Source organism: Ochrobactrum sp. PL_is483, assembly GCF_055816855.1.
Genome location: NZ_JBVPGS010000034.1, coordinates 229,210 through 286,880 on the forward strand (window position 1 = coordinate 229,210; position 57,671 = coordinate 286,880).

A 57,671-nucleotide genomic window follows, 5' to 3' on the forward strand; every position below is an offset into this window, starting at 1 on the left:
TTCGATCTCCTGTTCGGCTCGCGGGAGGCGCAACCCCAGCGCCAATATGAGCGGCCCGCCCCGCAACGCGCACGGCCAAAACCGAAACGGGCCAAGCCGGTCTCGCCCGCGTCACGTCCGGCGCCGCCGCCAACGGCAAGCCCTGCGGTCGAAATCATCGAGAAAAAGCCGGATGCGAAAAAGATTCTCGTCGTCGGTGATTTCATCGGCGACGGCCTGGCCGAAGGGCTCGGTGTTGCTTTCGCGTCGGACCCTGATCTCAAGGTCGTTTCCAGGATTAACGGTTCATCGGGCTTTGTGCGCAACGACCATTTTGACTGGCCCGACAATATCGGCAAGATACTCGACGAGGAAAAACCGGCTGCTGTCGTGGTGATGATCGGCTCCAACGACAGGCAGGCGATCACCGAAAAAGGCGCAAGCCTGCCGCCCCGATCGCCGGAGTGGAAGGAAGAATATCAAAAGCGCGTCGCCGCCTTCATCAAGGCGATTAACGACAAACAATTTCCTCTCGTGTGGATCGGGCAGCCGCCGTTTCGCCCGAAAGGCATGTCGCAGGATATGCTGGCACTCAATGAAATCTATCGCACGGCCACCGAAAAGGCGGGCGGAAAATTTGCCGACGTCTGGGATGGTTTTGTCGATGAAGACGGCAATTTCACCCAGACCGGCTTCGACATCAACGGCCAGACTGCGCGTCTGCGCGGCAATGACGGCATCAACATAACTTCGGCAGGCAAGCGCAAACTGGCCTTTTATGCGGAAAAGCCGCTTCGCGCCTATCTTGGCGGCGCGAAGGAAGAGGGTCAGCCGCTGCCTGCGGCAGGCGCGCCTGATCCGTCAAAACCGGTTGATCGCGTGGCTCCGGTCAGTATTCGCGATATCGACAAGGATGATAGCGGCGTTCTCCTGGGCGGTAATCTCGCAGTGCGTCCGCAAGCCGCACATCCATCCCGGACAGAAGGCAAACCATCGCCCGGACGTGCGGACGATTTTTCCTGGCCGCAGAAGAGCGCAAATCCCTAATTTTTTGGCCGCATCGGCACGATTGAACTATCCCTTGACTGATAGTGCGAAGATTTTCGCTGCCCATATAATTCTAATTGCTACATTTCCCGCTGTTCACATGGGCGTTTGCATCGTCTATCAGAAGGCACCGTCTGCCTGAAAAGGCTGTACAGGAAGGGCGCTGTTGCTTCCGCGAGAGCGAGTTGCTTTGAGCGCCCGTCAGAAAACAAGAGGCGTTTGAATGAATATTGCATCAAAGCCTTCTGTCGATCCACATCGGGAGGAGGAACCCCATCTTGCACGTAATCTGTCCAACCGACATCTTCAGCTGATCGCCATCGGCGGCGCCATCGGCACCGGCCTTTTCATGGGATCGGGCAAGACCATTTCGCTGGCCGGTCCTTCGATCCTGCTCGTCTATGCGGTGATCGGCTTCATGCTGTTCTTCGTCATGCGGGCGCTGGGCGAAATCCTGCTGTCCAATCTGGAATATCGCTCCTTCGCGGATTTCGCGGGCGATTATCTGGGGCCATGGGCGCAGTTCTTCACCGGCTGGACCTACTGGCTTTGCTGGATCGTGACCGGCGTGGCCGATGTGGTCGCCGTTTCGGGCTATGTCTCGTTCTGGTTTCCTGAACTGGCCCTCTGGATACCGGCCCTCGGGCTGATCTTTACGCTTCTGGCGCTCAATCTGCCCACGGTGCGCAATTTCGGCGAAATCGAATTCTGGTTCGCGCTTATCAAGATCGTGGCCATCGTCGCGCTGATTATCGCTGGCGTCTACATGCTCTCGACCGGCTTTACGCTTCCGAACGGCAGCCAGGCATCGGTTGCGCATCTTTGGAACCATGGCGGCTTCTTCCCCAACGGTTTCCTTGGCTTCGTCGCCGGTTTCCAGATCGCGGTCTTTGCCTTCGTCGGCATTGAACTCGTGGGCACTGCTGCTGCGGAAACCAAGGACCCGGTGCGCAATCTGCCGAAAGCAATCAACTCGATCCCGATCCGCGTGGTGCTGTTTTATCTCGGCGCCCTGTTCGTCATCATCACGGTCATTCCGTGGAATCAGGTGGATCCGAACTCGAGCCCCTTCGTTGCCATGTTCTCGCTTGCCGGTCTTGGCATTGCGGCGCATGTGGTGAATTTCGTCGTGCTGACTTCGGCAACGTCGAGCGCCAATTCCGGCATCTATTCGACCTCGCGCATGATCTACGGCCTGGCGACTTCCAAACTGGCGCCGAAGGCGCTCGGCAAGCTGAACAAGCGAAAAGTACCGGTTAATTCCCTGTTCTTCTCGTGCGTTTTCCTGCTCGCGGGCGTGGTCCTGCTTTATGCGGGCCAGAGCATCATTGAAGCCTTCACCATCGTCACGACGATTTCGGCGCTGCTTTTCATCTTCATCTGGTCGGTCATTCTGGCGTCTTATCTGCAATATCGCCGCAAGCGCCCGGACCTGCATGAAAAGTCCACCTTCAAGATGCCCGGCGGACGCGCTGCCGTCGTGATGGTCTTCGCTTTCTTCGCCTTCATTCTCTGGGCTCTGGCGCAGAAGCCGGACACTGCGGCGGCGTTGAAAATCACGCCTTTCTGGTTCGTGCTTCTCGCTATCGCTTATCTGGTGATGAAGTCACGGCGCAGCCAAAGCTAGACCTGCTAAAGACGCGAAAAGCCCGGAGTTTCCTCCGGGCTTTTTCAGTTTTAATCTCTTTTCTTTTAACGCGGTAGAACCGAGCTTCCCATCAAGTCCGCATCGATGGCATGGGCCGCCTGACGGCCTTCGCGGATCGCCCAGACAACCAGCGACTGGCCGCGACGGATATCGCCCGCCGCATAGAGCTTATCGACATTGGTGCGATAATCGCGGTCGTTTGCGCTGACGGACTTGGAGCCGCGCCGGTCGGTGGCGATTTCGAGCTTCTCGCCCAGTTCCTTGACCACGCTGTTTTCAGCCGGTCCGGCAAAGCCGATGGCGATGAAGGCAAGATCGGCCTTGATGAAGAACTCGGTTCCGGCAATCGGCTTGCGCTTTTCATCCACCTGACAGCACTTCACATGGGTAAGGCGGCCATCCTCGCCGATGAACTCCAGCGTTGCCACCTGAAACTCTCGCGATGCGCCTTCCGCCTGACTGGAAGAGGTGCGCATCTTGGTCGCCCAATAGGGCCAGACGCTGAGCTTGTCTTCCTTTTCCGGCGGCTGCGGGCGGATGTCGAGCTGGGTGACATTGACCGCGCCCTGACGGAAAGCCGTGCCGACGCAATCGGACGCCGTATCGCCACCGCCGACAACCACGATATGCTTGCCGCCTGCGAGAATCGGAGCCGCAGGCCAGCCGACAGACTCGATGTTTTCACGGCCAACGCGGCGGTTCTGCTGCACGAGATAGGGCATGGCATCATGGACGCCATCGAGATCGGCGCCGGGAATGCCCGCTGGGCGCGGGGTTTCCGATCCGCCGCAATAAAGCACCGCGTCATAAGTATCGAGCAAACCCCGCAGCGGCTTGTCGACGCCGATATTGACGCCGCAATGGAAACGCACGCCCTCGCCCTCCATCTGCGCGACGCGGCGGTCGATCAGGTGCTTTTCCATCTTGAAATCGGGAATGCCGTAGCGGAGCAACCCGCCGGGGCGGCTTTCGCGCTCATAGACATCAACCATGTGACCGGCGCGCGCGAGCTGCTGTGCAGCGGCAAGGCCAGCCGGACCGGAACCGATGATGGCAACAGACTTGCCGGTCTTGTTGGCGGCAGGCTGCGGCACGATATGGCCGAGTTCATAAGCCTTGTCGCCCAGCGCCTGCTCAACCGTCTTGATTGCAACGGGCGTGTCTTCAAGGTTGAGCGTGCATGCTTCCTCGCAAGGGGCGGGGCAGATGCGGCCCGTGAATTCCGGGAAATTATTGGTCAGATGCAGGTTGCGGATCGCCTGATCCCAGTTGTTGTTATAGACGAGATCGTTCCAGTCCGGGATCTGGTTGTGGACCGGGCAGCCCGTCGGCCCATGGCAGAACGGAATGCCGCAATCCATGCAGCGCGCTGCCTGCTTCTGCACTTCGCCATCCGTCATTGGAATGGTGAATTCGCGGAAGTGACGGATACGATCCGACGCTGGCTGGTACTTTGCCACCTGCCGGTCGATTTCAAGAAAACCAGTTACCTTACCCATATTATTCTCCTCTCGCTGTGCGAGGCTCGCGGTGCCGTGCGCCATCCCAGGCGCACAAGCACTGCGTTTTAACGATGGCTCTTACTCAGCCGCGACGCCGATCTGCATACGCTCCATCTCTTCCAGAGCGCGGCGATATTCGACCGGCATGACCTTCACGAATTTCGGACGATAGCTTTCCCAATTGTCGAGAATATCCTTCGCCCGCGTCGAGCCCGTGTAGTGCAGGTGGTTGGCGATAAGCTGCACCAGACGTTCCTCGTCATGATGGGTCATGTTGGCGGAAACATCCACACGGCCCTTGTGCATGAGATCACCGCCATGGTGATGCAGCTTTTCGAGGATATCGTCTTCTTCCGGGACCGGCTCCAGTTCGACCATCGCCATGTTGCAACGCTGGGCGAAATCGCCTTCCTCGTCTAGCACATAGGCGACGCCGCCCGACATGCCCGCCGCGAAGTTGCGGCCCGTCTGTCCGATGACAACAACCACGCCGCCGGTCATGTATTCGCAGCCGTGGTCGCCCACACCTTCGACAACCGTGACCGCGCCGGAATTGCGCACGGCGAAACGCTCGCCTGCAACGCCACGGAAGTAGCATTCGCCTTCAAGCGCGCCGTAGAGCACTGTATTGCCGACGATGATCGAATCCTCGGCGACGATGCGCGTGTCTTCCGGCGGGCGCACCACGATGCGGCCACCCGAAAGGCCCTTGCCGACATAGTCATTGCCATCGCCGATCAGTTCGAGCGAGATGCCGCGTGCGAGGAACGCACCGAAGGACTGGCCAGCCGTGCCGCGAAGCGTAACGGCGATAGTGTCTTCCGGCAGGCCCTTGTGACGAAAACGCTTGGCCACTTCGCCCGAGAGCATCGCACCGGCAGAACGATCCACATTCTTGATCTCCACGTCGATCTTGACCGGCTGACGCTCTTCGAGCGCAGGCGCAGCAAGCTCGATCAGCTTGCGATCCAGAATATCGTCAATCGGGTGATGCTGGCGCTCGGTCCAGTAAATCTCGTGCTTCTCGGCCTCCGGCTTGTAGAAGATGCGGCTGAAATCCAGCCCCTTCGCCTTCCAATGGTCGATCATCGCCTGCTTTTCCAGAAGCTCGGTCTCGCCGATGATCTGTTCCAGCCGGGTGAAACCCATGGAAGCCAAAAGCGCCCGTACTTCTTCGGCCAGATAGAAGAAGAAGTTGATGACGTGCTCCGGCGTTCCCTTGAAGCGCTTGCGCAGGACAGGGTCCTGCGTCGCCACGCCCACCGGACAGGTGTTCAGGTGGCACTTGCGCATCATGATGCAGCCAGCGGCAATCAGCGGAGCGGTCGAGAAACCGAACTCGTCGGCCCCCAGCAGCGCGCCGATGACCACATCGCGACCGGTGCGCAAGCCGCCATCGACCTGAAGCGCCACGCGGGAGCGAAGCCCGTTCAGGACCAACGTCTGGTGGGTTTCAGCAAGGCCGATTTCCCATGGGGAACCGGCGTGCTTCAGCGAGGTGAGCGGCGAGGCACCCGTGCCGCCGTCATAGCCCGACACGGTGATGTGGTCGGCGCGCGCCTTGGCAACACCGGCGGCAACCGTGCCCACGCCCACTTCCGACACCAGCTTGACCGAAATATCGGCAGCCGGATTGACGTTCTTCAGGTCGTAGATGAGCTGCGCCAGATCTTCGATGGAATAGATGTCATGGTGCGGCGGCGGCGAAATGAGACCGACGCCCGGCGTCGAGTGACGGGTCTTGGCGATGGTGGCATCGACCTTATGGCCGGGCAGCTGACCGCCTTCGCCGGGCTTCGCGCCCTGCGCGACCTTGATCTGGATCAGATCGGAATTGACCAGATATTCCGTCGTCACGCCGAAACGGCCCGATGCCACCTGCTTGATGGCGGAGCGTTCCGGGTTCGGCGTGCCATCGGGCAGCGGATAGAAACGATCCGGCTCTTCGCCGCCTTCGCCGGTGTTCGACTTGCCGCCGATGGCGTTCATCGCGCGCGCCAGCGTGGTGTGGGCTTCTCTGGAGATAGAACCGAAGGACATGGCGCCGGTCGAGAAGCGCTTGACGATCTCCGAAGCCGGTTCGACCTCGTCGATGGAAACCGGATTCAGGCCACAATCGGCCGCGAAGCGAATGTTGAACAGGCCGCGAATGGTCTTGGCTTGCGCCGACTTGGAGTCGAGCATGCGCGTATATTCGGTGAAGGTCTCCGGGTTCGACGTGCGCACGGCATGTTGCAGCTTGGCTACGGCGTCCGGGTTCCACATATGGGCTTCGCCGCGCATGCGGTAGGCATATTCGCCGCCCACTTCCAATGCGGTTAGCAGCACCGGATCGTTGCCGAAAGCGTCGGTATGACGGCGCACGGTTTCCTCCGCGACTTCCTCCAGCCCGACGCCTTCGATGCTGGTGGCGGTGCCGAAGAAGAACTTGTCGACGAAGCCCGACTGGAGGCCAACGGCGTCGAAAATCTGCGCGCCGCAATAGGACTGGTAGGTCGAGATGCCCATCTTGGACATGACCTTGAGAATGCCCTTGCCGATGGACTTGATGTAGCGCTTGACCACTTCGTTCTCGTCCACTTCCGGCGGGAACTCACGGCGGCGATGCATGTCGAGCAGCGTGTCGAAGGCGAGATAGGGGTTGATCGCTTCTGCGCCATAGCCTGCAAGGCAGGCGAAATGATGCACTTCGCGCGGTTCGCCCGATTCCACCACGAGGCCGACCGAGGTGCGAAGCCCCTTGCGGATCAGATGATGGTGCACGGCAGCCGTCGCCAGCAGAGCCGGGATCGGGATGCGGTCCGGCCCGACCTGACGATCCGACAGGATAACGATGTTATAGCCGCCGTGGACAGCCGCTTCCGCACGGTCGCAAAGGCGTTCGATGGCGCCATGCATGCCCGCAGCGCCTTCGCCGACATTGTAGGTGATGTCCAGCGTCTTGGTGTCGAAGCGGTCTTCGGTGTGGCCGATGGAGCGAATTTTTTCCAGATCGCCATTGGTCAGGATCGGCTGGCGCACTTCCAGACGCTTGCGGCGCGACGTGCCGACAAGGTCAAAGATGTTCGGGCGCGGGCCGATGAAGGAGACAAGGCTCATCACCAGTTCTTCGCGGATCGGATCGATCGGCGGGTTCGTCACCTGCGCGAAATTCTGCTTGAAATAGGTGAACAGCAGCTTCGACTTGTCAGACATGGCCGAAATCGGCGTATCCGTCCCCATCGAGCCGATGGCTTCCTGACCGGTGGTGGCCATGGGAGCCATCAGGATCCGGGTGTCTTCCTGCGTGTAGCCAAAGGCCTGCTGGCGGTCGAGCAGGCTCACATCCTTGCGCAGCGCCCGTGGTTCGACCGGGTTGAGGTCTTCCAGAATAAGCTGCGTGTTGGCCAGCCACTGCTTGTAAGGGTGCTTCTGCGCGATCTGCGACTTGATTTCCTCATCCGAGACGATGCGGCCTTCTTCCATGTCGATAAGCAGCATGCGGCCCGGCTGAAGACGCCACTTCTTGACGACCTTCTTTTCATCGACCGGCAGGACGCCTGCTTCGGACGCAAGAATGACGAAATCGTCGTCGGTCACGATATAGCGTGCAGGACGCAAGCCATTGCGGTCGAGCGTCGCGCCAATCTGGCGGCCATCGGTGAAGGCCACCGCGGCAGGGCCGTCCCATGGCTCCATCAGGGCTGCGTGATATTCGTAGAACGCCTTGCGCTCATCCGACATCAGCTTGTTGCCCGACCATGCTTCCGGGATCAGCATCATCATGGCATGGGCAAGGCTGTAGCCGCCCTGATGCAGGAATTCGAGCGCATTGTCGAAACAGGCCGTGTCCGACTGGCCCTCATAGGAAATCGGCCACAGCTTGGAAATGTCGTTGCCGAACAGTTCCGAATCCACCGAAGCCTGACGCGCCGCCATCCAGTTGACGTTACCGCGCAGCGTGTTGATCTCGCCATTATGCGCAACCATGCGGTATGGATGCGCCAGACGCCAGGACGGAAAAGTGTTGGTGGAAAAGCGCTGGTGCACCAGCGCCACCGCGCTTTCAAAACGCGGGTCTTTCAGGTCCTGATAATAGGCGCCGACCTGATAGGCGAGGAACATGCCCTTATAGACGACCGTGCGCGCCGACATGGACACGACATAGAAGCCCTTATCGTCGCCGTCATTTTCCTGATAGATGCGGTTGGAGATGACCTTGCGCAGCACGAACAGGCGGCGCTCGAAATCGTCGTCCGTTTCCAGCATCGGGTTGCGGCCGATGAAGACCTGAACGTGAAACGGTTCGGTCGCGGCAATATCCGGAGCCTTCGACAGAGATGAATTGTCGACCGGCACCTCGCGCAAGCCGATGAAGGTCTGGCCTTCGGCGGCGATGACTTCCTTGACGATTTCTTCAATGTGAGCGCGCAGCTGCGCATCGCGCGGCATGAACAGATAGCCGACGCCATAATAGCCTGGCTGCGGCAGGTCGATGCCCTGGCGCGCCATTTCCTCGCGGAAGAAGCGGTCTGGTATCTGCACAAGAATGCCAGCGCCGTCGCCCATCAGCGGATCGGCGCCGACAGCGCCGCGATGGGTCAGGTTTTCCAGCATCTTGAGGCCGTTTTCCACGACCTGATGCGACTTCTTGCCCTTCATATGCGCAATAAAGCCAACGCCGCACGCATCATGCTCATTGCGCGGATCGTAAAGGCCTTGTGCCGGCGGCACGCCCGCTGCCTTGGTTTTTCGCGTCGTTCGGATGGAAGCGGTCGTCGCAGCTTTGACCGTTCCGTTCTGACCGTTGTGAGAAACCACATTCGATACAGATGGCGTCAAATGCGTCATCGTCATTCCCTCCGTTTGGCCCTCATCATGAGGCGCGCGATCAGTATATACCGAGATGGTGTGACAACCATCCCGCCGTTGCTTTACGTATAAAGGAAGCCTTATCGACAAGGCGTTGGACGAGGTTCCGGGCGAGCGGCAAAGCCGGTGCGAGGAACGATGTTTGGCGCCTTATTCTCATCAGGCTTGGACAGACGACACCCAGCCCGCCAGAAAATGGCGCACTCGAATTCCTCCTGTCGCGGTCGGGACGCCTGCTACCGCCAGGCGATGTGCCTGCCGGTTCCGGCGCCTCTTTCTGAAACTTTTCGGAGAGCGTTGCGTCGCTTCCGTTCGCATCAGCTTTTAATTGGACAGCATTGCTGTCCTAATTACGTATGACAGAATTCAAATTGCCTCACAAGATGGAAACGCAATTTTTCTCGGCAACTTCCGTAATAAAATATCAAAACTCGTTATTTTGCTGGATTTTAATTGCGTTTAGCGGCCATTGCGTCAGTTTGGCGCGCTTGTGTTCGCTCCTTGATTGCCTAAAAAATAGGCAAGTTGGCGACATTTTTCGCGGGAGCCGGGCCTTAACCGCTTCTGTCAGACAGGTTATAGAAACATCCACCGTGCGACAGGCCATTCAACCCATCTGGAGGAACACGTGCATTTTGCGTCAGACAATTGGGCAGGCGCCCACCCGAAAATCGCCGAGAGCCTTTCGTTGCATGCCGCGGGTTTTGCGGCAGCTTATGGCGCAAGTGAAATCGACAAACGCGTGGAACAACGGTTCAACGAATTGTTCGAGCGTGAAGTGGCCGTCTTCTTTGTCGGCACCGGCACGGCGGCCAATTCGCTGGCGCTCGCCAGCGTCAACCGTCCGGGCGGCGTTTCGCTGGTTCACCGTGAGGCGCATGTGATCGAGGATGAATGCGGCGCGCCGGAATATTTCACCGGCGGCGCGCGGTTGCATCCGATAGATGGCGCGCATGGCCGCATCGATCCCGAGCTTCTGAAACGCGAGTTGAAGCGCTTCAACCCGGCCTTCGTTCATGCCGGACAGCCCATGGCTGTCAGCATCACGCAGGCTACTGAAGTCGGCACCCTCTACCAGCCGGAACATATCGCCGCCATCTCGCAAATCTGCCGCGATGCCGGGCTGCCCCTGCACATGGACGGCGCACGTTTCGCCAATGCGCTCGTCTCGCTGGACATGACGCCTGCTGAAATGACCTGGAAGCAGGGCGTGGATATCGTTTCCTTCGGCGGAACGAAAAATGGCTGCTGGTGTGCCGAGGCGCTGGTCTTCATGGACCCCGCCCGCGCCAAAGACCTTCCATTCATCCGCAAGCGCGCGGCACAGCTCTTTTCAAAGACGCGCTTTGTGGCGGCACAGTTTGACGCCTACCTTCAGGATAATCTCTGGCTAGAACTGGCCCGTCATTCAAATGCGCTTGCGACGCGCCTTGCCGGGCATATCAATGCTTCGAGCCAGATGCGCCTGGCCTGGAAGCCGGAAGCCAACGAGGTCTTCGCCATCATGAAACAGTCGGTCTATGATCGTTTGCGCAATGCCGGAGCGATCTTCTACGACTGGAACCCGCCGCATTCGGAAGTGAACCGCATCAGCGACGGCGAAATTTTCGCCCGTTTCGTGACGAGCTTCGCCAATACGGAAGAAGACGTGGACCGTTTCGCCGAATTGATTGCCTGACGCTTTAACACGAGTAACGACGAAAAAAGGCGGCGCTCGGAGCGCCGCCTTTTCATTCACGATCAACCGGATTTAGTGCGCGGTCTTTGCCTCGATCTGCTGGGTGCTGTCAGAGCCAGCCTTGGTGACTTCGATCTTGCGCGGTTTCATCTGTTCTGGAATCTCGCGCTTGAGATCAATGTGCAGGAGACCATTCTTGAGGCTCGCACCGGCGACTTCCACGAAGTCGGCAAGCTGGAAGCGACGCTCGAAAGCACGCGAGGCGATACCGCGATAAAGCACTTCGCCCACGTCGGAAGCATTCTCATCGGCCTTCTGACCCTTGATGGTCAACTGATTGCGATGGGCCTCAATTTCGAGTTCGCCTTCGGAAAAGCCCGCAACCGCCATGGTGATGCGATAGGTGTTTTCACCCGTGCGCTCGATATTATACGGCGGATAGGACTGGTTACCTTCCGGCGAAGCGAGCGTATCAAGCATGGTGAAGAGACGATCGAAGCCGACCGTGGAACGATAAAGCGGGGAAAAATCTACGTGACGCATGTGTTAGCCCTCCTTTAGAGCGACATGATGCTTGTTTCTGCATGATCTTCCGAGAAGCACCGGGGCGCACTCGAGACCATACACGGCGGCGAAATTCCCTTATGGCGAATTCCTTGATGCCGGCGGCCCCTTCCAGGCGACCGCAAAACTCATTTGGGAACGGTTCTTTTTCATTTCAAGGCCGATGGCGCGCGAAGTTTATGAAACACGAGCTGTCACGCCGCGTAATAACTCCTGATCGATAGGGGGCTACATTGTGGGGATTCGCCGCACGATGAACCCAAAATGAACATCATCTTCGGTGAGCGTTCAGCTGCTTGGGGCTACTGTCCCGTCATGCCTGCTGCAAAGCGGGTTCACCAAAGGATTACGGTTATGAAAAAAGCTGTTCTTGCTTTTGCCGCACTTTCTACCGTCGCGACCGGTCTTGCGACGCCCACCCTCGCAGCCGATAGCGGCCTGCGCGTTCAGGTTCAGTATTACGACGATGACGGCTATCGTCCGCCGCGCCCTTATCCGGGTCCGCGTCCCGGTTGGGATGGTGGCCCGGACCGCCGCCCGAATTGGGGCGACGATTACGGCCGTCGTGAAATCATGGGGCCGCGCCGTATCGCGCGCTCGCTGGAACGCCGCGGCTATGATGTCGGCGACATGCGCCTCAACCGCGATACCTATTTCGTGCGCGCCACAAGGCCGAACGGCCGTCGTGTCATCGTCATGGTGGACGCCTATTCAGGTCGCATCGTCGGCGAACGTCGTCCGGGCGGCTACTGATCTCTGTTCAAGTGAATAGAACGGCTGGCGTAACGTCCCTTGCCCGGCTGTTCTTTGAACCGGAAGTTCGCAATCGAACTTCCGGTTACTTTTTATCATCAATTGCCGCATTATGCTGAAAGCACGCATGACAATCTGAAACAGAAAGGCCCGCAATCGGATGTCGGAACTGCTTTTCGAAACCGATGCGAATCCCATTCCGCACGGGATAAGAACCGGACTTCTTGAGATGAAGAACGGCAAAACCCTGCGCTATGCCATGCTGAAAGCCGAAACGAAGCCGACACGGGGAACCGTCATACTGCTTCAGGGGCGCAACGAATTCATCGAAAAATACTTCGAAACCATGAACGATCTGACCGCGCGCGGCTTTGCGGTGGTGACGTTCGACTGGCGCGGGCAGGGCGGCTCGCATCGGCTGCTGAAAGATCGCCAGCGCGGCTATGTCCGCAGTTTCGACGACTATGCCGACGACCTTGACCTTATTCTGGGCCAGATCGCTTTGCCCGACTGCCCGCCGCCTTTCTATATTCTTGGCCATTCCGCCGGGGCGCTGGTCGCGCTTGCCTCGATGGGCAGGCTGACGTCACGCATCAGCCGCATGGTGCTCTGTGCACCCTTCATGGGGCTGGATGGGCAAAAACTCAGCGACGACACTGTGCGCCGCATCGCTTCTGCCTTTCGATGGCTCGGCCTTGGGCGAATTTATGCCTCCGGCGGACGCAGGCTGGCTTCGCGTCCCTTTGCGGGCAATCCGCTGACCAGCGACCCGGCGCGCTTCATGCGCAACATGGAAATTCCACGTATCCATCCCGAACTGGCGCTTGGCGGGCCGACAGCACGCTGGCTCTGGAGCGCGCTCGAAACATCGCGGCGCATCAACCAGCCGGATTTCTATGATGGGCCAACGGTGCCGGTTCTTATCGTTGCGGCCGGCGCGGATCGTGTGGTTTCCACGCCGGTGATCGAGCGTTTTGTCGCGCGAACGCGCAATGTCTCGCTGACGACGATTGCTGGCGCCCGCCATGAAATGCTGCAGGAAGCCGATTTTTATCGGGAGCAGCTCTGGGCTGCCTTTGATGCCTTCATTCCCGGATCGTCGGAAGTGGAAACCATGCCGGAGACCATCGAACCTGCGATCTCCGGTGTTTAGCTAGCTGTTCAGCAGATCAAGCGCGGCCCGGTGCAGTTCGGCAGAAGCGGCGGCGACAATATCACCGCCCTTTTCCGCCGGGCCGCCATCGCGTTGCGTCACCACGCCGCCAGCCTGCTCGATCAGCGGAATGAGGGCGACAATATCATAGGGCTGCAAGCCAGATTCGACCACGATATCGGCAAAGCCGCTGGCCAGCATCGCGAAGGCATAACAGTCCACGCCATAGCGCGACAGGCGGACAGCATTTTCCAGCCGGTCGAAACTCTTGCGGCTATCTCCCTTGAAAAGGGCTGGTGTCGTGGTGAACAAGGTTGCATCTTCCAATGCCGCGTCCTTGCGCACGGAAAGGCGGCGCGGCGCAGCATCGGCGCGCTGGAGATAAGCGCCGTCACCATCGCTGTAGAACAGTTCTCCTGTGAAGGGTTGCGACATCATTCCCGCCTTGGCGTCGCCATCGACTGTCAGGCCCAGAAGCGTGCCCCAGACCGGCAGGCCGGAAATGAAGGCACGGGTTCCGTCGATGGGATCGATGACCCATACATGGCTGCGGTCGATATTTTCCGGCCCATATTCTTCCCCAAGAATACCGTGATCCGGAAAAGCGCTGCCGATGACAGCGCGAATCGCACGCTCCGCCGCCCGGTCCGCTTCGGTCACGGGATCGAAACCAACGCTATATTTGTTGTCTATTTCCGTCATCTGACGAAAGCGCGGAAGCGTTTCAGCGGCGGCAGCGGCAGCCACTTCGGAAAAAAATGCCTTGTCGATCAGCAACCCCGAACTCCTGTTTTCAAGTCATGGCGCAGAATTGCGCAAACCATGCTAATTTTGCCTAGATAATGAGCATACCAAAATTAGCTCAAAAAATATGCGTGTTTTCTTGACGTTTGCCCCGTTCAGACGTAACTTAAATCCCAGACAGGTTTTCCTGTCGATGCCTTTCGGGGCATTTCCTCCCTAGTCTTTGACCGCGCTCGTAATCCTCGGGCGCGGTTCTTTTTATCCGTGGGAATGCAGTTGCGGAACGGGCTATTCCGCGGCCAGCGGCGGCGCGATAAACAGATCATCCGGCAGGGACGTCAGATCGCTGAGAAAGCCGTACAGGTCGGCGCAGAGCGTTTCGAAGCCAGCAAGCTTGTGCAGGGTCTGTTCGTTCACATAAAGGCTTCGATTGATCTCGATCTGGAGCGCATGGCAAGCCATGGCGGGACGCCCGTAATGCTCGGTGATGAACCCGCCCGCATAAGGCTTGTTGTGCGCGACGGTGTAACCCAGGTCCTGAAGGAGATCGATGGCTGCCTGCGTCAGCCTTTCGCTGCATGACCGTCCGAAACGATCGCCGACGATAAAGTCTGGACGCGATCCGACTTCGCCGGGCCGCACGCCTCCCGGCATCGAATGGCAGTCGATCAGCACGGCATAACCAAAACGCTGGCGCGTGGACTGAAGCAGCGCTTCAAGCGCCTGGTGATAAGGCTTGTAGAGATCTTCAATGCGATAAAATGCTTCGGCGAGCGGAATGCGTCCCGGATAGATCAGCTGGCCTTCGCCGACCAGACGCGGGACCGTGCCCAGCCCGCCTGCAACACGCGCCGACTGGCTGTTGACGAAAGGCGGCAACGGCTCTGCGAACATGCGTGGATCGAGCTCGTAGGCCTCTCGATTTACATCCAGAAAAGCACGCGGAAAATGCGCCTTCAGCAAAGGTGCGCCGAGCCTCGTTGCCGAGGCAAAAAGCTCATCGACATAACAGTCTTCCGAATGGCGTATGCTGAGGGCATCGAGGCGCGAGGCTTCAACGAAGGCATGCGGATAATAGCGCCCGCTATGCGGTGAATTGAAGACAAACGGAATGCGTTGTTCCGCCGGAGCGCATATCTCGAAGGGCGGTATCAGACTAAAATCGCGCTCCAAACTCATTCTTCACCCGTTCTCGACCGGAACATACAGGCCAACCGAAAGCGGCCCACGTTGTAGCGCGATAAATTACGCCAGACGAGCCATGCATGCAAATGGCAGAACAGCGAAACCTACGACACCGGAATGGGGTGCATATGCGGCAATCCTGTCACATTGAACAGCTTGTTGCCAAATACGCGCTATAACAATTAACATTTACGCGAGCATTCATTCCATATTTACCAAAGAAGCGTTTTCTACGGTGGATATTGAGTCGTTAAGGGTCGGCTTTAGAGCGATGAACACGACACAGAATTCGGACGGAACAATGAAGAGAATCCTTCTAGCTGAAGATGACAATGATATGCGCCGTTTCCTCGTCAAGGCGCTGGAAAAAGCCGGTTATCACGTAACGCACTTCGATAATGGTGCGAGTGCCTATGAAAGATTGCAGGAGGAGCCTTTTTCTCTTCTGCTGACCGACATTGTCATGCCGGAAATGGACGGCATCGAACTGGCGCGCCGTGCGACGGAAATCGATCCGGACCTGAAGATCATGTTCATTACGGGATTCGCCGCTGTCGCGCTCAACCCCGATTCGGACGCGCCGCGCGATGCAAAGGTGCTTTCGAAGCCGTTCCACCTGCGTGATCTGGTCAACGAAATCGAAAAAATGCTGATCGCCGCCTGAGGCGATCCTTGGTTTTGCGGCCCTTTGTTTTGTCATCAACAAAAAGACGAAAAAACTTCATAAAAGGGCATTGACGGGCGCGACGCGATATGGTGTATGCGCCACATCGAATGGGCGTGTAGCTCAGCGGGAGAGCACTACGTTGACATCGTAGGGGTCACAGGTTCAATCCCTGTCACGCCCACCATTCGAACTCCTAAATGCATCGCAATTTCATGCGCTTATCAACACCGAACATAACTGGCTCGCCAAGGTGTTGCAAGCAGACGGTCGCAAATCCAGCGCTTGCTGTGACTGTGCTGTGACACGTTGAGGCTGATTTCAAAGCGCATCAGATGAGAATTGCGTACGCCTCGTGGCGTGGAATGATCGCCGCTCCACCACTAAATGCGCACCTTTCTTCAATACATGCCGGGGCAGTCCCCCCGGTAAAAAAACAAACACACACACATATTGTATGGTGAAGTGCCGTTGTGAGCCGTGTCATCCCCCACCTTTTGGCAACAGGTTAACGCAATATCTGCTGCTCATTGAGCACTAGAAAAAGCAACCGCTCTTTCCACAACCTAAAATCCACTTGACGTACCACCAACGTGATAATTTTCATGATGTTTTATGCACGCTGAGTACACGAAAGGGCGGGAGACGAAGATGCTGCTTAAGCTGCTACCCCACATTGACACGCTCGAACCAATACCGAATGATCTGATGTTATCTGCGCTCAACGAATTGGAGCGTAGTTCAGCATCAAATTCTCGTCGGGAAGCAGCGAACGCTATACTTCCACGAGCTGGAGATTATCTTCCAGACAGATATTATTTAAGGTCATTTATTACGGGTGAGATTTCAATAGAGGACGCAAAAGACATCATTAATACTAGAAAACTATATATTGATCGCGCAGGAAATTTACTACCAACAATTTTTAGCCTGCTGGGCATTAGAACTGAAGATAAAATTTATACAGCATTGCAAATTATTGATGATTGCTGTCACGATTTTCCCATTATTGCTTCATCAAACCACTCGAAGAAGACAAGAAAGCAGATAATTAAAAGAATAGATGAGATTAGGATGGCATCAAATTTACTGTATGACATGCTGGACGACGCGTGGAGGCATATCGAAATTGAGTACGATCATCACAGGAGAGTTGTATCCCGATCAAAGAGGTACAGTGTCAGTCATACGGGAGATTTAAATGACCTAAGGAATGACTTAGCGTATCTCAAATTCGCATCAGAATTGGCTTTGTATAGAGATGAAGCCGGGGACGAAGCATTTTATGTCGGCCACAACAAAGCAAGTACACATATAGTCGAGTGCGCATATCGGTTATCAGTTTGGTGCGACAGACCTCCGTTTGTTACAACTCCTGGGTCTGACTTCGCTTTACTAAGTGGCCTCATATATGAATTAGCCAGTGGTAAAGCTGATACAAGCCTAGCAGGCGCTATCAATAAATTTGCAAGAAGTGATCAGCGAAATCAAATCGATCATGACGAGGTCGAGACGAGGTGGCAGAACAGCGATGAATATTTTGCCTCTGTCAACGCGGACAATTTTTTACATTTAAGAGAAAAAATACAGGGGCTACAGAAAGAAGAAGTTTTTTGGAGGAATATGGCTGCCGATCGTGATTGGTCGGATCTGGATAGAGCTCAAATCATTATGCGCCTATCAGATGTCAGAGCGCAGATAGCATCTGCGAACCTAGAGCACGGCCCTTTTCTCATTTGGGCTAGTCAACGAAGCCGTGGCGACTTTGAGCGAATGAAGCAAGAGATGGAGGAAAGGGAAGCCGAGATACTTAAGATGCAAATCGAACTCGGTAGATTGACCCGCCAAGCTCAACGTGATTGACCTATTTTTGCATAAAATCTCCAAACGAGGTCAACACCGGGATTTATAAAATGGCTATATGTTCGTCACACCCGGATCGCTTCTGGGCGTACGCAGTGTAGCTCAGTTGGATAGAGCCCCTGTTTCTACATACGATTAACTTCGAATGGGCAGGAAGGTCGCAGGTTCAAGTCCTGCCACTGCGTTCTATTTCGTTGAGAAATAGTAATATAACATCAAGGTGCTGCAATAGGTAATTGTTCTCATTTGTCCCGTAACACCTTATACAAATCCAAATTCTTTGTTGCGTACAGGTGGACACAGGGGCACGACATCAGTGCATCCTTGCCAATTTATTTGGTCGATGTGTCGTCGTTCGGTTCAACAAGTGCAACATGACTGACACCGAGTGCCTGTGCCAATTCGTAAAGCGTGATGATTGTCGGATTTCTGCGACCGCGTTCAAGATCACTCAGATATTGCTGACTAAAACCGGAACGAGCTTCCACCTGCTCCTGCGTCAACCCTTTTTCACGACGCAGGCGCGCAAAATTTCTTCCAACCAGCTTGCGCATATCCATGCGTCAACCGATTGCATTTCACATACTTTAAGTTTATCAATTATAATATGTAATTCGTTTTCTGGTCGCGGGGGATTTGGCGGGATGAGACGGTTTATAACAGCGTATGCCGGTGTTCTATTGATCACAGCGTGCACAACTCAAAGCGACGTCCAACCTGCCTTTACGCTCAACGCGAAACGCATAGCGGAATGCGAACGCACGGAATTTCCGACGCATCGCGCAAAAGCCGACTGCATGAACGCAGCAGATCGGGCACTCATGCCCGCAGTTGGCAGCGATGCAGATTTGCTCAGATACAGGATGGCAAAACGCATTGAAGTAGCGCAGCGCATTGACAGCGGGCAAATATCAGTAGCGAAAGCAAACTCGGAGATTTTAGGCGTCTATGCTCAAGTTCAGTCGGAACGAAACAAACGCGTAGCTATACGTGCCCAAACCGCTGCCAACATCATGCAGGCGCAAAACCAAAGCAATGTAATGGCTTCGATGGCGAACTCGCAAGCGCGCATGGCCAACACGCTCGAAAATGCGGAACTACGCCGTAGCCGTATAAATGGTCAGCCCAATCCATTTTCATGGGCAAGAACATACTCGCAGCAATGGTGAGGTACGGAGATGGCGTCCCGACGGAGCGAAGTGCGCAAATGGATTAACCTCTGCGTGATCGTTACGGCAATCGTCGCTGGATTGTATTTCACTGCACCGCCATCGAAGCCACTGCACGAGTTCACCTATGAGGGGAAGACATACACGCTGGACGATACGCAGCCGCAGCAGCAAAGCGTGCAACTCGCCCCCGAACAAGAGCGGATGCTTCGCGACATCCGAGAGCGTTGTCTAATAGCAGTCAGCCTACGCTCCGGCGCTCACTATAAATTTGACGAGTAGAGCATCCGGCATGGGCGGGTATGATCCGGTCAAAATAATTGGCGCGGCCTTCGGTACCGGAGCTCTGATTTACATTGGGGCAGTTCTCATAGGAGAATTGACGAGCACACGTCCGCGTACAGCTTTTCAGCAAGCGCAAGCTGCTTACGCAAAATGTGTGAGTGATGAAATCGAAAAGCTGCCTGACGATGCTGACTTGGAGTTAGCGTTCGCCCTATGCCGGAAACTGAGTGACAATCTAGAGCAGTTTCCAGAACACGATGTTTACTATGGGAGACCTCGTACTCCGTTCGAGTAGTAGAACGTTGTGGGATACGGCGGGTGACGGCGATAGGGTGCCGTGCCATGTTGTCGACTATTCCCTTGGACAGTTCCCACATAACACTGCAAACCTTGGGAAATTAGGGAGGACTGGGAAGGGATTTCGGGGGTGATTTCTCTTTTTCAATTTTTATTATGGATGGGGAGGGTGGGCCAATCCTCCCTATTTTCCCAAATGCCCGCCCGTAGGCCTCCCTATAGCCACTATCGTGGTATGAAGTATCGCCGCTGACCCTCATAGTCACCCGTTCGTGCAATGCCGCTTGCAACCAACGTTTCCAGAACCTCAGCGACACGATCCCGGCGCTTTGCAGTGTTCCTACCATCAAGCACGCTGGCGAGCGCATCCGGCGGCGTCGGTGCAGGGGCCTTTGACAAAAGATCGCGTATCAGCCTGAACTGCTCTAACCCATCCGATGGCCATTTCGGACGTTCGGAAGTCACCGGCAGTTCGATGTCCAACATACCGACATGTTCTCCTGCGGCCTTCGGTGCTTTCATGCCAAGCTTTGGTATCTGGTAATCGGGTCGCAACCAGCGCACCATGCCCGTCTTCTCCTCTGTTGTCCGCTCTAGATTGAGCGTGACGAGGCGTGACAGAAGCTCCTCCTCTGCTTTTTCCTGCGCTTCCGTCTTATGAGGTGACGGCAGCGTCGCACCCGGCTTGCCGACCAGTTCGGGGATTAAATCATCCCAGCCGTAGGCCGCAAGTACGACACGGTCGATATCGTCGTGGATTTCCTTGAGTACCGAGATCAGGCCCGCCTGATGTACATCACGTTCGGCATCTGTGAGCGGCGGCACATCGAAACCATTTTCCAGTTCACGTAGCCGCTCCAATGCATTGTAAAGGCCGGTCATAGTTAGGAAGGAATGCTCTGCCAATCGCTGCTTCCGAAAGGTGTCTAGTCGTTCACCTAGTTCTCGCAGACGCTCCTGCTGAGCAAAGAGCGGGTCGCCAAATGCCAAGTCCGGATCACAGGCAAGCGGAAAAGGAAAAGGATCGAACGTTTCACTCTTGGCATAGACGGGATCGTTGCCGACCCCCATCCACGCGCCTTTCGCGATAGACCATGTGATGTGCAGGCGTGACGACAGAATTGCAAGATGCTCGCCAACAGATAAGCCAATAGCAACCAACTTGTTATCGGGTAGAATGTTAACGTCAAGAAACTGGAAAAACCGATGCTTCGTCGTCTCTACGGTGACAATGTAACGCGGAACTGAGAATAATGCTTTCCGTGCTTCCGGAATGTTCTCTCCGAAGAGCCACCAATTCAATCGTCGATAGTCGCGCTTGTTGTGATCCCGTTCCGGTTTCACATTTTCTACTACGTGCTGGTAAACTGCCGGAAAGTTTGCCCGAATGTCGTTAATATCTAAGGGATAGAGGTCGATGACCATGACGCCACGTGACCGTTGTGCGAGATCACGCCCATTGAGATAGGGAACGATATGTTCCTCAAGTCCCGGAACTACCCCTAGTCCCAATGCCTGAGCTTTGGAAGGTGTTACGATGAAGCCCGCTCCGTGCAAAACAACACCGCGGCTGGAGATTGCTGCATTGGATAAGAGCGGCCTTGCTGACGCCAAATTTGCTCCAATCGTCAGGTTGGCACGCACATTGCCCTCAAATACCTCAAGCGCCACCTGTGGTGTATCAGTATTCAGCTCTGTTTCAGAAATAACTTCCGCAAGTATACCGACCTGATCGCCCCTTTCCGCCACAGTCATGGCAATACGTACCGCAGCCTTGTCAGAAGCCTTCATCCATGGATGGTTTGGCACTGCGAAAGCAAGTGATAACGGCTCTTTTGCTATCATATGGCGTTCAATGACGCGGCGGGAAAATGTTTGAGTGATAGAATTAGTGGTAATAAAACCAAAGCGCCTCAATGGGTTTGTCTGCCCCTTAGCGGGTCTGCGAAGTAGACGTGTGGCGGCTTCGTCCCAGAAGTGCATTACGAAATCAGCACCACCTGAAATATGTGGGCGTGCGGCCCAGCACGCTTCCGCATAGCCGTCTCCCAACTCGACGCGCATATCCTTGCCGCCAATGAATGGTGGGTTGCCGACTATGAACTCAACTTCTGGCCATGACGCGCACTTGGGGTTCACATAGGTGTAGAGTGGCACCTGAGCATCCGGGTCGGGGATTTCCTCACCTGTGACTGGGTGCAGCTTTTTCGTCGCTCCATCCCAACGAGATAACGGTCGTCCTTGAGCATCCCGCAACAACTCCTGTCGATCATAAGTGATCACTGCATCCTGCTGTTTGATCGTGCCGTAGGCGTGAAGGATTGGTTCCGTAATTGAGGCGAGACCCGCAGTTTTAAGTTGCCACTTGAGATAGCCGATCCAAAGCACAAGATCGGCAATGGGCACAGCACGCGGGTTCAATTCAAGTCCATAAAACTGGCGTGGATTAACGGTTTCGCCTTCCATCGCGAACCGCGCTTGATCCTCTCCCAGATCGTCCAGAGCTTCCAGAACCTCGCCTTCGAGGCGCTTCATTAATTCAAGGCTGACATAGAGGAAGTTGCCGGTGCCGCAAGCAGGGTCTAACACTCGCGTTGTGCATAGCTTGTGATGATACGTCTTCACCGCAGCCAGCGCTCCCGCATGATCTCCTTTATCACGCAACTCCTTGACCTGCCCCTGAACAAGCTCCCAATCAGCCCGCAACGGTTCGATGATGGTAGGCACGACGAGACGCTCGACATATGCACGAGGCGTGTAGTGCGCGCCCAGCTTTGACCTCTCGCGTGGGTCCAGTGCGCGCTCAAGCAAAGTGCCGAAGATGGCCGGTTCTACATCGGACCAATCCTTGCCCGCTGCAATCCATAGTTCATTAATATCGTCACGGTCGAGTGGAAGCGCAGTCCGCTTTTTGAACAGCGAACCGTTGAATTTTTTCAACGTTGCGTTGAGGTGAGGTGCATAGCCGCCGCTGTCCATTACCGCCCACAGGCTTTCTAATGCGGCGGCGAAATGTTCGGGCGTGTTCTTCATCTGCTCCAGCAGTTTCTGAAAACCCTTCTCAGGTATGAGCTTCACATCTTCTGCGAACATCGTGAACAGGCACCGCATCAGAAACTCGGCCACATCTTTAGCGTCGTGCTTGCCTTCGAGACGCTTGGCGATCTTGGCGAGCCGTTCCGCGATGTCACGTGTGACTTCTGCCGATATGCGTGTCGGATCGAGTGACAACGGATCGGTCCAGATCGCCCGCAGACGCTCCTGCACTTTCGGGTCGCGAAGATCATCCATATCGATGCGATAGGATTGTCGGTCGGGGAAATGGGCATAGTTTTTCCCTTGCCCGGAAAAGTCGGCATAGACCTCGATCACATGGCCGACATCAACAACAAGCAAGAACGGCGGATAACCGTGCTCGACTGGAAGCGCACGGGCATAGTCTTCAGCCTGTTTGCGAGCGGCCAACATAACCTGATCCCAGCCGCGTGTTCCACGTTTTGCCTGACCGGGTTTGAACTGGGCAGCGTCCTCAGGTATGAGTGACAACTGATCAACACTGACTTTTGCTGTCTGACGCTTCCCCGACTGCTTTCCTTCAAGGATGAAATGTCCGCGTCGATAACAATCGATGCGACCCGCCGTCCGTGAACCGTCTGGGTGTTTGAAATCAACGCGACGCTCGAATACGTAGTCATTGAGGTCATTCTGTTCCAGCGCCATTGCCGGGCGATCCAAACCCAAAGCATCGCACAATCCAATAATGAATGGCTGGAAATTGGCTAGCTCCGATCCGCCAGAGGCTTTCGCTTCAATGATCAGTGCTTCAAGCTTTTCCATATTGGTCAATTTTTCACCCATCTACACGCAATAACCCAGCCCACAATTACTATAATCAACTGCAATTTCTCGGCACCTGATATGCCATACCCGATCTTATGCTGACCGGCAGCACATATACCAGCATCTCGGACATATCGATGGTTTGGGTCTGGCCAGCTATCGTGCCCAAGCGTATGCCATATAATGGGAAAAAGGGGAGGATTGGGAGGATTTTATAGCTTCAGGTTCACTTTCCCCGTTCTTCTTATACTGGGGGAGGTGTCGTTAAATTCTCCCTATCCTCCCCAGTATCCTTCGTGAACCGTACCGCCACCCAATACTTAGTGGAGGACTTTCCCCTGACGAACCCCGCCGCCTCCATACGTGTCCCAAACTGTCGTGGCGATGAAGGTGGTGGAAAGCCGTGCATGTTGGCGTAGCGGATACATGCCTCAAGCATTTCATCGACCGGGATACGGTCTTTGGGATTTCCCGTCTGCTCGACACATTCTTTGATGAATGATGTTACAACATCGTTACGGTCTAGCCATCGCGCAACTTCAAGTTTGCTGGTGTTCGGCTCGTAAATTCGACCACGCTTCAAGGCTTCTTCAAGTGCTCGAACAGCTAGGAGCAACAACGCCGCTTTGTGCTCATTGAAGAATTTCTGCGCAAAATCGAGGTCACGTCGATCCTCTGGTATGGTCTGATTAAGTCGGATCACGATAAAGCGTCTACGTAATGCCTCGTTATTCTCATGCATTAAGGGCAGTTGATTGGTGCAAATGATGTGCTGTGCTTTCGGATACATCGTGAACGCAGCGTTGCCGATCTGGCGCGCTTGAATAGCGCCGCCGGTGATAATATTCTTCACCAATTGCACATCTATGAGTGAGAGAGCGGGCAATTCCTCAAGAGTGTTTAGAATTTTCCCATCAAGCTGGACGCGATCATATTCTGTTTTCAGAGCGTTCAACGGAACAGATGAGCGCATGTATGCAGGTATCATCTGGCACATGACGTTGACCAAGGTGCTTTTTCCATTTGCTCCTTCACCTACGAAAACAAGCGCTCGTGAAAATCGAGTACCAAGCCCAAACATTGCAACTCCAAGGACCTCGAAAAATGTTTGCGCATTCTCGGTCCCCCCGACCATTTCGGCAATTTTACTTGCAGTCTCATCAGGTTCTGTCAGACCGCTAAATGGTGCAGAAACTTTCCAACGTGCGCGATATTGTGGTGAATGATCCTTTACTTCAATTTTGTTCTCCGACAACAGAAGATAGCTGTCTTCCGTGGCCAGCCCTAACGGTGCTTCGTCAAAAAAATGATCATTTGTAAGATAGTTTGCTGCAATGCTGACAATATTCGAAATTTTGTTTTTTGATAACTTATGCAGTAGGCCTTCATGACCTTTTGTATTGTGTAAATCATATAGAAGGTTTTGGATTTTTACTGTTCTGACGGGTACATACAAGCCCGTTTTGGGAATGTACGCCCAGAATTCTCCATGGCAAAAGATAAACTGACCGCAACTCCCGGCGAGTGCATCCGCAAGAAGTTGGCCGTATTGGATTTCATCAAGTGCACCACGCTGCTCAAGCTGCTGCTCTAAATGATTTTTCGTGTCGTCAAGCCACGAGAATTGCATATGGTCAAGAATGCTGGTCGGCTCCATATCAGACATGGCGCACCTTTCCTTCGCCCGTACCTGTGTTCGTACGGGTTGAACTATGTTGCTGATTGTTTTGAGTGATTAGGCGGCGTTCGCACTCGCGCGCCGATTGACGCAAAGCCAGTTACGTAAATCGCCCACGCGGTACACGACCAGCTTGCCACCCATCTTTATGTATTCAGGCCCTTGTCCCTCATGTGCCCATCGGGCAAGGGTTTGATGAGATACGCCAAGATAGGCCGGAAGATCAGCACGACGAATGAGCGCGTTGTCATCGGCGGGCAACGGAAGCAATGGGGTGGTTTCGATAGTCATTTGGCAACCTCTAACTAGGAATGAGGCGCAAAGGGTGGCATTTGGAAGTGATCGGCGTCGTCCAGAGAACTGAAAGCTCACTTGAGATGCAATCTGCTTATCCATCCGCGTTTTGTTTTGTTTTCCGCACTTACAAAAATCTGTGCTGCAACATCGAACCTACCAACGATAATCGCGTCACACATCATTTCCAGATTGTGCGGCTTATAGGGATCGATATCGGGAAAGAACTCGATATGCTTTTTTATCTTGTGGTATCGATTTTCCAGATTTTTGAAGGTCGTATCGGTACTGGCAGGGTTCGCCTGCTGCACTGACAGTGGAACTTCCACGCCACGTTCAACCGCAACTTTTATCGCATTCAACAAACATAAACGCTGCACCCCTGATTTGTCGGGCGCGCTCAATGCTATATCTATGATTGCTCTTTGCCATTTTGGCGTACCACGAGCAGAAGCAGCTAAATCAAAGTTGCTAAGATCGTATTTGCTTATCTGCGTGTAACCATCAGCCTTTCCCCAACGTCCCATGAAATATGCGGTCATCTGTGCTACTGATGCGTTGAGGAAATCCATTTCGACGCCGCCTTTCTGGTCTGCGTATTTGCATCCTCCAACGACCGAAAGGCAATCGGTGCCGTCCAAGGGAATGCGGCATGGTCGATAGAAAGTCTATCGCCCACGCCGTTTTCGGCGTCGTTGAGAGGCATGACGGTGAAGATAATCGCTTCAAACCTGTCAGCCAATGCTCTCACACTCAATAGTTGAGTTTTTCGGCCAGCTTGCCTTTGTCAGCATGTGCGTATCGTAGCAGCATTCTTATATCCCTATGGCCGCTGATTGACGCAACTTCCGGTACGGTAAGACCTTTCTCGAAAAACCTGCTGATCGCCTCGTGACGAAGATCGTGAAAATGCAGATCATCAATTTTTGCTCGTTTCGTCAGTCTGTCCCATGCAAGACGGAGAGCAAGAGCGGTAATCGGAAAGATGCGCTCATTGCTGGCTTTATCTTCTGCCGTCATTGTCGCCATCGTTGTTTCAAGGATTGCGACTGCCAGCGTTGACAGCGGGATTGTTCTCGAATGGCCGTTCTTCGACATTCTGATAATGGCCGTACAGCGTTCTATATCGACATCACGAAATCGTAGTGCGAGGATTTCACCACGGCGCATCGCTGTTTCCAGTGCAAAGCGAACAACGGGAAGCAGGAATGGATTTCGCGTCTTTCCGGCTGCTTTCAAAAGCTTGTCCAGTTCACCTTCTCGCAAACGTCGATCACGCCTGTTCGATACGGTGGGCTTTGCAATCGGCTTAAGAGGATTGGTACGTAGCGGGATTGACCATTCACGCGCCGCTATATCGAAAGCATGTTGCAATATGCCAAGCTCACGTTTGACCGTGCATGGCTTGACCGTCTGCAAGCGCATATCCCGATACTTCGAAAAGGTTGCACTATCGACTTGAGCTAGAGAGCGGTCGCACCACGATTGGCGCAATATTGCATTGACGATGACTGTCTCTACCTCGTGACCGCGTTTCTTCACAATCACCTCATCACGATAACGCTCAAGGATCGTGCGAACTGTCGTTTTCATTAATATTTTGGGATCGACCGGCAGTCCGATTTGATCGGCTTCGACTTCCATCAATCGCGCCCATGTTTTTGCATCGTCCAGTTTCAGAAATGTTTTCGAGATGGACTGACTGCCCTCACGACGCACCTGAACCTGATATTTTCCATTCCGTTTGCGAATTGTAGCCATTGCAAATGCCTCACGCTGTGACCGTGGTGTGACAGCGATGAATTGCAATGCATTTTGCAGTGTCTGGTTCTCCGATAAGTTATTGTTTTATCGAAGAATTTTATGGTGTAGCTCAGCGGGAGAGCACTACGTTGACATCGTAGGGGTCACAGGTTCAATCCCTGTCACGCCCACCATTCGAAGCCCTGGCTATCAAGGGTTTTCGGCAAAAGCCTCCCCGCTTTCTTTTCTCAGTTAGTCCGCTTGGGTGCATCTTGGGTGCAAACGGTACGTGCAGCTTTCGAAGCAAAACCGTTCATTAGCAGACTTGTAAATATCTAAGTATACTATACAGATATATTTATCTGATTCTCGAATTACCTCGTTTGTAAGGTTTTCGTGTCTTGGGGGGGCGTCGATTGCGTGCTGACCATGTGAAAATACCAGTCGCCATTCCAAGTCTTGGCGCGAGCAAAAAAGCGCTATTGAACTCCATTTTCTTCCATCCTATGACCTTAGCCGTCGTGATGACGGCGATGTCCCCCTTCGCGCAAGCGTGGGCACAATGCGCTCCATCGGCGCCGGGATCTGTTAGTATTTCTTCCGGCAGTTGCTCGGATCCAGATCTTACCACGCGAGAAAGCACCAGTGCTGCGCCAGTGGTCGATGTCTCAGGCACTGGCAGCTATAGTGGCACATCTGTTTTGCTAACAGCTAGCGGCAGCGGTCACGGCGTGCGTGCAAGTGGTAACGGTACCGCCAACTTGACCGGGACCTCATCGGATGATGTTTCTGAGATAACCACCAACGGCGCGGGCGGTCGTGGCCTTTTCGCCGAGAATGGCGGGGTGATTACAGGGAATTATACTAAGGTCGTCACCAATGGCACCAATGCCTATGGCATCAGCGTGGTTGGAGCCAATAGCAGCATAACGCTGACCGATAGTTCCGTGTCGACGGTCGGGGACAACGCGCACGGCGCCTACGCAGCAGGTGGCGGAACGATCACGCTCACCCGCACCGACCTCACAATCGACGGCACGTCCGCCTCTGCCGCATTTGCGGATGCCGGGGGGGTGATCACTCTCAATAATCTGAGTACATTCAGTTTTGGCGACAATGCACCGGGCGCGGTAGCTTCCGGCGTCGATAGTAATCTCATCCTCAATAATACTTATATAAACGGCTACGGAAGTGGTGGCGCTGTTCTATTCGCGACCGATGGGGGAACTGTCACCATGGGTGGTGGCGCCATCGCCTCCGGCGATTATTATGGCGGCACAATCAATAGCAATGCTCCTGGCATGCTTGCCCGTGGTGTTGGCAGCAGCATTGTTGTTCGTAGTGGTGCCACCAGTGCCACTTATGGTGCAAACAGCCAGGGTGTATGGGCCGATGCCGGAGGCAGCATTGATTATGCCGGTTATGGTATTTTCACCTACCAACCCAATTCGACTGGGGCAGAGGCGAGCGGTGCAGATAGCACGGTCATACTGACCAACACTATCGTCCGAACGTCAGGCCCTTCCAGCGCAGGTCTGCGTGTCACCGATGCCGGCACGATCACCGTGACTGGAACAGAAGTCACAACAGGCTTCACCGTGACCGGCAGCAATCCCCCAGTCCTTCAATTCCCGGTGGCTGACGTAGGGCTGGAGAGCCATGGCGCGGATGTGATCGGGACGGACAGCAAACTGCAAGCTCAGGACGCAACCATCACAACTATCGGCGATGGTAGTATCGGCGTTCGCGTCAGTCAGGGCGCCACGGCCGTGATCACGGGTGGTTTTATAACAACGAAGGGTGGTGATAGCGCCGCAGCCGGTGGCGCCGATGGCGTCCGTTCGACCGACCTTGGCAGCACGGTCACCTTGACCGGCACCAAAGTCACCACGCAAAATAATAACGCCACCGGCCTGCACGCGATGGCGGGCGGTATCATTACCGCGACGGATGCAACCGTTGCCACTATAGGCAGTGCTGCCCATGGTCTCGCAGCGACCCATGGCGGCGCGCTCACCGCATCCGGCTCCTCAATCGCAGTAAATGGTTCGGGATCATCCGCTATTTACCTTGCCGGAAATGCACCTAGCACCGTGTCGTTCACGGGCGGCAGTCTCAGCGCCGCTAATGGCGCCATCATTCTTGCTCAGGGTGGCGTCGGCACCGTCTCGATCAATGGCAACACAACCATTAAGCCAGCTGTGGTCAACGGACAGCTCTTGCTGGCAAAGGTCACCGAAGATGGCGCAGGTGTGCCCAGCAATCTGACGCTCAATATTGACGGCATTTCGTCGCTTACCGGTGACATCGCCGTGGAGCCTTCGACGCTTACCTACAGTCTCAGCAATAGCCGGTGGACCGGCAATCTTATGCTGACCGGCGCGGGCAATACCGCCGAGGCCAGCCTGACCACCTCTCAATGGACCGGCGACCTGCTGGCCGACACTGGCAACACTGCGAATCTGTCATTGGCGCAGAACAGTCTCTGGACGGGATTGGCGCGAAACGCGACAGATATCTCGATTGATGCCAGCAGTATCTGGAATGTCACCGGCGATTCCAACGCAACCGGCGCAATTGCCAATAGCGGTCTGATCCACTTCCTGCCGCGATCGGATGGGTACACCACCCTGACAGTTGGAAGTTACAGCGGTAGCGCAGGTAGCCGGATTGGCTTCAACACCTATCTTGGCGCCGACAATTCGCCGAGCAACCTGTTGGTGATCAATGGCGGCCAGGCCAGCGGCACGACGTCGCTACTCGTCACCAATACCGGCGGCCCCGGAGAGCAAACCGTCGCGGACGGCATCAGGCTTGTACAGGTGACAAATGGCGGCACCACCACGACTGACGCTTTCTCGCTCGGCCAGCGTGTGGCTGCGGGCGCTTACGAGTACCAACTGTTCCGCGGCGGGAGCACAGAGTCGGACGAATGGTTCCTCCGGTCCCATATTATCGACACAGCGACGGGGCCTACGACGGAAGAACCGGAGATCCCGCTCTATCGACCGGAAGTCGCGCTTTATGCGCCAATCCCAGCGATAGCGCGGCAAATGGGTCTGGCCACCTTGGGCACGCTACATGAGCGCGTCGGCGAGGAAGAAAACTTGCGAGGCGTTCAGGAGTCGCGGATTTATGTAAACGGCGCCTGGGGACGGGTGTTCGGAGAGCACCTCAGCAACCGATGGGGCGGTTCGGTGGAGACCAGTGCGAAAGGCGATCTGACCGGCTTTCAGACGGGCCTCGACATTCTGCGACGGACAACCGAAAGTGGCCATCGTGACCATGCTGGCCTTTATTTTGCCTATTCGAACTACAATTCAAGCTCTGTGCGGGGCTTCGCGAAAGGAATACAAGACCTGACCGTGGGCGAACTGACGTTGAAAGGTCCGTCGGTTGGAGCCTATTGGACGCATTTTGGTCCGACGGGCTGGTATCTCGATGCAGTGGTTCAGGGAAGCTGGTACGACGCGGATGCGACATCGGCTTATAATGCCGGTCTCTCGACAAATGCGACAGGATATACAGCCTCGCTGGAAGCAGGCTATCCGATCCACTTTGGTGAAGATGATCGCTGGCTGATCGAACCGCAAGCACAGATCGTCTATCAGGACGTGTCCGTGGACGGCTCCCACGATCAATATTCGAGTGTGAACTGGGATGCCGGTAAAGCCTGGACCGGACGGCTTGGAGCAAGACTGCAATATTCAGCCCGCGATGAGCGCGGTACACTGTGGCAGCCCTATGCAAGGTTCAATTTGTGGCACTCCTTCTCAGGAAATGACACTGCCTTTTTCGGGCCATCCTCACCGGCGATTGAAAACCACTTTGGCAACACGGCATTCGAAATCGGCAGTGGCCTCACCGCGCGTCTGAAGGAGAATGTGAGCCTATACGGTCAAGCCAGCTACCGCTGGTCTTCCGATAGTGGGCGCAGTCACCAAACAGCAACGGCTGGCACCTTCGGCATCCGTTTCGATTGGTGATTGTACCTAGATTTCACTTACTCAAGCCTGGCCGTGATTGTTGTGCAAGAATTTTCCGTCCGTAGACCATCGGTAGGTCTCACAGCGTGAAGACTGCCAATCTGGGGTGGCAGGCTTATCAATATCGGAAAATATTATCTAAGCGTTTGATTTTCCTATGGTCGGAGTGCGAGGGTGCGAGGATTCAAACCTCCGCCCCCCTCGTCCCGAACGTCGAGGCCAGCAAGAGCAAATTCAGTCTCATATCGCTAGCAGATACGATTTCCGCACATTGATCTGCAACAATCTCGTAGTCCCACGCCTTTCAAAATCATCTGGAATAATATCTTTTGCCAAGAGTTTCAGGCGTGCGGGTTAGTTGCGGATCGTAGGTAGCCCAATATCAGTAGCGCGGCGTATATACGACGGGATGATGTCCTCGGAAAATCCTACACTATATCGCTCAATAGGAAGGTCTTCCCGAAGTCGGCGTTCAACGCGCCTCCGGCTCGTCGAGAGCTTGTTTGTCGCGCACAAAAAATGCCACGGACCCGTATAGCTTTCGATCTCATCTAGTTTCTTGGCATTCTTGATTGCACAATTTCAGCATCCGCAATTAGACAACCGGTTTCGAACGCTTCGCATTCTCCCTCTGTGGGGCCTTTCACCCAATATATCCACTGGGGCTTGGCGGCTCCTTTGCCCATCTGCTTCAGCTTTCCAATTCCGCCAGCCTCGTCCGCTAATGTGCCACTCCCAGTCGGCTCCAGTATTCTTGCTTTCTTCTGTCTTTGAAAGTGTCAGCAATGTTACTTCGTGTGGATGGCGACGCCACTCACAGGCCGATGAACACGTCAGTTCAATTGGACGTCCGCCATAACTTCATCGGCAAGTGCGTTATGAACACGTGGATCGTCGCTCGCCTCTTGAAATGCTTTGGTCGAGGCTCCCTGCACGGGAGCCTCGACCTCGGTATCATAAGAGATCGTGGGCCGGGATGCGGCCCAGATCAAATTTATTCGTCGGCGCAGCCGTCGGTTGCGGTTTTGCCAGCGAAGCGATCGGCGATCCAGGGCAGATAAAGCGGTTCCGCCGATGCCGGCGTGCTGAAATGGTCTTGCTCGCCGGGCAACTGGATGCGTGTGACATTGCCGCCCAATTTGCACATCTGCTTCCGGTAGAGCTCACCCATGACAGGAGGGACAACCGTATCTTTTGTGCCCCAGTAAACAATGACAGGTGCAACCGGCTTGGTATTCGGAACGCTGGCGGCCAGCATGGCTTTCGCCCATGCCTCAGCATTGGTCGGCTTGCCTTTCAGCAGCGTGCTAAACTTGTCGCCAACTGCGTAGTTCAACGTATCAGAAGCCACATGGATACATTTGTTCGACATGACTTCATCGATGATCTTGGCACCTTCTTCCGTCAAAACGTCGGTGAGTTGCAGCTTGTCAGGAAACGCTGCCTGCGTTGCCCAGAGGTTCTGTGCAAGATGCGTAAAATCAAACACATTGACAGAGAAGCCCTTCGCCAGTCTTGTCAACAGGACTTCGCTTGCTTCTTCAGTTATCTCACCCTGGGGAGCAGCAACCGCGACATCCTGTGGTGCCATGGCGACAAATCCGAGCAGCTCGATACCGTCGAAGGCCGTGCCTGACTGATTGATGTATTCGCCGGAACTGGCCGCGGCAATAGTCGTTCCGCCGCCTTGCGACCAACCATAGATGACGGCTTTCTTGCCAGCGCCAACTTCCTTCATGTCGCCAGCGGCGCGAATGGCATTAATTACGTCACGTCCGTTGGTCGCAGCAACAGTATACTGGTGCTTGCCGCCGCCGCCCAAGCCCTGGTAATCCGTCGCAACCACGACGTAGCCAGCCTTGATAAAGGTCTCAATCGCCGGGACGCCGTAATCCACGGAGGACGTGGTGCCGCCCACGGCGAAATACAGATTCAGCGGAACTGCCGGGTTGATCACTTGCGAGGGGCCACAATTCTGCGCTGTGCCCGTCGTGCCGTGCGCCCAGGAAATCACCGGGCGGCCTTCCTTCGGAGCTTCACCGACGGGAGCGATCAGAAGGCCGGTCGAAATCGTCTTGCGATCATTGACATCAGAGGAAATGTAGGCGATGCGCCAGGCCTGAGCGCCCTCGACCGGCGTGGAGATCTTCTCTTTGCTGATAATCTGGCCAAGCTTGCCCTCCGGCTTCATCTGCATCACCGCTGCATAAAACGGGGGCACATCCGGTTCTGCAAAAGCAGCGGTCGGGGCACTGAACGCAATTAAAGCCGCGACTGAAAAACAAATGGGCATATTCTTGAGAAGTTTTCTCATTTTATCTCCAAGCGAAACCGTAGAGTGAATCTTCTTGGGATAAAGAAGCACGAATTACTTTTTTGTCAAACCAAAAATAATAGTAAAGTTAATGCCATTTAAAGTATTATTAGAAGTCGCTTTAATAAAAGCGCCGTTTAATCTCATGGAGAGCCAGCAAGGATTTAGATGCCAACCCAAAGTTGCAGTCTTGCAAAAGGCCTTGCCCGCCACATGCGAAGAAGGGGACATCCATCCCCCTTATAATAAAGCCTTCTAATCTTCACTGGTTCGGCGCAACACGCGCTTTAATGGCATTTGAGCGCTTTGCGGTAAAGCATGAAATCTGCAGCAGCCAAGGGTTTGGAAAACAACCACCCTTGTGCGAAGTTCACGCCGCGCTCCTTGAGAAATGCTGCCTGTTCTTCGGTTTCCACACCTTCTGCCACGGTGAGCAGCCCAAGTGAACGGGCGAGATCGATAATATGCAAAATGACAGCACTCGTTGCAGCCTGCTTTCCAATTGTATCGACGAATGACTTATCAATCTTGAGTGCATCCAAAGGCAGTCGCTGTAAATATTGCAGGCTGGAGTAACCGGTGCCGAAATCATCGATGGCGACGGAATGGCCTGCTTTGCGGGCCCTTTCGAGCGTATTGCTTGCAGAAGTGACGTCAAGAAAGCCCCGTTCGGTCGCTTCCAACCAGATTTGCTCCTTGTGAATGTCGGTTGCGGCCAGCTTTCCGGCGATCAGATCAATGATCCTTCCTGATTGAATATCCGACGAACACACATTGATCGCGATGTGCAGCGTACGATCGTCTGCAAGGATCGCCCCCAGGTCCGCAATCACCGCGTCGACAACGAGATCGGTGATAGGAACGATCTGTCCAGTTTCCTCAGCAAGCGGTATGAACAGGTCAGGGGCGATCAGGGAGCCGTCCGGCCGCCTCCACCGAACCAGCGCTTCGGCGCCGACGCATACTCCTGTCGTCAGATCAATAATAGGCTGATAATGAACGAGAAATTCGCGTTTGGCGATTGCCAGATCCAGTTCTGCCCGGAGCGACAGGCGACGTTTCGAAAACCAGAAGACAACACAAAGCAAAAATAATGATAACAGCGCCCCGGCCGGCAAGAAAATAAAGAGTTCTTCCCACAGCCACGGAACGATCCTGGAGCGGGGGCCGAGGACTACCGCCGCCAGACCGTCACTTTCGGCAAAGCTCGCTAAAAAAGAGGCATAGGTTCCGCTTTTCCGGTTTCTCGCCACCGCGACGACAAGGTCGGCAGCAGGATTATTGCGCATACTGATGATCTGGCCGTCTTCATTCAACAGGGCAATCGCAATATCGTCGTCAATAACCACGTCGATGAAATAGGAAGGCGTAATCAGCGCATTATAATTCCCCATCCCTATAGCCGTTGCCTGTTCGCCGAAACTGACGTCGGGGGTGACATGCAAACTTACGCGCAGGCCGTCGCGAGTGATGAAGTCGCTTTCAGAAGCCTTTATATCCCGTTCCGCTCGGCCCCATGACGTGCATTTCAAACGACCATTTTCGAAATAGCCGATTTCCTCCACGGCAGGAGTATTCACTGTCTGATTGCGCATCAAAGCGATATGTTCCGGGGAACAGGGAGGCAGCGCCGCATATTCCATGACTTCCATTACCTGGCGGGCATCCCGAAATGCAGTCTTGGCGCGAAAAACCGCGCGCTCTGCAATTTGCGACAGGACGGCCAGCTCTTTCTGGCTCGCCAGGCGGTAAGAAACAAAACTCATCGCCGCCATCGAAGCCGCGGTTCCGAAAATGGCAAGCAAAAGGCCCGCAACGATCACGCGCTCTCGCCTTGATGACGTTATCGTATAAGCCATTTACTACCCTTTCCGCCGCAAAGTGACGGTCGAATTCGATCTCGCGCATAGAACCGAGAACAGGCGCGCCCGGCATGATGTAATCAGTGCTGTTAAACTGCGTTCTGGCAGCCGTTCGGCCTCTCTGCACTCAACATCTGCCGGACACCTTTCCGTGATAAAATACCCAATCCAATATCGGCACCTTGAGCCGCCTGGCCGAAGAAACAAAGCACAAATACGCCAAAACGGACTAGTGAAGACTAAGTAAAGATTCTTAATTAGTGAATAAACAAAAATAACTATCAAATATTAGATATATATAAAATAATGCGCTGACATAGTGCATGGATTGCTTCTGGTAAAATCCGAACAGATTTCTTATCCCGGCTTCGCCGTTTCGGATAGCGCATAAAAACAAATAGATATGCGGCGGTAGGCGATGCCATTTAAACCGGGACCGTTCCGGCCTATGCAGAACTGAAAAAGCCGCCCCGGTGGGCGGCTTTTCAATTACAGCGAACTTTATTCGCCCCAGGGACCGTGGAAGTCACCGTCCTTGTCGATACGCTTGAAGCCATGCGAGCCGAAGAAATCGCGCTGGCCCTGAATGAGATTGGCGGTTCCGAGCGCCTGCGTGAAGCTGTCGAAATAGCTGAGCGCCGAGCCCAGTGCAGGCAGAGGCAGACCAGCCAGCGCCGCCTTGGCGACGATCTGGCGAAGGCCGTTGGAAGCCTTGCTCATACGCTCAACGAAAGCAGGTGCGAGCAGCAGGTTACGGCTTTCGCTGTCTTCGAAGGCGTGGGCGATATCGTCCAGAAGCTGCGAACGAATGATGCAGCCTGCGCGCCAGATGCGGGCGGTTTCGGCAAGCGGAATATTCCAGCCATGCTCTTGTGACGCAGCTTCCATCACCGCGAAGCCTTGTGCGTAAGCGGCGATCTTGCCCGCCAGCAGGCCTTGCTCCAGATCAGCAAGGAATTTTGCCTGATCGGAAATGTCGAGGCTGCGCTGGCCAGGATTGTAGGCCTTTGCGGCAAGCGCACGTGCCGCCTTCAGCGAGGACAGTGAGCGCGCAGCGACTGCTGCTTCGATTGCCGTTGCCGGAACGCCCAGCATCTGCGCCTCAATGGCTGCCCAGCGGCCGGTGCCCTTCTGGCCGGCTTCGTCGAGGATCATGTCGACCATCGCCTTGCCGGTTTCCGGATCGGTCGCCTTCAGCACCTTGGCGGTGATTTCGATCAGATAGGAATTGAGCGGACCCTGGTTCCATTTCTCGAACACGTCGCCGATGGCCGGGGCCGACAGGCCAAGGCCGTCGCGCAGGATGCCGTAGATTTCGGCAATCATCTGCATGTCGGCATATTCGATGCCGTTATGGATCGTCTTGACGAAATGACCGGCGCCATCGGGCCCCACCAGCGCACAGCAAGGTTCGTCCTTGTATTTGGCGGCAGCGGCAAGCAGGATCGGCGCAATGCGCTCATAGGCTTCCTCGGTGCCGCCAACCATCATCGACGGGCCATGGCGGGCACCTTCCGCACCGCCGGAAACACCCATGCCGACAAAGGTCGGATCGTTGGGACCAAGCGCCTTCAGGCGGCGCACCGTATCGCGGTAATCGGAATTACCGGCGTCGATCATGATATCGCCCTTCTCAAGATAGGCCTTGAGGCGGGTAGTTTCGGCATCAACGGGAGCGCCTGCCTTGATGAGGAAGATGATCGGGCGCGGCTTGCGGATATTGGCCGCGAGGTCCTCGAAAGTGGGGCAGGGAATGATCTTGTCGCGCAGCGGGCCAGCCTTTTCGAGGAAGGCTTTCAGCACAGGCTCATCACGGTCGTAGACGGCTACCGTGTAGCCTTTCTCGGCTATGTTCAGCGCCAGGTTGGAGCCCATGACGCCAAGGCCGACCATTCCGATATCTGCTTTTTCCATTTTGTGCCCTTTAGAAATGCAACCGACCGGCCGTCGTCCAGACACATGAGGAACATCGAACGCCGACAAGCCGAACCGATAAGAATAGGCTGCCGCCGGGTTTCGGCAGCAGCGCATGTCAATCTGTATCCTATTGTGGGATGATCTAGGGCATATGACGCAAAGTTGATAGACCTTCCATCACGAAAATCACCGGTTTCGCCTGCATAACAGCATTGTTAAATCGGTTAGCTCGCTCCAAAACCCTGTCTTTCGCAATCTTTATACCGTTCCAGCTTGCGATGCGGCAACGGCGGCAATTCGATAGCGATCGCATCATTCGCCTTCACCGTGCCGCCTGCGAGCACGATGGTCATGATGCCGGACTTGCGGACAAGTTCGCCATCGGGCGTGCGATCCAGCACGGCATCGAGAAGCCCGGTCTGGAAATTCTCTATCTGGGCGCAGGGGTTGCGCAGGCCCGTTGTTTCCAGAACAACCGCGTCGCCAATCCTGATCAGAGCCCCTTGCGGCAGGCCCAGAAGATCGACGCCGCGCGTGGTGATGTTCTCGCCAAGATCAGCGGGCTCGACGTTAAAACCCTTTTCCGCCAACTCGTCGAAAAGCTCGGCATGAATGAGATGCACCTGTCGCAGATTGGGTTGCGTGGGATCGGCCCGCACGCGTGAACGGTGCTTCACCGTTGCGCCTTGATGTGCATCGCCTTCGACGCCAAGCCCGGTGACGATGCGGATTTCCGGCACGACCTGCTTTGAAAAACGATGCTCGCCATCCCGCGCCACGGCCACGACAAATCCGCTCATCACATCCACCTCATGAAATAGTCCTGACAGGACAAAGAAACTTCGTTAGCCGCATTACATGGGCTATATAGCACCTGTATGAAGCTGCGGGGCAAGCACGTGAATCAGGACAGGCAGGAACTGAAGGACTTTCGCTGGGGCATATGGGGCACGGGCACGATAGCCAACGCCTTTGCCGAGGATATTCAGGCAAGCACCGGGATGTGTGTCACCGCTGTCTGCTCGCGCGCGGCGGAGACCGCCGAAGCTTTCCGTCGGCGCATCGGCGCTGGCAAGGCGTTCAGTGATTCAGGCGCGTTTCTTGCCCATCCGGATATCGATGCGGTCTATATAGCGACCCCGAGCGCGATGCATGTGCTGCAGGCCATGCAGGCAATCGCGGCAGGCAAGCCATGCCTGATCGAAAAGCCGCTTTCGCTCGATGCCGCTGGCGCCCGGCAGATCGAAGCCGCGGCAAAGGCAAAGAACGTCTTCGCCATTGAGGCGATGTGGAGCCGCTTTCTACCAGCGATCCACGCCGCCAAGAAGCATATCGACAGCGGTCGCATCGGCGCGGTGACGCGCATCGAAGCCGATCTTTCCTATATCCGTGCCTATGATCCGCAAAGCCGCTTCTTCAGCCCGGAGCTTGGCGGCGGCGCGGCATTCGATCTCGGCGTCTATCCGGTTTCGCTGGCACTGTATTTCCTGGGCCTGCCGGATCATGTCGACGGTCGCTGGCAACGCGCCAAAAGCGGTGTGGATATGCGCGCGGAGTTTCAGCTTGGCTGGCCGGAGGCTACAGCCAGCCTCTCTTGCGGCTTCGACCGCGACGGTGAGAACCGCATGCTGATCGAGGGGACCAAAGGCACGATACTGATCCATGCGCCATTTCTGAAAGCCCAGAGGCTGACGCTGTTTTCGGCTTTCGCAGCACGGTCATCGCTCGGGCCGAATGGCGGCAAAGGCTTTATCGGCAAGGTCATGAACCGCCTGCCGCTTCCGGGCCGCACGATTGAGACATATGCTTTTTCCGGCAACGGATTGCAGTTTCAGGCCGAAGCGGTCCGCGATGCGGTGCGCGGCGGGCAAATATCGAGTGCAATCATGCCGCTCGACCAAAGCGCCGCCGTTGCGGATATTGTCCGCAAGGTGCTGTCGAAGGGTTAGAAGCGCACCCCGAAAAGTGTGAAACGATTTCCGGAGTAAGATGCGCGCTAAGACAAATTTTTAGAGACTCTCTAAAAACTGCTTCTCATCCTATAGGGCTGTGCATTCTCGCCAGCATTGTTCAAGGCAAGCGCAATTTCGGTGATATGCAGCGCCACATCGCCGGAAAAGAACGCCCTGTCGCCCGTCCGGATGGCGCGGGCCTGATCGGCGATGCCCCGCACGAAATCGATCTGCGAAGGATACATCGGCAGCGACCGCTTGTCGGCCTTGGGATAGGACAGTTTCGTGCCGACGGTGGGTTTCCATGACAGGAACTTGCCGACGCGCATTTCGAGAATGCCGAACAGGCGCGCCAGAAAACGGCGCTTTTCCTCCGTGCGCTCAAGACGGACAGAAGAGCGATTATCCCACAGATCGTCCACCACAATCGAGCCCTTGTCCGCAACGATCGTCAGGCTGCGATCCTTCGGCATAGCAAGCCCCGATGTGAGGCGCGCCACCAGTCCCGACTTGAAAACAAGACAGCCGACCGAAAAATCAGGCGCCATGTGCAGATGTTCTGTTCCCGGCCCCTTGTCCGGAAAGGTTATGGCGGAAAATGCCGAGACACGCTCTACCGGGCCGAACAGCGACACTAGCCATGACAGGGCATAGCCTGCATGTTCCAGCGTGCAGCCGATCTCGAACTCGTGCAGGCCCGGCCACGGCGCGCCCGACTGCGAGCGCCAGGTCGACCATTTGTCACGAAATACCGGCCCGTCTTCCATTTCGGCATAGACAAGACGCGGCATGCCAATGCCGTTGATTACGCTTGCCACCAGACGATAGGCCTCGCTGAGGCCATTGGCCGGAGCCGCCGCGAGGGTGAGACCCGATTGCCGCGCAAAAGCGACCAGCGCTTCCGCATCCTCATAATTCATCGCCAGCGGCTTTTCGGAATAGACGTGCTTTCCCGCGACAAGCGCTGCATGGGATATTTCAAAATGGCTTTCGGGCGTGGTCAGGTTGACGACGATCTCCACGCCAGGATCGGCGAGCACAGCTTCAAAACTGTCATACGCACTGACCGAATAATGTGCGCAGAATGCCTTCAGCCGCTCGGGCGAGCGATCATAGGCGCCGCGCAGCTTCAGTTCGGAATAATTGCGCAGCGTGGTCATGTAGTAGTCGGCAACAAACCCGGTCCCGACGATTGCGATATTCATGAAGTGGCTCCGGCTAAAAGCATTTCCAGCAAAAGTGCGAAGCGGTTTTGCGTTGGATAATGCGTGTAAACAATGAGATAGAGCGGTTCTAAAATTCTGGTTTAACTGGAAGCGCTCTATCGTTTCGGGATGATGATTTTCGCGGTCAGCCTGAGGCCGAAGATCGCAAAGATGAGCGTGAGCCAGACCGGGTCCATGCGACGGAAGAAAAAGCTTTCCAGCATGGCGTTCAACGTCCCAAAGAACACGATCATCAGGAAGAAATCGGCAAGCAGCAGATTTTCGCGCACCGGACGGCATCGCATATAATTGACCAGCGGCATGACGATGATGACAAAAATGGCGCAGACCAGCGCTGGAATGCCCATCGATAGCGCAATATCGAGATAACCATTGTGCCCGTGCACGATGCCGCGCACATCCCAGTCCAGATAGTAGGGATTGGCAGCTTGCTTCGCTATCGGTGTGCCCCAGAAGCTTTCATAGCCAAAGCCGGTCCATGGCCGGTGGGAGAGCGCCTCCACCGCAAAGGCCCAGATGGAAGTGCGCCCGGTAAAGGTCGGGTCGACATTGAGTTGCAGAACGAGCTGGTGCATCGGTTCGAACAGGACCGTGCCGAAGGTAAACAGCGCAAGCAGAAACTGGATCGTGAAGACTGCTACTGGCGCAAGGAAGCGGAGGCCGAAAATGCCGGGACCGATTACCAATAGCATGGCCAGCGGCACCAGTGCCGCTGTCGTCTTCGAGCCGGTCTGCGCAACGAAGATCAAGGCAGAAACAGCAATCAGGAAACCGCTCACGCGCCAGCCGCGCCGCCACAGATAGACACCGGCGAAAGCCAGGGCCGCCATGACTGGCCCGGCAATATTCTTGTGCGTGAAGACGCCGCGCCAGAGATAGGCGTTCTGCGGTTCCAGCGCGTCGGCGCCGTGGGTGCCGAGATTTGGCAGAAGCACGACGCCTGCATAGGAAATAACAATGACGATTGACGCCACCGTGACCAGCATCGCCGAATAGGCGTCGCCATCCTGCGGCAGGCTCAAAACGGCAAGGACCGTCAGAATGCCGATCATCGTCAACAATACGCCGCGTATCGCCGTCGCTGGATCGGGGCTTGCGAAAACCGATGCCAACAGGAAGGCAAACATCAGCAGCCAGCCGGGGCTGACGATTTTGACCACCTTCTTCGGATCGGCAAACATCGCAAGCGACAGCAGCGCCACGGCACCGAGACAGCCGAAACCGAGCTGATTGATGGCATCGCCGCCGCCTGACGTGTCCCCGCTTGCGGCCGCGTTCAGCGGATTGAAGGGACGGAAGGAAATCAGCAGAATGCAGAATGTTATCGTGGCGATAACAAGCGCAATCGTGCGGACTGTCGCCCGCACGTTCATTTGCGCCGCAACATCGGAACGGGCGTCAGTTCTTGTCCGGGTTGCGATATTGCTCATTCAGATATCCAAAATGGGCCATGACGCGGCCCAGCCCGATATGGAGGAAATAGGTCCCGACCGGCACGAAGCGCGCCGCGATGCCACGCCGGAGGGCCTTGATCGGAGAATACCCCAGAAGAGCAAGACTTTTCAAAAAAACGCGCACTTGACCGAAAGCCTCGTCCTTGCGCTGGCGCTGTTCGATCAGCGTCGACAGAACGCCGTTGCGCAGGCCGCGCGCCGTGATCCAGTCCTTTTCCAGCCGTCGCGCCGGAATGGTTTCGCGGACGATGCCTTCATTGCACCAGGCAATATTGAAGCCCTTGGCCCGTGAGCGATTGATGAAATCCGAATCGCCGCCGCCGGTGAAGTTGAACTTCAGGTCCATGAACGGATAGCCGATGGCTTCCAGCACCGGGCGGGCAATCAACAGATTGCCGGACGAATAAATGATCGGAACCGGACCTGTCTTGTTGTAATGCGGCAGGAAGACCGGATGTTTTGCCCATTTCTCCGAACCCGGCTTTTCGAAGATCGGATGTTGGGGACCGCCAACGAGGCTTGCATTATAGCGCTCCGCGGTCGCCACCATGTTTTCGATCCAGGCCGGATCGGCCAGTTCGTCGTCGTCGATGACGATGACATATTTGAAGTTCGGGAAATAGGTCGTCGCCGTCAGCCAGCCCGCATTATATGCGTTGCAGTTGCCGCGATGGGATTCAACGATCAGCATGCCGGTATATTTCCCGGCCTCGAACTGCGGTGCCGCAACCTTGGCCCCTTCGCGGTCCTCCGCTTCGTTCTCGATCACCACCACCGCGAAGCTGCGGTTCGTGACTTGAGCGTTCAGCGTGTCGAGCGTACGGATGACATGCTCCGGACGGCGAAATGTTGGCAGGGTCACAACCACCTCGACTTCATCAAAACGAAGTCCAGGTGTTTTAGCGATTACTTGTATATGATCCGGTAATACAGACATTATCCCGCCCAATATTTAATTGCCCATGTTTTCAATCGGCCTATTCAAAAAGAATTAAAGAAAAGTTCACCGCGTGGTTGTAAGCACGGCCCGAAACTATCATAGAGAACACCGATCCGTGATACTCAGGAGCTGTCTTGCCGTCCCCACACCTTGTTTTCGTAACATCGATTGTTCCACATGGAATCCCGACTACCGGCTATGAAGTGGCGAATGCCGCCGTCGTCGATGGGCTGCGGCGTTCGGGTGCGAAGGTGACCGTGCTTGGCTTCACATGGCCGGGCGTGCAAGCCGATGCTGCGGATACGGTCGTGCTGGGCGAAGTCGAAGTGCGAACCGAAGGCGCAGGCATAAAGCGCAAGATCGGCTGGGTGGTGAAATCCTTCCTGACCGGCCTGACTGTTTCCTCGGCGAAGCTGCGGGTGATCCCGGCACAGAAACTGCGCCAGGCCATCGCACAGATCGGCCCTTTCGATGCCTATGTGCTGAATGGCGTTACTCTTCCCGGCGCGTTTGAAGATATTTTCAACGACAAGCCGTCGCTGTTCGTGGCGCATAATGTGGAATATCGCTCGGCGGAGGAAAACGCCGCCGACGCCGGAAGCTTCATCCAGAAATTCCTGTTCGCGCGCGAGGCCCGCATTTTGAAAGGGCTGGAAAGCCGCCTCAGCGGAAAGGCGCGTTTCGTCTTCACCTTCGCCGAAGATGACGGTCCTGCGCTGGGCCTCGGTACTGACCGGTTCGCGACCATGCCGCTCATCACGCCCGGCGGCGCGCAAGCAGCACAGCAGCGCCCGGTCAAGTACGACCTTGCGCTGATCGGCACATGGACATGGCATCCGAACAGAATCGGGCTCGAATGGTTTCTCCGCGAAGTGAAGCCGCATCTCCCCGGCGATATTTCCATCGCGATTGCCGGCAACACACCCGCCGACCTGATCGCTACGTGGTCCAGTGCAGGAACGGGCGTCAATTTCATCGGCAAGGTGCCGGACTCTACCGAATTTGTGGAAAGCGGCGCACTCGTGCCGCTTATCAGCCGGGCGGGGACCGGCGTACAGCTGAAAACTATTGAAACATTCGAGCTTGGCATGCCAAGCGTCGCCACGACGCATTCCGTGCGCGGCATCGATCATATTCCAGGCAACTGCACCGTTGCCGACGATCCACGGGCGTTTGCCGCTGCAATCGTCGAACGGATCGAAAAGACTAGATCGGGGGATCGCCAGAGACAGGATGGCAAGGCCTTCACGAGGTCACAAATCGAAGGCATGGACCGCGCGGTTTCCCGCGGTCTGCAAGCTCTTCGCGGCGAAAAAAGAACGACGGACCAGGCATGATGCATACCGAAAATGTAACCTACCGGAATATCCTCGGCGTGAAGGTCGCCTGTTTTGATTGGGATAGCGCCTTCGCCTTCTTCGAGAACCGCATCAATGAAGGCCGGTTCATGAAGCAAGGCTGGCTCAACGCCAACAATTCCAACATTGCGGATGAGAACCCGGATTATAGCGCCGCGTTGCAGAATTTTCTGATTCTGCCTGACGGGGTGGGCGTCGATATCGCCAGCAAGGTCGCCTATGGCAGCAAATTTCCGGCCAATCTCAACGGGACGGATTTCGTTCCGGGGCTTTTGCAGCATATGAAGCGCCCGCTGAAGGTTGCGCTTCTCGGCGGCGGTCCGGGTGTTGCTGCCGATGCCGCGCAGCTTTTCATGCAGCAGATCCCGCATCACGAATATCGCGTCATTTCCGATGGCTTCTTCAAGCCCGCCGACCTCGACGGCATTCTGGCGCAATTGAAGGATTTCCATCCCGATATATTGCTCGTCGCCATGGGCGTTCCGCGTCAGGAACTCTTCATCGACAAGCATATCACGGCCGAACATTGCACGGTGGCCAGCGCAGTCGGCGCGCTGTTCGACCTGCACACGGGCCGCGTGCAGCGCGCGCCGCACTGGGTGCGCAAAATCCAGATGGAATGGGCGCACCGGCTGTTGCAGGAACCGCGGCGACTCGCGAAACGCTATCTCATCGGCAATCCCGTATTTCTGTGGCGCGTCGCCAAAGGCTGGATGAAGGGAGAACCTCGGTGAGAACCGCAATCGTTACAGCCAGCTGGGATCAGGATTTCGAGCGCTGCAGGCTGCTTTGCGAAACCATAGACAAATATGTCAGCGGTTTCACAAAGCACTACATCCTCGTGGACAGCAAGGATGTTGCCCTGTTTCGCAAGCTTGAAAGTGCGCAGCGCGTCATCATTGATGAACGCGATCTTCTCCCCTCATGGCTGCATGCCTTCTGGGACCCGACCTATCTGTGGCGCAGGCGGGTCTGGCTTTCGCTTCGGACCAAGCCGCTGCGCGGCTGGCATGTGCAGCAGTTGCGCCGGATCGCGCTTGCCGCCGCCGTGGAGGAAGACGGATTTCTCTATACGGATTCCGACACGGCTTTTCTGCGTCCCTTCGATTGCAGCACGCTCTGGCACGGCGAAAAGCTTCGGCTTTTCGTGCGTCCCAATGCGCTCGCCAATCCCGAATGGCCGGAACATCCGGTCTGGGCGGCCAATGCGGCGAAACTGCTCGGTATCGAGAACGGCAAAAGCGGGCTCAATGATTATATCGGCCAGCTTGTTTCATGGCGGCGCGACAGCGTGATTTCGATGTGCGATCGGATCGAAGCCCATACTGGACAGCATTGGGTGGCTGCCCTTGGCAATATAAGGCGTTTTTCCGAATGCTTCATCTATGGCCGCTATGTCGATGACGTGCTGCAAGGCTCGGGCCATTACAGCGACACACATGATCTCTGCCGGATGCAATGGTTCGCCCCGCCACCGAGCGAAGAGGAATTCCGCACCTTCATCGCCGAAATGGAGCCGCATCAGGTTGCCATCGGCATGCAGTCCTTTCTCGGCCTTTCGGTCGATGACATCCGGCGCATTATCGGAGCCTGAACCTCAAATTCGTTTAGCTGGCAAACGGATGCTCGTATAGGTGAAAACCAGAGACAGCAGATAAAGGCCGCCAAACACGATATTCAGTCCCAGAATCCAATCGTGATTGTCGGCATAGTTCACCAGCAGTAGCCAGACGAAAAATGCCTTGGCGGCGGTCATCAGCACCATGCTCAATGTCCTGAGACCGGACTGGCCGCGCGCATACAGAATTTCGGTCTGGTATTCTATGAGGTTGCGGAAACCCGGTACAAGCAGAACCAGCGGCAGCAGCCCGACAATCGGCGCAACGCTCGATCCGAGCGCATTCGGGAAGACTTGCAGGAAGACAACCATCGCGCCGAGACCTGCCACCGAGACGGCAAAGACCGCAAATTCCAGTCCGGCGCGGATGCGCAAAGAGGACAACATGTCCGGCGCGCGCATGAGCTTTTGCACCAGCATCATGTTGAAGGACCGCACCGGCAAGGCCGTCAGGTCCACAAGGCGCATGATGATCGCGTAAAGCCCTGCCGTTGCAGGCCCGCCGATAGTCAGCACGAGAAGCTTGTCCAGCTCGGCCTGAATGTAGAACAGCAGTTCGGCCCCCATCACGGCAATCGCATCGGAAAGCCGCCGCATATAAAGCGCCGGTTTGAAGCGGAGCCGGATCGACGGGTAGAATTTCAGCGCGGCCAGCAGCGCGACGCCATTGGCCGCCACATACCACCATGCCCAATGAGCGATATCGTGGGCGCTCGCCAGCCACATGAACAGAACGGCTGCGATGGCCCGCATGGCCGTACCGAAAATCACCAGTCCCGCCGATATGCCGAAGCGGCGCAGGCCGTTGTTGACGATGATGACGATTTCCGTCGAACGCCACAGCAGGGCCTCGGCAAACACCACCAGGGCAAAGGGCAGGAAGGAAATGTCGCGGCTGAAAAAGACGAAATAAACCAGCCAGGATGCGAGCGCGAAAAGCGGCAAGGAAACCAGAATGGCGACGAGAAAACCCGCCGTATAGGCGCCGAGCAGGCGCGGCTTCACGGTCGATATGCGGTAAAGCGGCGAACTGAACCCGAGGGAAACGATGCGCGACAGCACTACCCCGGTACCCGATGCAGTGGCAAATATGCCGAAATCACCCGTCGGCAGCGTATTGGCAAGTGCGATGAAATAGACGAGTGAAACCACCAGCCTGCCAGCGGAGCCGGAAAACAGGGACAGGTAATCGCGCACCATTCCGGCATTATTGCCTGACAGTTTCCGCAGCGCTTTCGCTATCAACAGGGAGCCTCATCTATCGTGATCTGATGTGCGTTCGACCCTTTGGAACGGGAAGCGCAGCAAGGAGATTTAGCTAAAAAGACTTAAACTCTTCTTTGCAAGCGTAAAGAGAAAACAAGCAAAAGCTAAAATAGTCGAGCTGAGCATTTTGCGGTTCAGGACGGCGTTATTTTAACTTTTTGTTTTCTATAAAAAATTACATTCGGGCATCAGGTTTGGGGCGGGCGGATTCCGGTTTGGCATGCGCAAGCTCCGGTTTATGGATTTCATAGCAGCGGTTGATACCGGAAGCGGTCGCAACGGCTACAGATACGGACGAATTCGACAATGAGCGATCACGAGGAGCGCAGAAAGGCGGGAGGTGAAAAACCTCTTCTCGCATTTTCCGATATGCGCCCAACCGGTCGCCCGGCTGTTCGTGAGGCCAGCGAAGCGGCACCGCCATGGACACCGCCCGCGACGTCAGATGAACGCGCCGCGTTCTTTCATCAACACGATCATGATCCGCAAGAAACGCCGGAACCCGTTATCGAGGAAGAACCGGACGATGCGGATGTGATCGAGTTGCAAAAACGCGTCGCACTGATCGAAGCGGAGCTGGAGCGCAAGGTTCAGGAACGCCAACGTCGCAAAATTGCAATCGAGACTGATGCTCCAACCCTTGAGCCGATCCGTGAAACGGTTCGGCGCGAGCCTCCGGTCGCCGACCGCCCGTCACCCGACACTGAATGGAAACCGCTGATCGATCCGCGCATTGCCATCGATGTGGTGAGGGGATCGCGCAGGCTCCTGCTGGTTACTACCGTATTGGGCGGTGTGGTTGCCGCGCTCTATGCATTGTCGCTGCCGCAGATGTACGTTGCTTCGACCGATATTCTGGTCGATCCACGCAATATCAAGACGGTTGGAGACGAGCTGACGCCGGGGCAACTCCCGACCGATGCGTCGCTTGCCGTTGCGGAAAGCCAGGCTCGCATTATCGATTCCAGCAGCGTGCTGCTGAAGGTGATCGACAAGACGGACCTGACAAAAGACCCTGAATTCAATGGCACTCTGGTTCCGACCGGCATTGCCGGGCTGGTTGCGCAGATCAGGGAAATCTTGTCGCCCAAAAAGGCGAGCGACAGCCAGACGCTGCAAACCCGCGTGCTCTATAACCTGCACAAGAGCATCGCCATTGGCCGCGATGCCAAGACCTTCATCTATTCGATCTCGGTGAAAACCCGCGATCCGCAGAAATCGGCCTCGCTTGCGAACACGATCAGTTCCGTTTTCCAGAGCGAGCTTGCATCGCTGCAATCCGACGCCGCACGGCGCACCTCGGACGAACTGTCGAACCGGCTTGCCGATATGCGCGCCAGTGTCGAACAGGCGGAGCGCGCAGCGGCTGATTTCCGCGCCTCGCACGATCTCGTCAATGTCGACGGCAAACTGATCAGCGACAACGACCTGACGCGGCTCAATGACCAACTGACCAACCAGCGCGCCGAAACCATGCGGCTTCAGGCCCGGGTGCAGGTGCTGAGTAACGCTACCTCCGACAGCGTGGTGGCCGGGACTTTGCCGGAAGATTTGCGATCCAACACGCTGACGGCGCTGCGGGCGCAATATGCGCAGGCGCGCCAGACGGCAAGCGGCTTGTCGACCCAGCTCGGGCCCCGTCACCCGGCGCTCATTCAGGCGCAGTCGCAGGCAGGCACGGTGCTGAACGATATCGATGCCGAACTGCGGCGCATCCGCTCCTCGCTGCAAGTCGAGGTGGCCCGGTCCGCTCAGCAGGAAAAGGACCTGACCGCCCGTCTGGCCCAGCTCAAGTCACAGCAGGCGAACAATAGCGGCGATCTGGTGAAACTGCGTGAGCTTGAGCGCGAAGCCACGGCGCGCCGCTCCGTCTACGAAGCCTTCCTCCTGCGCTCGCGCGAGACAAACGAACAGGAAGGGCTGAATACGGCCAATGTCAGGGTTCTTTCGGAAGCCCGTCCGCCGCTCGATCCGGCCAGCACGTCGCGCAAGCTGATCGTCATCGCGGGGCTGATTGCAGGCTTCCTCGCAGGCCTTGCGATCACAGCCGTCCGCAATTTCGGACGGCTGCTGCGCCTGCCTTAATTTACGCAGACTGGCGTGCGGGTGCCTCGACGCGCGGCACCTTGCGACCGCTGGCGCGCAAGACGCCATGCGCGCCGTCAAGGTGGCCGGGTTTCAGCTCAAGCGCCAGAAACCGACGTTTTTCATAGGGGCCGGGCATGGCCAGCTTGCCGGTCTTTTCAGCGGTGAAGCCGAAGCGCCCGTAATATTCCGGATCGCCGACAAGCAGGATCGCGCCATGGCCAAGGCGTCTGGCCTCATCAATCGCATGACGCATCAACGCCGAACCGATGCCGCAACCGGCGGCAGAAGGATCGACGGCCAGCGGACCGAGCAGCAAGGCGGATACGGGAAAGCCAAAGGCATCGAGACCGGCATGGACATCCCATAGCCGCACGGTGCCTGTAAGCACTCCGTCCTCACCAAGCGCGGCAAAAGCCAGCCCTGCCGCTGGCAGGCGACCGCGACGCAGCTTTTCCGAGGATTTGCGGCGGCGGCCTTCGCCCATCGCGCGATCAAGCAGCGCTTCGCGCGCCAGAACATGCTCCAGCGCCTCGCCGGCAATTGTGACAGCCGGGGCGACAACGGTTGCGATATTTTCCTGAATTTCCAGAGTTGCGTTCATCACATCTATCCCCGCAAAGCGGCAGCAGCATACCCATCCAGTGCCTTGCGGCACTGAACGGATTGAGAGGATCATTAGGTTTAAGACCTATTGATCAGATGACGTAGGATCGGAGCGGTTCGAAGCCGTTGAACGCCACCGCCGAATAGGTGGTGGTGTATGCGCCCGTGCCTTCGATGAGGATCTCATCACCGATGGTCAGCGAGACCGGCAGCGGGTACGGCGTCTTTTCGTAAAGCACGTCCGCGCTGTCGCAGGTCGGGCCAGCCAGTACGCATGGTTCGGTTTCGCTGCCGTCATGCGGGGTCACGATCTGGTAGCGGATCGCCTCGTCCATGGTTTCGGCGAGGCCGCCGAACTTGCCAATGTCGAGATAGACCCAGCGCACATTGTCGTTGTCCGCCTTGCGGGAGACCAGAACCACTTCGGTCTTGATCACGCCTGCATTGCCGACCATGCCGCGGCCCGGTTCGATGATGGTTTCCGGGATGCGGTTGCCGAAATGCTTGGACAGCGCGTCGAAGATCGCCATGCCGTAGGCCTGCGCGGTCGGCACGTCCTTGAGGTAACGGGTCGGGAAACCGCCGCCCATGTTGACCATGCGCAGAACGATGCCTTCATCGGCAAGGGTGCGGAACACCTTGGCCGCATCGCCGAGCGCGCGATCCCATGCGGTGAGGTCCGTCTGCTGCGAGCCGACATGGAACGACACACCATAGGAATCGAGACCAAGCGACTTTGCATGGCGCAGAACGTCGATGGCCATCGCAGGCACGCAGCCGAACTTGCGCGACAGCGGCCATTCGGCGCCTTCACCGTCGGTCAGCACGCGGCAGAACACGCGGCTGCCGGGAGCGGCGCGCGCAACCTTTTCCACTTCTTCCACGCAATCGACCGCATAAAGGCGAATGCCCAGCTCGAAAGCGCGCGCAATATCGCGCTCCTTCTTGATGGTGTTGCCATAGGAGATGCGGCTTGGCGTGGCGCCAGCTTCCAGCGCCATTTCAATCTCGGCAACCGAAGCGGTGTCGAAGCAGGAGCCGAGCGAAGCGAGCAGGCGCAGGATTTCCGGCGCGGGATTCGCCTTCACGGCATAGAAGATACGCGAGTAAGGCAGGGCCTTCTCGAAGCTCTCATAGTTGTCGCGCACGACGTCGGTGTCAACGACGAGGCAAGGGCCGTCCGGACGGCGGGTGTTGAGGAAGTCGATGATACGCTGCGTTGCCATGGTCGTTCTCCCGCACGGCTTGATCTTGCCGTATTCTAAGGGACAAAGTGTGCATGAACGCATCCGCGGTGAGAACAGCCTTTGGAGATGCTGGTATCACGCGAAAACTCATGCGGCGATGGAACAACGCTCAATTCGCGTTACTCCGCTTTGTCTGCCTTGGATTGGAATTGGAGAACCGCATCCGCACTTCTGGCAATGAAGGTGTGCCTCTTCAGTAATTTCAGCTTTTGGACAGCCGAAAGACACTAGAAAGGCCCGCACCGTCGTTGCTTCAAGATGTCCTCGATCTGGCGGTTGGCCAACAGATCGACTGGAGCGGTTAGGTCCAGGTACCGTACCGAATTCCTCACCATTCGAGGATCGGCGGACACCCACAGGCACGTGCGACTTTGGGCAACCGCGATATAAGTCCAAAGTCGTGTCCATTCAATGACAAAAACTTCTCTGGATGAATTTATTTTTGGCAGGATCACATTGAACGGCATGCTTGCCATTGTTCAATATTAGTGAAACATTCTTCGCTTGGACCCGCTTCGAAAGAGGGTAAACATCCCGTTAATTGCTGCATGTTGTGAACAATGGCCCGCTTCGATCCCTTCAATGCCATCATTGCAAAAGCTGAAAAGCCGCCTGTTCACGCTTCGACTGGGCCGCTTGAGGGCGAGAGGCTCGCCGTAAAAGACATTTATGATGTCGCAGGAATGGTGACCGGATGCGGGAATCCGCAGATTCAAGCCGAATCACCTCGCGCCGAAAGATCGGCTCCGGTGGTGGAAAAGCTTCTCGCCGCCGGGGCGGAATTTGTCGGCAAGGCGCAGACCGACGAACTTGCCTTCTCGCTGATGGGGCAGAATTCGCATTTCCCTTACCCCGTCAATCCGGCAGCGCCGGACCGCGTGACAGGCGGCTCATCGTCCGGTTCGGCGGCGGCTGTGGCAGGCAAGCTCGCCGACATTGCGCTCGGCTCCGACACCGGCGGTTCCATTCGCGCTCCTGCAAGCTTCTGCGGTCTCGTCGGCCTGCGCACCACCCATGGCCGTATCCCGCTCGAAGGCATCATGCCGCTTGCGCCCTCGCTCGATACGATCGGATGGTTTGCGCGCGACATAGAGCTTTACGACCGGGTCGGCGCGATCCTGCTTCGCGACGACGCCGGCGAGTTCCGGCTGACGAAGCTCCTTTTCATGCCGGTTCTGGAACAGCTTCTGCTGGGCGAGGCCGAAACGGATGCCTATCGCGCCATGTTTACCGAAGTGCGCCCGCACTTCGCGAGCCTCAAGGCGGCGAGCCATCCGACGCTTTCGATAGATGAACTCTATCTGGTCTTCCGCCATATTCAGGGCGCGGAAGCCTGGGCGACGCATGGCGGCTGGATTTCTTCGGGTGATCGCAAGCTCGGCCCTGGCGTCGCGGACCGGTTTGCCTTCGGTGCGGAAATCGCCGCTGATCTCGTTGCCAGCCAGCGTGCGCGCCGGGCGCAATTCACGCAGGAACTTGAAAAGATCATCGGGAACGACGCCGTGCTGGCGTTGCCGACCGTACCGGGTGCGGCTCCGCTCGCAAAAGAACCTTTCGAGACCTTGCAGGCCTATCGCGAGCAGGCACTGCGCCTGCTGTGCCTTTCGGTGCTTTCCGGCCTGCCGCAAATCACGTTACCCTTGGGGCAGGTGCAAGGCGCACCTTTCGGCATTTCTTTCATAGGACCACGCGGCAGCGACCGGGCGCTGATCGCACTGGCCAGAAACATTATCGGGAAGCGGGGCTAAACCATGGACACCCTCACACGTATGCGCGCCTTCATCGACGTGGTCGAGGCGGAAGGATTTTCCGCCGCAGCGCGAAAAATCGGGCGTTCCAAGGCACTCCTGTCCAAATATGTGCGCGAATTGGAAGACGAGCTTGGCGCGCGCCTTCTCAACCGCACCACGCGGCAATTCTCGCTGACCGAGGCCGGGCACACCTATTATCACCGCGCGGTCGAAATCATTCGCGAGATCGACGCGCTGCAGGATGCCGTCAGCGAAACCAGTTCCGATGCGCGCGGCCGCATCAAGCTGTCGGCCCCGCGCACTTTTGCCGATGCCGTCATCGGCCAGTCGCTCATCGATTTCTGCCTTGCCCACCCGGAAATCGTGCTCGACGTGCGGCTGGACGACCGTTTTGTCGATCTGGTGGAAGAAGGCTTCGACCTCGCGATCCGCATCACCCGCTTGCAGGATTCTTCCCTCATTGCAAAGAGACTATCGCCGTTCCATTCCGTCCTGTGCGGCGCGCCGGAACTGATTGCGCGCGTCGGCAAGCCAGAACGCCCCGAGGATCTGGCCGACCGGCCCTGCATCATCGACACCAATGCGCGCTCACGCAACAACTGGCATTTCCGCAATACGGACGGTTCGATGATGACGGTTCCCGTCAATGGGCCGATTGAAGTCAACAGTCCCGTCGCCACAAAGAATGCCGCACTCGCAGGCCTTGGCTTCTCCATGCTGCCCGCCTTCATCGCCGAAGAAGAAATCGAGCGCGGCAGGCTGGTTTCCTGTCTGGACGAGTTTATCGTGAAAGATGGCGGCATCTACGCAGTCTATCCGCATCGGCGTTATCTGCCCGCGAAAATCCGCGCGCTCGTGGATTTTCTGACCCAATGGTTCAAGGAACGGGAGTAGAGCGCTCCAGCGCCGCACTTTTGCCGCCTTCAGGCATAAGCGTGGAAAAACTCTAACGGGAAGTTTTATGCCGGTTTCGTCGTCTTGGCTCAAAATCAGCTTCGTTCGGGCTGCCGCAACTGTGTTGCTGGCCGTTCTGCCGACGGCTGCGCTCGCCCACCCGCATGTCTTTGCCGAAGCGCGGCTGGAGCTCTCCATCGCGCCCGACGGTACCGTCGAGAAACTGGCGCATGTCTGGCGCTTCGATGACGTATTCTCCTCAACCGTGCTGATGGAGTTCGACAAGAATGGCGACTTGCAGCTCGACAAAAACGAGTTGATCGACCTCGGCCACGTCATCAACGGGTCGATTGCCGAATTCAAATATTTCCAGACTGTTCTGGACAACGGCAAGGATGTGAAAATGGCAAGGCCGACCGATCTGGCCGCCGACTTCACCGACAATCGCCTGCTCATCATTTTCACCAGCAAGCCTGAAAAGCCGCTGAAGCTCGCAGCCGGGCACAAGGTCAGCTTCGGCGTCTATGACCCGACCTTCTATACCGCCATCGATTACATGAATGACAGCGACCTGATCGTGAAGGGCCTGCCTGCAGGCTGCACGTCCAAGGTCGTCCGTCCCGATCCAGACGAGGCGCTCGCCCAGAACCAGGCGACACTGACCGATGCATTCTTCAACGATCCGGCGGGCACGAACATGTCGAAAATCTTTGCAACCCGTCTTGAGATAGACTGTGAACCGAAAGGAAAGACTGGCGGATGAGAAAACCGGCAGCCTTCGTTCTGGCCCTTTGCCTTACGATGATCGTTGCGCAAGCCTATGCGCAATCCTCGCTCGGTATCGGCGCGAATGAGGTGGCGATGAAGCCGACCGGGCCTTTCGCGCATATCATCCTCTGGATGAACGAGCAGCAGCGCTCCTTCTATCTCGCCATGACCAATGCCTTGAAAGCCATTCGCGAGGACCCATGGCAGGCCTCGGTTCTGGTCGGGCTCTCCTTCGTTTACGGTATTTTTCATGCGGCGGGGCCGGGCCATGGCAAGGCGGTGATCTCGTCCTACATGATCGCCAATGAAACGGCGCTGCGGCGCGGTATCTTCCTGTCGTTCATTTCATCTCTTTTGCAGGCGATCATGGCGATTGCCGTCGTCGGCCTCGCATGGTTCCTGCTGCGTGGCACCGGCATTTCGATGAACCAGACAGCGCGCTACATGGAGATCGCCAGTTTTGCGCTTGTGCTGTTTTTCGGCCTTTGGCTTCTGGCACGCAAGCTGCCGCTGCTTTTCAGAAAGCGCGATGACGCAGGCGCTGCTTCATCGCTTTTCGCCGCCGCACCCGAACCGGCAATCGCTTCCGGCCCGGCATGGCAGGGCACGATTTCGCAAGCCACACGCGCGGCCGCGACCGGCAGCGCGGTCAGGCTGAATTACAAGCCCGCAACCGCTGCTGCATCGGACCACGTCTTCATCGGCGAAGGTGATGTGTGCGCGGCATGCGGCAATGCCCATATTGCCGATCCTTCGACGCTCGGCGACGATTTCAACTGGAAGACGGCCTGGTCGGCGATCTTGTCGGTTGGCCTGCGCCCGTGCTCGGGCGCGCTGATCGTGCTGACATTTGCGCTGTTGAACGGCTTGATGGTTGGCGGCCTGCTTTCGGTCTTCGCGATGGCCTTCGGCACGTTCATCACGGTGGCTGTTCTTGCCACGCTGGCCGTCACCGCCAAGAACACGGCCCTGCGCTTTGCGGGCAGCAAAGCCATGTCGGGCCGGCTGAAGGCGGCAATCGAGGTCGCCGCCGCCCTGTTCATCGCACTGACGGGCGCACTGCTGTTGAGCGCTTCGCTGGTGGGTTAATCCCGCTTCTGCCGCTTCGAGCGCAGCCAGAAAATTGCGAAGAAGCCTAAAACGAAGACAATCGGGAAGATGATCGCCGCGATTTGCGAGCGCTCGCCGAGCGCCAGCATGATGCTGGGCACGAAATAGGCAAGCACCCCGAAGCCGATCAGGATGACGGCGGCGGCAATTGCCGGATTGCTCTTCTTGCGCTCAACCACGGTCACGAAACTCCTCCAGTTTCTTCTTCTGCTGGCCGTCACTATCAAAGTTTTCCGGCGCAAGCCATGCCTGATAGGCTTGTCTCAAGACGGGCCATTCGCTGTCGAGAATGGAAAACCACGCCGTATCGCGGTTTTTGCCCTTGGCCACCATATGCTGGCGGAAAATCCCCTCGAACTGAAACCCGAAACGCTCGGCGGCGCGCTTGGAAGGCCCGTTTTCGTTGTGGCATTTCCATTCGTAGCGGCGGTAGCCAAGCTCATCGAAAATATACTGCATGAAGAGGAACTGCGCTTCCGTGGCGGCTGGTTTGCGCGAAATCTGCGGGCCCCAATAGACGCTGCCGATCTCGATGACGCCATGGACGGGGTCTATGCGCATCAGCGCCTGCCGCCCGGCGACTTTGCCGCTCGCCTTGTCAATGACCGCGAAAAACAGCGGATCGTCGCTTTTGGATGCCTTTTCCAGCCACGGCTCGAATTCTGCACGGGTCGCAGGGGGAAACTCGAACAGCCAGGTAAAGCGCCGGTCCGCATCCTCCACCGAGGAAGCGGCAAACAGTTCTTCGCCATGCTTCTCGGGGTTCAGCGGCTCCAGCCGCGCATAGCGGCCTTCAAGCACTTTGCGTTCCGGCTTTGGACGCGGCGTCCAGTTCTGCAAATCAGTCATGCCAATTCTCCCATTCGACCGGACAGGAGCATAAAAGAAGCGGGACGAAAACCGGATTATTGTTTCCGTGTCATTTTTCCCGAATGGCCGCGCGGTCGACTGAAACGGCCTTCACCAGCGCCACTACCGCGTCACCGGCGCGCAACGCCAATTCGTCCACCGAACGCCGCGTCAGCCGCGCAACCAGATGGCGCCCCCGGAAGTCGAGCGCGACATAGGCGTTGGGGCCGTCATCCATCGTAATGGCCGTGACACTCACCGGCAGCACATTGCGGATACTGATCGCTTCCGGCGCCTTGCGGGCAATCGAAACATCGCGGGCGCGCACGCGCAGCCGCACGTGCATATCCTGTTTCAGCCCCGCATCACTAAGCTGGAACGATGCGCCGCCCAGGTCGATCTCGGCTAGCTTGTAGCGCTCGTCGTAGAACGAAACCGTTCCTTCCAGAAGCACGCCGCCGCCTTCGCCTTCCGCATCGATCAGCGGAAAGACATCTGCCGCCGCACCGCTTGCCGCTACCCGGCCAGCAGATAGCAGCACGATCTGGTCGGCTAACCGCGCCACCTCGTCGATCTCATGGCTCACATAGACAATCGGCACGTGGCTTTCATCGCGAAGACGCTCGATAAAGGGCAGTATTTCCTGCCGCCGCGCATGGTCGAGCGAGGAAAGCGGCTCATCGAGCAGCAAGAGCGCCGGATCGGACAGAAGTGCGCGACCGATGGCGACACGCTGGCGCTCTCCGCCCGAAAGCGTCGATGGCCGCCTGTCGAGAAGATGGCCGATGCCGAGCAACGCCACCACCTCGTCGAAGCTGCGCGTTGCCTGCCTGTGTCCGGCCCAGCGTGCATAGGTCAGGTTGCGCTTCACGCTCATATGCGGGAAAAGCCGCGCGTCCTGAAACACATAGCCGATGCGGCGCTTTTCCGGCGGCAGATCTATGCCTTTTTCGGCATCGAACAGCGTGAAGTCACCGACAGCGATGCGCCCGCTTTGCGGGCGGAGCGTTCCGGCAATCATTTTCAGCAGCGTCGTCTTGCCCGCACCGGAATGGCCGAACAAGGCGGTCACGCCCCAATCGGCGGCGAAATCTGCCTCGACAGGGAACCTGCCGTTGCGGCCCTTGATGGAAACAACAAGCGCGCTCATTTGGTTGCCCCTGCGAGCCTGCGCTGCCACCACTCGGAAAGCACGACGGCAACCACTGAAATGGCGGCGGATATGGCAATGAGCCGAAATGCTTCCGCGTCACCGGATGGGGTCTGCATCAGGGCATAAATGGCGAGTGAAAGGGTCTGCGTTTCGCCCGGAATGTTGGACACGAAGGTGATTGTGGCGCCGAACTCGCCCAGCGCCTTGGCAAAGCCAAGCACCGCGCCCGCCAGCACGCCGGGCAACAAGGGCGGCAGGATGACGGTGAAAAAGGCGGTGAAACGGCTGGCGCCCAGTGTACGCGCCGCTTCCTCAAGCCCGCGATCCAGCCCTTCTATCGAAAGCCTGATCGGGCGGACGAGCAGCGGAAACGCCATC

The 57,671-nt window shown here is 56.5% G+C and carries 43 protein-coding genes and 2 tRNA genes (2 of these 45 only partly in view); 20 read left to right on the forward strand and 25 right to left on the reverse strand.

The window, feature by feature from the left end; translation table 11 throughout:
- Positions 1 to 1,026, forward strand: the 3' portion of a protein-coding gene (locus AC0TNJ_RS11305) for an SGNH/GDSL hydrolase family protein (protein WP_473771175.1). Its footprint begins 105 nt before the window's first position; 1,026 of the gene's 1,131 nt are visible here — the last part of the coding sequence; its start codon lies beyond the left edge, outside the window; its stop codon occupies positions 1,024 to 1,026.
- A gap of 223 nt (positions 1,027 to 1,249) precedes the next feature.
- Positions 1,250 to 2,653, forward strand: coding sequence for an amino acid permease (locus tag AC0TNJ_RS11310; protein WP_473767821.1), 1,404 nt, complete (start codon positions 1,250 to 1,252; stop codon positions 2,651 to 2,653).
- Positions 2,654 to 2,718: 65 nt separating this feature from the next.
- On the opposite strand, the gene AC0TNJ_RS11315 is transcribed toward AC0TNJ_RS11310, so the two are convergent.
- Both AC0TNJ_RS11315 and gltB read right to left on the reverse strand, forming a co-directional pair.
- Positions 2,719 to 4,173, reverse strand: a complete 1,455-nt coding sequence (locus AC0TNJ_RS11315) for a glutamate synthase subunit beta (protein WP_122000929.1) — start codon at positions 4,171 to 4,173, stop codon at positions 2,719 to 2,721.
- Positions 4,174 to 4,254: 81 nt separating this feature from the next.
- Positions 4,255 to 9,006, reverse strand: coding sequence for a glutamate synthase large subunit (gltB, locus tag AC0TNJ_RS11320; protein ID WP_473771176.1), 4,752 nt, complete (start codon positions 9,004 to 9,006; stop codon positions 4,255 to 4,257).
- Positions 9,007 to 9,655: 649 nt separating this feature from the next.
- Here gltB and AC0TNJ_RS11325 point away from each other — a divergent pair.
- On the forward strand, positions 9,656 to 10,705 hold the full coding sequence (locus AC0TNJ_RS11325; RefSeq protein WP_473767824.1) for a threonine aldolase family protein: 1,050 nt from the start codon (positions 9,656 to 9,658) through the stop codon (positions 10,703 to 10,705).
- Between the two features lie 72 nt (positions 10,706 to 10,777).
- Here AC0TNJ_RS11325 and AC0TNJ_RS11330 read toward each other — a convergent pair whose 3' ends face one another.
- The gene (locus AC0TNJ_RS11330; RefSeq protein ID WP_473771177.1) at positions 10,778 to 11,248 is read right to left on the reverse strand and encodes an Hsp20 family protein; all 471 of its coding nucleotides are present in this window, start codon (positions 11,246 to 11,248) and stop codon (positions 10,778 to 10,780) included.
- Between the two features lie 375 nt (positions 11,249 to 11,623).
- Between AC0TNJ_RS11330 and AC0TNJ_RS11335 the strand changes: the two genes are divergently transcribed.
- Positions 11,624 to 12,022: an antifreeze protein gene (locus tag AC0TNJ_RS11335; protein WP_473771178.1), complete on the forward strand. Its 399-nt coding sequence runs from the start codon at positions 11,624 to 11,626 to the stop codon at positions 12,020 to 12,022.
- A 160-nt stretch (positions 12,023 to 12,182) separates the two neighbouring features.
- On the forward strand, positions 12,183 to 13,175 hold the full coding sequence (locus AC0TNJ_RS11340; protein WP_473771179.1) for an alpha/beta fold hydrolase: 993 nt from the start codon (positions 12,183 to 12,185) through the stop codon (positions 13,173 to 13,175).
- Here the strand turns inward: AC0TNJ_RS11340 and hisN are convergent, their stop codons facing one another.
- Entirely contained in the window at positions 13,176 to 13,952 is a 777-nt protein-coding gene (gene hisN / locus AC0TNJ_RS11345) for a histidinol-phosphatase (RefSeq protein WP_473771180.1), read from the reverse strand.
- 255 nt (positions 13,953 to 14,207) lie between these two features.
- The gene (locus AC0TNJ_RS11350) at positions 14,208 to 15,098 is read right to left on the reverse strand and encodes an N-formylglutamate amidohydrolase (RefSeq protein WP_473771181.1); all 891 of its coding nucleotides are present in this window, start codon (positions 15,096 to 15,098) and stop codon (positions 14,208 to 14,210) included.
- A gap of 307 nt (positions 15,099 to 15,405) precedes the next feature.
- On the opposite strand from AC0TNJ_RS11350, the gene cpdR reads away from it, so the two are divergent.
- The 4 genes from cpdR to AC0TNJ_RS11370 all read left to right on the forward strand — a co-directional run bounded on the left by cpdR (position 15,406) and on the right by AC0TNJ_RS11370 (position 17,816).
- Positions 15,406 to 15,768: a cell cycle two-component system response regulator CpdR gene (gene cpdR, locus AC0TNJ_RS11355; RefSeq protein WP_002966536.1), complete on the forward strand. Its 363-nt coding sequence runs from the start codon at positions 15,406 to 15,408 to the stop codon at positions 15,766 to 15,768.
- A gap of 112 nt (positions 15,769 to 15,880) precedes the next feature.
- A tRNA-Val gene (locus tag AC0TNJ_RS11360) sits at positions 15,881 to 15,955 on the forward strand.
- A gap of 464 nt (positions 15,956 to 16,419) precedes the next feature.
- The gene (locus AC0TNJ_RS11365) at positions 16,420 to 17,631 is read left to right on the forward strand and encodes a hypothetical protein (RefSeq protein WP_473771182.1); all 1,212 of its coding nucleotides are present in this window, start codon (positions 16,420 to 16,422) and stop codon (positions 17,629 to 17,631) included.
- A 91-nt stretch (positions 17,632 to 17,722) separates the two neighbouring features.
- Positions 17,723 to 17,816, forward strand: a tRNA-OTHER gene (locus AC0TNJ_RS11370).
- A 147-nt stretch (positions 17,817 to 17,963) separates the two neighbouring features.
- On the opposite strand, the gene AC0TNJ_RS11375 is transcribed toward AC0TNJ_RS11370, so the two are convergent.
- Positions 17,964 to 18,191 (reverse strand): helix-turn-helix domain-containing protein, encoded by a 228-nt coding sequence (locus AC0TNJ_RS11375; protein WP_473771183.1) that lies wholly within the window; start codon positions 18,189 to 18,191, stop codon positions 17,964 to 17,966.
- Between the two features lie 237 nt (positions 18,192 to 18,428).
- Between AC0TNJ_RS11375 and AC0TNJ_RS11380 the strand changes: the two genes are divergently transcribed.
- Positions 18,429 to 18,800 carry a hypothetical protein gene (locus AC0TNJ_RS11380; protein WP_473771184.1) on the forward strand — a complete coding sequence of 124 codons (372 nt, stop codon included), beginning with the start codon at positions 18,429 to 18,431 and terminating at the stop codon, positions 18,798 to 18,800.
- Between the two features lie 807 nt (positions 18,801 to 19,607).
- Here AC0TNJ_RS11380 and AC0TNJ_RS11385 read toward each other — a convergent pair.
- The 5 genes from AC0TNJ_RS11385 to AC0TNJ_RS11405 all read right to left on the reverse strand — a co-directional run bounded on the left by AC0TNJ_RS11385 (position 19,608) and on the right by AC0TNJ_RS11405 (position 26,955).
- The gene (locus AC0TNJ_RS11385; protein WP_473771185.1) at positions 19,608 to 23,240 is read right to left on the reverse strand and encodes a class I SAM-dependent DNA methyltransferase; all 3,633 of its coding nucleotides are present in this window, start codon (positions 23,238 to 23,240) and stop codon (positions 19,608 to 19,610) included.
- Positions 23,241 to 23,466: 226 nt separating this feature from the next.
- On the reverse strand, positions 23,467 to 24,888 hold the full coding sequence (locus AC0TNJ_RS11390) for a phage/plasmid primase, P4 family (RefSeq protein ID WP_473771186.1): 1,422 nt from the start codon (positions 24,886 to 24,888) through the stop codon (positions 23,467 to 23,469).
- Positions 24,889 to 24,957: 69 nt separating this feature from the next.
- Positions 24,958 to 25,191, reverse strand: coding sequence for a helix-turn-helix transcriptional regulator (locus AC0TNJ_RS11395; protein WP_473771187.1), 234 nt, complete (start codon positions 25,189 to 25,191; stop codon positions 24,958 to 24,960).
- A gap of 77 nt (positions 25,192 to 25,268) precedes the next feature.
- Positions 25,269 to 25,766 carry a hypothetical protein gene (locus tag AC0TNJ_RS11400; RefSeq protein WP_473771188.1) on the reverse strand — a complete coding sequence of 166 codons (498 nt, stop codon included), beginning with the start codon at positions 25,764 to 25,766 and terminating at the stop codon, positions 25,269 to 25,271.
- A gap of 181 nt (positions 25,767 to 25,947) precedes the next feature.
- The gene (locus AC0TNJ_RS11405; RefSeq protein ID WP_473771189.1) at positions 25,948 to 26,955 is read right to left on the reverse strand and encodes a site-specific integrase; all 1,008 of its coding nucleotides are present in this window, start codon (positions 26,953 to 26,955) and stop codon (positions 25,948 to 25,950) included.
- Between the two features lie 743 nt (positions 26,956 to 27,698).
- Here AC0TNJ_RS11405 and AC0TNJ_RS11410 point away from each other — a divergent pair.
- Positions 27,699 to 30,923 carry an autotransporter family protein gene (locus AC0TNJ_RS11410; RefSeq protein WP_473771190.1) on the forward strand — a complete coding sequence of 1,075 codons (3,225 nt, stop codon included), beginning with the start codon at positions 27,699 to 27,701 and terminating at the stop codon, positions 30,921 to 30,923.
- Between the two features lie 994 nt (positions 30,924 to 31,917).
- On the opposite strand, the gene AC0TNJ_RS11415 is transcribed toward AC0TNJ_RS11410, so the two are convergent.
- The 4 genes from AC0TNJ_RS11415 to AC0TNJ_RS11430 all read right to left on the reverse strand — a co-directional run bounded on the left by AC0TNJ_RS11415 (position 31,918) and on the right by AC0TNJ_RS11430 (position 37,816).
- Positions 31,918 to 33,237, reverse strand: coding sequence for an alpha/beta fold hydrolase (locus tag AC0TNJ_RS11415; protein ID WP_473767831.1), 1,320 nt, complete (start codon positions 33,235 to 33,237; stop codon positions 31,918 to 31,920).
- A gap of 287 nt (positions 33,238 to 33,524) precedes the next feature.
- On the reverse strand, positions 33,525 to 35,096 hold the full coding sequence (locus tag AC0TNJ_RS11420) for an EAL domain-containing protein (protein WP_473771191.1): 1,572 nt from the start codon (positions 35,094 to 35,096) through the stop codon (positions 33,525 to 33,527).
- 504 nt (positions 35,097 to 35,600) lie between these two features.
- Positions 35,601 to 37,013, reverse strand: coding sequence for an NADP-dependent phosphogluconate dehydrogenase (gene gndA / locus AC0TNJ_RS11425; protein ID WP_122000937.1), 1,413 nt, complete (start codon positions 37,011 to 37,013; stop codon positions 35,601 to 35,603).
- 227 nt (positions 37,014 to 37,240) lie between these two features.
- Positions 37,241 to 37,816 carry an MOSC domain-containing protein gene (locus AC0TNJ_RS11430; protein ID WP_473771192.1) on the reverse strand — a complete coding sequence of 192 codons (576 nt, stop codon included), beginning with the start codon at positions 37,814 to 37,816 and terminating at the stop codon, positions 37,241 to 37,243.
- A 99-nt stretch (positions 37,817 to 37,915) separates the two neighbouring features.
- Between AC0TNJ_RS11430 and AC0TNJ_RS11435 the strand changes: the two genes are divergently transcribed.
- Positions 37,916 to 38,965: a Gfo/Idh/MocA family protein gene (locus AC0TNJ_RS11435; RefSeq protein WP_473771193.1), complete on the forward strand. Its 1,050-nt coding sequence runs from the start codon at positions 37,916 to 37,918 to the stop codon at positions 38,963 to 38,965.
- 71 nt (positions 38,966 to 39,036) lie between these two features.
- On the opposite strand, the gene AC0TNJ_RS11440 is transcribed toward AC0TNJ_RS11435, so the two are convergent.
- The 3 genes from AC0TNJ_RS11440 to AC0TNJ_RS11450 form a co-directional block, all read right to left on the reverse strand.
- Entirely contained in the window at positions 39,037 to 40,173 is a 1,137-nt protein-coding gene (locus AC0TNJ_RS11440) for a Gfo/Idh/MocA family protein (protein WP_473771194.1), read from the reverse strand.
- A gap of 116 nt (positions 40,174 to 40,289) precedes the next feature.
- Positions 40,290 to 41,624: an O-antigen ligase family protein gene (locus tag AC0TNJ_RS11445; RefSeq protein ID WP_473771195.1), complete on the reverse strand. Its 1,335-nt coding sequence runs from the start codon at positions 41,622 to 41,624 to the stop codon at positions 40,290 to 40,292.
- The gene (locus AC0TNJ_RS11450; protein ID WP_473771196.1) at positions 41,593 to 42,585 is read right to left on the reverse strand and encodes a glycosyltransferase family 2 protein; all 993 of its coding nucleotides are present in this window, start codon (positions 42,583 to 42,585) and stop codon (positions 41,593 to 41,595) included. Before AC0TNJ_RS11450 ends, AC0TNJ_RS11445 begins: the two co-directional genes overlap by 32 nt.
- A gap of 137 nt (positions 42,586 to 42,722) precedes the next feature.
- On the opposite strand from AC0TNJ_RS11450, the gene AC0TNJ_RS11455 reads away from it, so the two are divergent.
- Genes AC0TNJ_RS11455 through AC0TNJ_RS11465 form a run of 3 tightly spaced genes read left to right on the forward strand, consistent with a single transcriptional unit; the run spans position 42,723 to position 45,540 of the window.
- Positions 42,723 to 43,925 carry a glycosyltransferase family 4 protein gene (locus AC0TNJ_RS11455; RefSeq protein WP_473771197.1) on the forward strand — a complete coding sequence of 401 codons (1,203 nt, stop codon included), beginning with the start codon at positions 42,723 to 42,725 and terminating at the stop codon, positions 43,923 to 43,925.
- Complete coding sequence (locus AC0TNJ_RS11460; RefSeq protein WP_473771198.1) at positions 43,922 to 44,680, forward strand: WecB/TagA/CpsF family glycosyltransferase; 759 nt, start codon at positions 43,922 to 43,924, stop codon at positions 44,678 to 44,680. The genes AC0TNJ_RS11455 and AC0TNJ_RS11460 overlap by 4 nt, the downstream gene beginning before the upstream one ends.
- Entirely contained in the window at positions 44,677 to 45,540 is an 864-nt protein-coding gene (locus AC0TNJ_RS11465; protein WP_473767839.1) for a DUF6492 family protein, read from the forward strand. Before AC0TNJ_RS11460 ends, AC0TNJ_RS11465 begins: the two co-directional genes overlap by 4 nt.
- A gap of 3 nt (positions 45,541 to 45,543) precedes the next feature.
- Here AC0TNJ_RS11465 and AC0TNJ_RS11470 read toward each other — a convergent pair whose 3' ends face one another.
- The gene (locus tag AC0TNJ_RS11470) at positions 45,544 to 46,809 is read right to left on the reverse strand and encodes a lipopolysaccharide biosynthesis protein (protein WP_473771199.1); all 1,266 of its coding nucleotides are present in this window, start codon (positions 46,807 to 46,809) and stop codon (positions 45,544 to 45,546) included.
- Positions 46,810 to 47,136: 327 nt separating this feature from the next.
- Between AC0TNJ_RS11470 and AC0TNJ_RS11475 the strand changes: the two genes are divergently transcribed.
- On the forward strand, positions 47,137 to 48,915 hold the full coding sequence (locus tag AC0TNJ_RS11475) for a GumC family protein (RefSeq protein ID WP_473771200.1): 1,779 nt from the start codon (positions 47,137 to 47,139) through the stop codon (positions 48,913 to 48,915).
- Between the two features lies 1 nt (position 48,916).
- On the opposite strand, the gene AC0TNJ_RS11480 is transcribed toward AC0TNJ_RS11475, so the two are convergent.
- Entirely contained in the window at positions 48,917 to 49,519 is a 603-nt protein-coding gene (locus tag AC0TNJ_RS11480) for a GNAT family N-acetyltransferase (protein ID WP_473771201.1), read from the reverse strand.
- A gap of 94 nt (positions 49,520 to 49,613) precedes the next feature.
- Positions 49,614 to 50,747 (reverse strand): ornithine/lysine decarboxylase, encoded by a 1,134-nt coding sequence (gene odc2 / locus AC0TNJ_RS11485; RefSeq protein WP_122000948.1) that lies wholly within the window; start codon positions 50,745 to 50,747, stop codon positions 49,614 to 49,616.
- 581 nt (positions 50,748 to 51,328) lie between these two features.
- Between odc2 and AC0TNJ_RS11490 the strand changes: the two genes are divergently transcribed.
- The 4 genes from AC0TNJ_RS11490 to AC0TNJ_RS11505 all read left to right on the forward strand — a co-directional run bounded on the left by AC0TNJ_RS11490 (position 51,329) and on the right by AC0TNJ_RS11505 (position 55,270).
- On the forward strand, positions 51,329 to 52,516 hold the full coding sequence (locus AC0TNJ_RS11490; RefSeq protein ID WP_473771202.1) for an amidase: 1,188 nt from the start codon (positions 51,329 to 51,331) through the stop codon (positions 52,514 to 52,516).
- Between the two features lie 3 nt (positions 52,517 to 52,519).
- Entirely contained in the window at positions 52,520 to 53,413 is an 894-nt protein-coding gene (locus AC0TNJ_RS11495; RefSeq protein ID WP_122000950.1) for a LysR family transcriptional regulator, read from the forward strand.
- 67 nt (positions 53,414 to 53,480) lie between these two features.
- Positions 53,481 to 54,176: a DUF1007 family protein gene (locus AC0TNJ_RS11500; RefSeq protein WP_473771203.1), complete on the forward strand. Its 696-nt coding sequence runs from the start codon at positions 53,481 to 53,483 to the stop codon at positions 54,174 to 54,176.
- Positions 54,173 to 55,270, forward strand: coding sequence for a nickel/cobalt transporter (locus AC0TNJ_RS11505; RefSeq protein ID WP_473771204.1), 1,098 nt, complete (start codon positions 54,173 to 54,175; stop codon positions 55,268 to 55,270). The genes AC0TNJ_RS11500 and AC0TNJ_RS11505 overlap by 4 nt, the downstream gene beginning before the upstream one ends.
- Here the strand turns inward: AC0TNJ_RS11505 and AC0TNJ_RS11510 are convergent.
- From AC0TNJ_RS11510 to modB, 4 genes are all read right to left on the reverse strand, one after another.
- Positions 55,267 to 55,476, reverse strand: a complete 210-nt coding sequence (locus AC0TNJ_RS11510; protein WP_122000953.1) for a hypothetical protein — start codon at positions 55,474 to 55,476, stop codon at positions 55,267 to 55,269. The genes AC0TNJ_RS11505 and AC0TNJ_RS11510 overlap by 4 nt on opposite strands.
- The gene (locus tag AC0TNJ_RS11515) at positions 55,463 to 56,140 is read right to left on the reverse strand and encodes a GNAT family N-acetyltransferase (RefSeq protein WP_473771205.1); all 678 of its coding nucleotides are present in this window, start codon (positions 56,138 to 56,140) and stop codon (positions 55,463 to 55,465) included. The genes AC0TNJ_RS11510 and AC0TNJ_RS11515 overlap by 14 nt, the downstream gene beginning before the upstream one ends.
- A 70-nt stretch (positions 56,141 to 56,210) precedes the next feature.
- A complete protein-coding gene (modC, locus tag AC0TNJ_RS11520; RefSeq protein WP_473771206.1) occupies positions 56,211 to 57,290 on the reverse strand; it encodes a molybdenum ABC transporter ATP-binding protein in 1,080 nt (359 codons plus the stop codon).
- Positions 57,287 to 57,671, reverse strand: partial view of a molybdate ABC transporter permease subunit gene (gene modB / locus AC0TNJ_RS11525; protein WP_473771207.1) — the 3' portion only. The gene runs 299 nt beyond the window's last position; 385 of the gene's 684 nt are visible here — the last part of the coding sequence; its start codon lies beyond the right edge, outside the window; its stop codon occupies positions 57,287 to 57,289. The genes modC and modB overlap by 4 nt, the downstream gene beginning before the upstream one ends.

Excerpts from the sequence above, each read along its gene's own strand:
- AC0TNJ_RS11315 (WP_122000929.1), bottom strand. The coding sequence starts at position 4,173 with ATGGGTAAGGTAACTGGTTTTCTTGAAATCGACCGGCAGGTGGCAAAG.
- AC0TNJ_RS11365 (WP_473771182.1), top strand. The coding sequence starts at position 16,420 with ATGCTGCTTAAGCTGCTACCCCACATTGACACGCTCGAACCAATACCG.
- AC0TNJ_RS11495 (WP_122000950.1), top strand. The coding sequence starts at position 52,520 with ATGGACACCCTCACACGTATGCGCGCCTTCATCGACGTGGTCGAGGCG.
- AC0TNJ_RS11335 (WP_473771178.1), top strand. The coding sequence starts at position 11,624 with ATGAAAAAAGCTGTTCTTGCTTTTGCCGCACTTTCTACCGTCGCGACC.
- AC0TNJ_RS11380 (WP_473771184.1), top strand. The coding sequence starts at position 18,429 with ATGAACGCAGCAGATCGGGCACTCATGCCCGCAGTTGGCAGCGATGCA.
- AC0TNJ_RS11385 (WP_473771185.1), bottom strand. The coding sequence starts at position 23,240 with ATGGGTGAAAAATTGACCAATATGGAAAAGCTTGAAGCACTGATCATT.
- AC0TNJ_RS11330 (WP_473771177.1), bottom strand. The coding sequence starts at position 11,248 with ATGCGTCACGTAGATTTTTCCCCGCTTTATCGTTCCACGGTCGGCTTC.
- AC0TNJ_RS11430 (WP_473771192.1), bottom strand. The coding sequence starts at position 37,816 with ATGAGCGGATTTGTCGTGGCCGTGGCGCGGGATGGCGAGCATCGTTTT.
- odc2 (WP_122000948.1), bottom strand. The coding sequence starts at position 50,747 with ATGGCAACGCAGCGTATCATCGACTTCCTCAACACCCGCCGTCCGGAC.
- AC0TNJ_RS11405 (WP_473771189.1), bottom strand. The coding sequence starts at position 26,955 with ATGGCTACAATTCGCAAACGGAATGGAAAATATCAGGTTCAGGTGCGT.
- AC0TNJ_RS11400 (WP_473771188.1), bottom strand. The coding sequence starts at position 25,766 with ATGGATTTCCTCAACGCATCAGTAGCACAGATGACCGCATATTTCATG.
- AC0TNJ_RS11350 (WP_473771181.1), bottom strand. The coding sequence starts at position 15,098 with ATGAGTTTGGAGCGCGATTTTAGTCTGATACCGCCCTTCGAGATATGC.
- AC0TNJ_RS11500 (WP_473771203.1), top strand. The coding sequence starts at position 53,481 with ATGCCGGTTTCGTCGTCTTGGCTCAAAATCAGCTTCGTTCGGGCTGCC.
- AC0TNJ_RS11480 (WP_473771201.1), bottom strand. The coding sequence starts at position 49,519 with ATGAACGCAACTCTGGAAATTCAGGAAAATATCGCAACCGTTGTCGCC.
- AC0TNJ_RS11490 (WP_473771202.1), top strand. The coding sequence starts at position 51,329 with ATGGCCCGCTTCGATCCCTTCAATGCCATCATTGCAAAAGCTGAAAAG.
- gndA (WP_122000937.1), bottom strand. The coding sequence starts at position 37,013 with ATGGAAAAAGCAGATATCGGAATGGTCGGCCTTGGCGTCATGGGCTCC.
- AC0TNJ_RS11375 (WP_473771183.1), bottom strand. The coding sequence starts at position 18,191 with ATGGATATGCGCAAGCTGGTTGGAAGAAATTTTGCGCGCCTGCGTCGT.
- AC0TNJ_RS11445 (WP_473771195.1), bottom strand. The coding sequence starts at position 41,624 with ATGAGCAATATCGCAACCCGGACAAGAACTGACGCCCGTTCCGATGTT.
- AC0TNJ_RS11515 (WP_473771205.1), bottom strand. The coding sequence starts at position 56,140 with ATGACTGATTTGCAGAACTGGACGCCGCGTCCAAAGCCGGAACGCAAA.
- AC0TNJ_RS11395 (WP_473771187.1), bottom strand. The coding sequence starts at position 25,191 with ATGACTATCGAAACCACCCCATTGCTTCCGTTGCCCGCCGATGACAAC.
- AC0TNJ_RS11340 (WP_473771179.1), top strand. The coding sequence starts at position 12,183 with ATGTCGGAACTGCTTTTCGAAACCGATGCGAATCCCATTCCGCACGGG.
- AC0TNJ_RS11440 (WP_473771194.1), bottom strand. The coding sequence starts at position 40,173 with ATGAATATCGCAATCGTCGGGACCGGGTTTGTTGCCGACTACTACATG.
- AC0TNJ_RS11420 (WP_473771191.1), bottom strand. The coding sequence starts at position 35,096 with ATGGCTTATACGATAACGTCATCAAGGCGAGAGCGCGTGATCGTTGCG.
- gltB (WP_473771176.1), bottom strand. The coding sequence starts at position 9,006 with ATGACGCATTTGACGCCATCTGTATCGAATGTGGTTTCTCACAACGGT.
- AC0TNJ_RS11415 (WP_473767831.1), bottom strand. The coding sequence starts at position 33,237 with ATGAGAAAACTTCTCAAGAATATGCCCATTTGTTTTTCAGTCGCGGCT.
- AC0TNJ_RS11475 (WP_473771200.1), top strand. The coding sequence starts at position 47,137 with ATGAGCGATCACGAGGAGCGCAGAAAGGCGGGAGGTGAAAAACCTCTT.
- AC0TNJ_RS11505 (WP_473771204.1), top strand. The coding sequence starts at position 54,173 with ATGAGAAAACCGGCAGCCTTCGTTCTGGCCCTTTGCCTTACGATGATC.
- AC0TNJ_RS11460 (WP_473771198.1), top strand. The coding sequence starts at position 43,922 with ATGATGCATACCGAAAATGTAACCTACCGGAATATCCTCGGCGTGAAG.
- modC (WP_473771206.1), bottom strand. The coding sequence starts at position 57,290 with ATGAGCGCGCTTGTTGTTTCCATCAAGGGCCGCAACGGCAGGTTCCCT.
- cpdR (WP_002966536.1), top strand. The coding sequence starts at position 15,406 with ATGAAGAGAATCCTTCTAGCTGAAGATGACAATGATATGCGCCGTTTC.
- AC0TNJ_RS11450 (WP_473771196.1), bottom strand. The coding sequence starts at position 42,585 with ATGTCTGTATTACCGGATCATATACAAGTAATCGCTAAAACACCTGGA.
- AC0TNJ_RS11310 (WP_473767821.1), top strand. The coding sequence starts at position 1,250 with ATGAATATTGCATCAAAGCCTTCTGTCGATCCACATCGGGAGGAGGAA.
- AC0TNJ_RS11390 (WP_473771186.1), bottom strand. The coding sequence starts at position 24,888 with ATGTCTGATATGGAGCCGACCAGCATTCTTGACCATATGCAATTCTCG.